Below are 57,671 nucleotides of genomic sequence, written 5' to 3' on the forward strand. Positions count from 1 at the left end.
CTACCATGGGCGCCATCCAGCTCTTTGCGCCTTCAGCGTAGGCATCCATCGCTTTTGCCTTATAGTTGTACTGTTGCAGCATCGGATTATTGTTGCTGATGCGCTGCAGTACGCTGTCTAAGTTGATGGTGTGTTGCTGCTGGGCCAGCACCGGGGTGCCAGCCAGCAACACAAACACAAACAACCAATTTATTTTATTAATGCTTAACATCGTATATCTCTAATTTGCCGTGTTTCTTTAACTCATACTCTTTCGTCATTTCAAACACCACCGGGGTTACCAGCAGGATGTGGATAGAAGAGGTAAGAACCCCTCCGATCAGCGGCAGCACGATCGGGAGCATGACGTCAGTGCCCACACCAGTTGCCCAAAGTACCGGTATCAGGCCAAACAGTGATACCGACACGGTCATGATCTTGGGACGAAGGCGCTTTACCGCTCCTTTGAACACGTAGTCCCGGATGTCCTGCTTGGTAATCGTCTCGCTGCTGTTGCCTTTCAGTGCCACCAGCTCATGCATCGCCTCGTTCAGGTACACCACCATCAGCATACCCGTTTCAATGGCCATACCAAACAAGGCGATAAAGCCTACTGCCACTGCTACCGATAAGTTCACACCGTAGAAGTAGACAATGAATACCCCGCCGATCAGGGCAAACGGGATGGTGATCAGGCTGAAAAAGGCTTCTTTCAAGGAGTTGAAAGAGAAGTATAAAATAAAGAAGATGATAAGAACCACCAGCGGAAGTATGATTTGCAGGGTCTGGTTGGCGCGCACCTGGTTTTCCCACTGCCCGCTCCACTCCAGGTAATAGCCGTTGGGCAGACCGGTCACTTCTGTATTTAACTTCTCAATGGCTTCCTTCACAGTGCTGCCCAGGTCGCGGTCGCGCACGTTGAAGAGCACGGCCCCGCGCAGCTGCGCATTCTCGGAATTGATCATAGGAGGCCCTTCGGTGAAACGCACCGTGGCAACCGAAGAAAGCGGAATGGAACCTGCCGAAGCCGTCTGGATGGGGATGCGCTCAATCCGCTCCACGCTGTTGCGGTACTCCTGTGCCAGGCGCACGTTAATGGAGAAGCGCTTGCGCCCTTCAATGGTATTATCTATTGGTGCGCCACCCAAGGCAGACTCCACGATCATGTTCACATCGTCTACGGTCAGGCCATAGCGGCTGAGGGCTTCCCGATTGATGTCTATTTCCAGGTATTTGCCGCCTGTGATCGGCTCTACGAACAGGTCACTTACGCCTTCGACATCACGCAAGGCAGCCCGCACTTTTTCCGAAACCGAAGCGATGGAGTCCAGGTTCTGGCCATACACTTTCACGCCCACGTCGGTACGGATGCCGGTAGCCAGCATGTTGATGCGGTTAATAATGGGCATGGTCCACCCATTCACCACACCCGGGATCTGTAGCTTGCTGTCGAGTTCCCGTATGATATCCTGTTTGGTGATGCCTTCGCGCCATTCCGACCGTGGTTTGAGCATAATGATCGTTTCAATCATGCTGATCGGGGAGTTGTCGGTGGCCGTACTGGCGCGGCCCGCTTTGCCCAACACACTCTCCACTTCAGGCACCGATTTGATGATCTTGTCCTGCACCTGCAGGATGCGCTTGGCCTCAGCGTTGGAAATGTCAGGCAGTGTTACCGGCATGAACAGGATAGAGCCTTCGTCCAGCGGCGGCATAAACTCGGTGCCCAGGCTCATGAGCATGGGGATGGAAACCAACAAGGCCAGGATGTTGACCCCGATGGTGGTTTTACGCCACTTCAGGCACCACTTCAGCACCGGTCCGTACACCCATTCCAACGCCCTGTTGATCGGGTTGGCGCTTTCTTCTTTAAACTTCCCTTTCAGGAAAAAGGAGATGAGCACTGGTGTCAGCGTGATGGCTATGATGGCGTCCACGATGAGGATAAATGTTTTTGTCCAGGCCAGCGGGCCGAACAGCTTGCCTTCCTGGCCGGTGAGCAGGAATACCGGCAGGAAAGAGGTGATGACGATTACGGTACTCCAGAACACGCTGGGCCCCACCTGCTTGGCAGCCTTCTCGATGATCCGGATTCTATCTTCTTTTGATAATTTCATGTTGAGTTTCTTCTTGAAAGACTACAGTTAATCCTCCCATGGTTTGCCCTTGCTCGCGTCAGCCAGATGGCGGTAGGAGTTTTCTACCATCACAATCGCATCGTCCACGATCACACCGATGGAAAGGGCAATGCCGGTAAGCGACATGATATTGGAAGAGATACCGAAGGCGTTGAGCAGTATAAAGCCAATGGCGACTGACAGGGGCAGCTGAATCATGATGACCAGTGCACTGCGCCAGTGGAAGAGGAACAGAAACACAATCACGGAGGCTACCAGCATCTCTTCGATCAGGGTCTTTTTGATAGAGTCCACCGATTCGTTGATCAGGCCGCTGCGGTCGTAAACGATGTTGAACTTCACGCCCTCGGGGAGGCCTTTGGCGACCTCTTCCATCTTCACTTTCACGAGGTCGATCACTTCTTCGGCATTTTCGCCGTAGCGCATCACCACAATGCCGCCCACCGCTTCGCCCTCGCCGTTCACGTCGAAAATGCCCAGGCGGCTTTCCCCCGTCATCTGCACCGAGGCCACATCACGCACCCGCACCGGTATAGAGTTGTTGGTGGCGATGGCAAGGTTCTGGATCTCTTCTGTAGATTGTAAATAGCCTGTGGTTTTGATGATATAGCCGATGTCGGATAGTTCGAACTTACGGCCACCGGCTTCGTTATTATTGGCGCGGATGGCCTGGATAACCTGCGGCACCGAGAGTTTATAGTAGGTAAGTTTATTAGGATCCAGCGTGATCTGGTATTGCCTCTGGAAACCACCAAAGGAGGCCACCTCGCTGACGCCTTTCACATTCTGCAGCGCAAACTTCACATACCAATCCTGTACGGCGCGTTGCTCCCCCAGGTCCATGCCCGGGGCGTCCAGGGTGTACCACAGGATATGGCCCACGCCGGTACCGTCCGGGCCCAGAGTAGGGGTGACGTCTTCCGGCAGCATGTTGCCAACAGAGTTAAGGCGTTCCAGCACGCGGGTCCTTGCCCAGTACACATCTGTTTCGTCTTCAAAGATGACGTAAATAAAGCTCATGCCGAACATGGAGCTGCCCCGTACATACTTTACCTGGGGCAAACCCTGCAGGTTGGTAACAAGCGGGTAGGTGATCTGGTCTTCGATGATCTGTGGGCTACGGCCCATCCATTCGGTAAAAACGATCACCTGGTTTTCAGACAAATCGGGGATGGCATCCACCTTGTTTGTCTGCACGGAATACAAGCCCCATCCGAATAGTACCGCTGAAATGAGCAGGACGATATAGCGGTTACGGAGCGAAAGAGATATTAATTTCGCAATCATGTAAGTAGAAAATAAACCTTAACAGGAATTTGAGCAGCCACCGGGTTGTGGCAAGTAGGAGGTGAGGCCAAAGCACATAGGAAGACCAGTCCGGTCCTTCATGAGAAGACACGGCTGCGCCAGCCAAAGCGTGGCATCACAGGAGCCTGAAAGGTTATAGCAGGAAAGATTGCACCAGCACCGGGATGTCGCGGGCAATCGGGGGGGATTTATACAGCGCGTAGGTAGACGCTTGTTCTGCTTCAGGAGCAAATAGCTGAAGTATAACCACTTTAAAAGCGGCTACAAATTTCAGGTCTAAGGCTTTGGTAAGCAGCTGTGCGTTGGAATCTGAGGCGGCATCAGCTTGCTCCAGGTGGAGCGTGTGGTCATCGCAGCAGGCGGATGCAGAATCGTCTGAGCCAGGCACGTTATGGCAGGATGGCAGTTTTTGTTGCTGCTGTTCCATCGGGCAATCTGCCTTGGCTCCGAAAAAGGAAAGATCCTCTAACTCACCCTCACACAAATGCATGCCCACCGAGATGCCGGTCGAAGAGACAAGCACCACGAAGGTCAGGACAAGTAGGATCAGGTGACGGATCAGCTTCATAGTGTGACTTAAACTTTTGCAAAGATAAAGCATATGTAACAGAGTTTGTTACATAAATAGCGGAATGTTTTATAAATTCTTTGCGAAACAACCCATCAGGCGTATGATGGTGCCAACGGATCACAATTTAAATAAGAACCAGTGTGAGGTTTCAAAAAACAGAAAAATGCTTAGCTTCTCCCTTTTGTTTAATACTGCTTGAAGATTATGTACTCTACTGTGTGTTGTATCTCTATGATACGTTGGTAGATGGAATCCTTCTGGCTTATTGTGGGAAAACTCATTCCGACTGAAACCAAACCTTTAACAACCATCCTGTAAAACTTGCAGCACTCAGCTTAAATTGCATAACAGCCTGGGAAGGACGAAGATACAATTTCCCGGAGTGCAGAATCTTTCTTGGAGGCATACAGTGCGGATGATCAGGCAGAACCTGTTCCGGGCCTTCATCCACAATCTAATAGGCATTTCCATCAGGGCTGGGGTACTCACCCGCTACAAGGCTTCCTGCTAAATCCGATGGTAGTAGGAGTAGCCATGATATTGAGGTCTGCGTCAGTGATGACCAACAGTTTGCAGCTAAAGGCGCAGAAAATATAGAGGTGCAAGATAAATATGTTAAAAATAAGAAGGATTGTGTAACAGACCACCCTCAGGCAGGTGCTGTTTTTGTAGTGATAAAAATAAAGTAAGAAAGCTAGCTATACAAAAGGATGAAGCAGCTACAGTTTAAATCCAATATCAATTGCGGAGGCTGTGTTTCAAAAATAACCCCTGTGCTCAAAGACAACGAGTGGAGCGTGGATAATAAAGTGTTAACCGTGAAAACGGATTCTCTCTGCCAGTCAAATCATTGTTACGGTAGAGGAGGCCGGTTTTAAGGCACAAGCTCTTTAGTGTTGTAGTCCAGAAGTGGACCAAAGAAAAACAATGCCAGCGATCGTAAGTATTAGAGACAACTCTTGTAATGAACATGAGATTGTAAGTAACGCTAACATTCAAGAAGAAGCTACTTATGCAGTAGCTTCTTCTTGAATGTTATAAAGACAACACTACGGTTTAAGTTTTAAAGCTCACCGGTAAAGACTACAACACAAACAGTAAACTACACCATGGTGGCTGCAGGTATATGCCTTATCTTTGTCCCAAGAATGGGCAATGCCAGGCTCAGCCTGGAGATTTATGACAGTTGTGAACGGTTGATTGGAGTCTATTGTCGAGTTCTTTCCCTATAAATTGTGAATAGCTTTTTAACCATATTGTTTAGTATCCTCTACGTCACGGCTTCCAGCGGGGCGGCCTTCCAATTGCAGTTCTGCAAGGGGCAAGTGGTAGATGTCAACGTATGGTCGGAGAAAGAAAGCTGTGCCACAGAGTGCCCTACTGGCAAGCCTGAGAAAGAATGCTGTAAGTATTCCCAGCAGCAGCTGAAGGCCGACAGCCAGCACGACGACTTAGTTACAAGTATTTCAAAGCCTGTTTATCTGGCTGCTATTCTCTCGTATCCAACACAGGATGTTCCCTCTTCCGTATCATCGATAGTAGTAGAGTACCCCAAAAGCAACGGACCACCTCTGGCAGGTAAGGTTGCACTCTACATCAAAAACTGCGTTTTCAGAATTTAGATCATTCCCCTTCTTAAACCAAAGCCTCGATTCTGCAGGCTTAGCCATTACCGATACACTTTGAAAGCTACCATAGCTTAAAAACCTGTGCCCATACTTGCTCTAGTTTGTGCACTAGGACTATCGTTAATGGCCATTAACCGGCTGCTCTTCTCATGCCCATGTGTGCCAGGGTGAAGCAGTAAATCCAACCTTATTTTTTTAACCAATGCGAGTAGAACGTATGACGCTCTTACTCTGCCTCCTGCTGTCCGTTCCGGCGTTTTCCCAGACGCTGACGCTGCAGGATGCAGTCGATAGGGCATTGAATAACTATGGCTCGATAAAAGCCAAAGAAAAATACCAGCAAGCATCAGAGGCAACCGTCCAGGAGCGGAAAAAGGATTACCTGCCCGATGTCAGGCTCTCGGGCCAGCAAAGCTACGGAACAATAAATGGCCAGCATGGTCCCTTATATGGGTTTGGTGGACTAGGCGTTGCTTCCACCGCGCTGCCGCTCCCCGAGCAGGATTGGAACGCCGCCTTCGGCGCGCTATACCTGGCAAACGTCAACTGGGATTTCTTCAGTTTCGGGCGGGTAAAAAGCTCAATCAAAGTAGCGCAGTCTGAAGCGGCTGTAAGCCAGCAGGCGTTGGAACAGGAGCAGTTTGAGCATCAAGTGAAAGTAGCTGCTGCTTACCTCAACCTGCTCACGGCCCAAAGGATAGCCTATACCAAAGCGGAGAACCTCAAGCGGGCGCAGGTATTTAAATCCACTGCGGCTGTATTAGCCAGGAGCGGATTGATCGCAGGCGTCGATTCTTCCCTGGCCAACGCGGAAGTCTCCAATGCCCGGATTGAGCAGCTGAAAGCACGGGATATGGAACTGGAAAAGTCCAAAACCCTGGCTGTGCTGATGGGCGTGCCTTATGCCGAGTTTACGCTGGATTCGACGTTCGTTACTAGCATTCCTGTCGCACTACTCACAGAACCTTCTCCAGTTGAGGAAACGCATCCGGCGCTACAGTTCCAGTTAAGCCGCATCGCCAGGAGCGATGCCGAAGCAAAGCTGTACCGCAAAATGGCCTACCCGACCTTTTCCTTGTTCGGTATTGTGCAGGGCAGAGGCACCGGGTTCCAATCCATTTATCCGCAAGATCAGTCCGCCTTCTCAAGCAACTATTTCGACGGAGTTGGCATTGGTCGTGGCAATTACCTGGCCGGTGTCGGTTTGCACTGGAACCTGACCTCCATCTCCCGCCTCAACTCCAGAATCAAGTCACAGGAGCTGCGGTCCCAGGCCCTGAAGGACGAATATGAGGTGGCTTACCAGGAACTGGAGGCACAGGCCAGGCTGGCTGATGCCAAGATAGCCAATGCCCTGGAAAGTTACCGGGAGGCACCGGTGCAGGTAAAAGCCGCTTCTGACGCTTACCGACAGCACACTGCCCTCTATAAGAATGGCCTGACAACTATTGTAGACGTGACACAATCCCTCTACACGCTTAGCCGGGCAGAGGCAGAAAACGAGATTGCCTATGCCAATGTCTGGCAGTCTCTTTTGCTGAAAGCTGCCGCTACCGGTGATTTTAATCTTTTCATGGACGAAGTTAAAGCTGAATAAGAAATGAATTTAATACGAAGCGCCTTACGTAAACCCATCTCCGTGCTGGTGATGGTGGTGGGCCTGCTTTTCTTCGGGGTACAGGCTACCCGCGATGTGAAAGTGGACCTGCTGCCGGAAATGAAGATGCCTGTGGTTTACATCGCCCATTCCTTTTATGGGTATACGCCCAAACAGATGGAGTCCTACTTCACAAAAATGTACGTGAACATGCTCCTGTTCACCAACGGCATCAAGGACATCCAATCAAAGAACTCGCAGGGCCTGACCCTGATGAAGGTTACCTTTCATGAGAATACGAACATGGCCTCTGCCGTTGCCGAGATAAATGCCCTCTCCAACAGGTCGCAGGTGTTCCTGCCGCCGGGTGCGCCGCCGCCCTTCATCATCCGTTTCGATGCCTCTTCGCAGCCGGTGGGGCAGCTGGTCTTCACCAGTCCGGTCAAGAACAACAACCAGTTGCAGGATGTGGCCAACTTTGCGGCCCGGCCATTTCTAATTTCTATCCCGGGTATCCAAACGGCACCGCCATTCGGAGGAAGCCCGCGCACGATAGAGATCAACATCGACCCGGAGCTGATCCGCGCCCATAACCTGACGCCTGACCAGATTGTGGAGGCGATCAGCAACAACAACATCACGGCTCCTTCAGGCAACGCCACCATCGGCGACATCAACTACCTGACCCCGACTAACAATGTCATCAAGACACTGGAGGAGTTTGGCGAGATCCCGTTGTTTAAGGGCAGCGTGGAGAACCTATACTTGCGGGATGTGGCTACCATCAAGGACGGCGCCGATATCACGACGAGCTACGCCCTTATCAATGGGGAGCGGTCCGTGTACATCAACATCGCCAAATCCGGGGATGCCTCCACCTGGGAGGTGGTGAAGAACCTAAAGCAAAAGCTTCCTGAGATTCAGAGGAACCTGCCCGAGGATGTAAAGATATCCTATGAGTTTGACCAGTCGGTTTATGTGATCAACGCCGTGAAGAGCCTGATAACGGAAGGGGTGCTGGGAGCCGTACTCACGGGCCTGATGGTGCTGCTGTTCCTGGGAGACCGTCGGGCAGCCCTTATCGTAGTCCTGACCATTCCGATTTCCATTATCTCAGGGGTGCTGTTTCTGAAGCTCTTCGGGCAGACCATCAACATCATGTCGTTGAGCGGATTGGCGCTGGCTGTTGGTATTCTGGTGGACGAGAGTACGGTAACGATTGAAAACATTCACCGGCACCTGGCCATGCGCAAAACCAAGGCCCAGGCCATCTGGGAAGCCTGTAAGGAGATCGCTTTCCCGAAGCTGATGATTCTATTGGTTATATTGGCTGTGTTCGCGCCTGCGTTCATGATGGCCGGTATACCGGGTGCGCTGTTTAAGCCTTTGGCCCTGGCAATTGGTTTCTCCATGATCATCTCGTTCCTGCTCTCCCAGACCTTTGTGCCTGTCATGGCTAACTGGCTGATGAAAGGACATAACCATGATGCAGAAGCTAAAAAAGAAGGCAGGTTTGAGAGGTTCCGCGATGGCTTTACGAACTTCCTGAACCGAATCCTGCCGCACCGCAAACCTATCGTCGCAGCTTACCTGGTAATTGCCTCCGGCTTGGTCGTGCTGTTTTTCGCCAATATAGGGAGCGATGTACTGCCAGCCGTTAATTCGAGCCAGTTCCAGATCCGGCTTCGCGCTCCGGATGGCACGCGCATTGACCGGACAGAAGACAGGGTAAAAACAGTGTTAAGTGAGATTGAGGGAATCGTAGGAAAAGAGAAGGTTGCCATATCGTCCGTGTTCATCGGGCAGCACCCCTCTACCTTTGCCGTGAGCCCGATTTACCTCTATAACTCCGGCCCGCACGAAGCCCTGATGCAAGTGGCGTTGAATGACTTTAATGGCAACATAGCAGATGTGAAGGATCAGATACGCGGCCGTATCAAGGAGGTGATGCCGGATGTAAGACTCTCCTTTGAACCCATTGAGCTGATTGACAAAGTGCTGAGCCAGGGATCGCCCACACCGATAGAGGTTCGCTTTTCGGGGATGAATAAGATGCAGAACGCCATGTATGCGAAGAAGCTGCTCGCTAAGCTCAACGAAATCGATTACCTGCGTGACCAGCAAATCGCACAGTCTCAAAAGTACCCGACGCTCAATATTGAGATTGACCGCCAGCGGGCAGCGCAGCTTGGCGTGGATGTGCGTGATATTTCCAGGTCGCTCATCGCCTCAACGGCATCGTCGCGGTATACCAGCAAAAACATGTGGATCGATAACGGCATGATGGGTATCGCCTATGACGTGCAGGTACAGACGCCGCTCAACAAGATGAACAGCAAGGAGGACCTGGAGAACATTCCGGTGCTGAAAAATTCCTCGCGACCTGTTCTGAGTGATGTGGCTACCATTACGCCTGACACAACCTATGGCGAAAGCGCCAACCTGGGCACGATGGGTTTTATTACGGTGACGGCCAACCTGCACAAAATGGACCTGGGCACGGCTACCAAAGACGTGCAGGCGGCCATCGCAGCGCTGGGAGAACTGCCGAGGGGTCTGACGGTAAGCCTGATCGGGACATCCAACGTCCTGACGGAAACGACCAACAGCCTGCAGAACGGCTTGCTCGTCGCGATTGTGGTCGTGTTCCTGCTACTGGCGGCCAACTTCCAGTCCCTCAAAGTGCCTTTGGTTATCCTGACGAGTGTGCCTACCGTGCTATTCGGGGCGCTGGGGCTTCTGCTGCTGACAGGCTCTACGCTTAACCTGCAGTCCTACATGGGGATCATCATGTCCATTGGGGTTTCCCTGGCGAATGCCCTGCTGCTGGTGAGTAATGCGGAAGAGCTTCGCAAGTCTAACGGCGGAGATGCCCTGGCAGCAGCGAAAGAAGCCGCTTTCCTACGCTTAAGGCCCATCATCATGACCAGCCTGGCCATGGTGGCCGGTATGCTGCCGATAGCCATCGGGTATGGAGAAGGCGGTGACCTGATAGCTCCACTGGGCAGAGCAGTTATCGGAGGGCTTGTCGCTTCCACTTTTGCGGTGCTGATTTTCCTTCCATTGGTTTTTGCCTGGGTACAGGGGAACTCTTCAACAGATTCCGTGTCGCTGGATCCGGAGGATGAAGAGAGCAAGCAGTATGTGCTTCAAACGGTTTAGTTTCTAACTCACAGATTTTAAGAAAATGAAAAATATTCGGTTTATTTCATCCCTTGCGTTCTACAGCACTTCCTTGGTGCTGTTGATCAGCAGCTGTACGCCCACAGAGGTAGCAGAGAAAAAGTCAGAGGAGCCCATGATGGCTCCCAAGATGGAAACCTTCGCGGTGACAAAAGATAAATTGACAACTACCCTGTCGGTGCCGGGAGAACTTGTTGCCAACCAGGAGGTAGATATCTATGCGAAGGTGAACAGTTTTGTAAAAGTTTTGAAGGTAGACATAGGCTCTGAAGTGAAAGCGGGAGAAGTACTGATGATACTGGAAGCACCCGAGATCAGCTCCCAGCTAGCCGCTGCCAGATCCAAAATAAAATCTTTAGAGGCCAACTATATTGCCACCAGGGCAAGCTATGACCGGATAGTGGAGGCAAGTAAAACAGAAGGCGCCGTTGCCCAGGACGCACTCGACCAGATCACGGCCCGGAAAAATTCGGACCTGGCACAGCTGGAAGCTGCCAAAGCTTCGCTGGAGGAGGTGAAGGTGATGGCGGGATATTTGGAACTGCGTGCGCCGTTCAGTGGCGTCATCACTGCCCGCCATGTGGATGTGGGCGCTTATGTGGGGCCATCCGGCAAGGGGTCAGCACTGCCCTTGGTTACGCTGCAGGAGCAAAAAAAACTACGCCTGATCGTATCAGTTCCCGAAGCCCATCTGCCATACCTAAATACTACAAATCCGGTAAGCTTTACTGTTAGGTCGCAACCACAAGCCTCCTATAGCGGCGTAATCAAACGGCAGGCGGGAGCCCTAGATGCCAAGCTGCGCTCAGAGCGTATAGAGTTGGATATCCCAAACCCTGACAGAACGCTGTTGCCGAGAATGGTAGCCGATGTAAAGATTCTACTTTCACTCAAGGATAGCACATTTGTTGTTCCTGAAATGGCACTCGTTGACTCTGATGAAGGCATTTACGTGCTGAAGGTGGTGTCAAACAAAGTGACAAGATTGCCTGTGCGAAGAGGCCGGAAATTCGATGGGAAAGTTGAAGTATTCGGCGAATTGAAAACTGGAGACAGTCTGATCAGCAAAGCAACCCCGCAAATAGAGGAAGGTGCTGTTGTGATGAATTGAGAAGTCAAGGTATAGCGTCTGACTATCTTGTTTTTGCTGTGCCCTGGCGCTTCAAAAAATTGGTTAATGTTTAGTTTGTGTTGATATGGGGCTCCTTTTGGGAGCCCTATATTTTTGATCCTCGAGTACGGACAATTTCTTAAAGCTCTTGTGTAACCTATTAAGGTACTCAATCAAGCCAGAGGATGGTAATGGTAGTTGTTACTGATTCCGGGTTTGCATGACACTGGTTTTATCCTATCCTCGTTTTCTCATTCAAAGAAGATTATCAGGCTATAGTGTCAAGTGGGCAATGCCTGTGATTTTTTCCTTTGTCAGGTGTTACCATCTCTCGGATGGTAGAATTTGTGGTCGAAGAGCACAGAAGTCCAGTCAATTGGACTTTTTGTGCCGTAAGGTAGGTAGAACGTGTTCGTATCTTTGTAGAGCGATATAATTAATGAAACAGCGATCATGGGTCAGCGAAATTCCCTCCTGTATAGCATTTTAACTGTGAAATGCCCCAGGTGCCGGGAAGACAGTGTGTTTCCGAAGGGAACCTTGTACACTACTAAGTTTGCAGAGATGCACAAAACATGCCCTTGTTGCGGACAGGTTTTTGAACCGGAAGTAGGCTATTACTACGGGACGATGTATGTAAGCTTTGCCTTCAACGTAGCAATATTTTTAGTATCCTTGTTTTTGCTCTATCAGTTTGTAGAAGAGGTGACCATGGCGATGATGATCGGGATTGTGCTGGTGACGGTGGTGGCATTACTGCCAGTTATTTTCCGTCTGTCCCGGGTGGTGTGGATCAATATATTTATCAGGTATGAGGGCCCTTGCAGCGAGATCTCTAGGAAGACATACTCATAGGATTTGCTTATTCAAATATTCACGATTTTAAACTATAATGGACCTTGTTCATAGTGAGTGAACAAGGTCCATAACAGGGGGTGTAGTCTCTTCCCACGGTAACACCCAACACGAATTACATGATCAAGTTATGCATGGAAACTCTGTCCACCTAACCCTCTGTGATATACTTACTACGCGTCTTTCTTATGTCTACATCCATACCGGTATATGATATTTGCTCACTCTCTTCGAATAAACCAGAGCAGCATGATATTTTGGTAAGCAGGCTAAGCCATTACCTTGTAACCCATCCAAATTTAAAATTTCCTCATCGCCATTCCTTCTATCACCTGGTGCTCTTTACCAAGGGAGAGGGAACCTACGAGATAGACTTTGTAAAATGCACAGTTTCGCCCTCGCAAATGTATTTTATGGTGCCGGGGCAGGTGCATTCCTGGGACCTTACGGGAGATACTGATGGCTATATCATAAACTTCTCCAGTAGTTTTTTCCACTCTTTTTTACTCTCGCCGGAGTACCTCAAACAGTTTTCTTTCCTATCAGGTATAGTGGATGGGTCCATTATTACTCTGCCTGAAAATCTCCGGCAGGAAATCACCGCTGTGTTTGAGTCAATTATAGAGGAAGCACAGCTAAAGCACCGTGTCAACAGGGACATGATACGGGTTCTGCTGCTGCAGATTTTCCTTACTATAAACAAGCATCTGGGCAGTAGGCCAGAACAGAAGGTGACCGGCTCCAAAGTAATCCTTATTCGGAATTTTCAGAACCTGGTGGAGCAACATTTTCACCGCCTCAGGCTTCCCAGAGACTATGCGACTTTGCTTTACATTACTCCTAACCACTTGAACGCCTTAAGTAAAGACATTCTGGGTAAACCCGCAGGTGAAGTGATAAGGGAGAGGGTGCTGCTGGAGGCAAAGCGGCGGCTGATCGATTTTGATCTTACCATCTCTGAGGTAGCCTTCCAACTCGGGTTTAATGACAATTCATACTTTACGAAGTTCTTTAAAAAGTATGGAGGGATTACGCCTGAGGAGTTCAGGGAAAAGCACAGCTAAACAGCACTTGAGCGAGATTTATTACTTGTGGTCTTTTACTAAAAAGTTTCCCTCAGCAACTTTAAAGGCTTTATGTAGACCAGGTAACCAGCATTTTTTGTAAGGAAGACTGACAATCCTGTGAAATCACACAGGACGTACCCATTTTTTCATTTGATTTGGTCGGCAATGGTAATATAGCCTGCGTACTGGGCGTCAACGGCTGTCAGCACGATCGTTTCCACGATACCCTCCAGGCTTTGGTCATAGGCGATGTTGAACTTCCGGAGCAGCTTGCTGTTGCCTGCCTGCCAAAACCGTCTCACCTTTCATTTTGGGGCCAAAAGCCTAAATACTAACTCTTTTGTAATTACTGTTTAAAACAGATAATTTGTGCTGACTTCAAAAAGGACAGTGTAGAATAATCCTTTGTTTGTGTACCCCCCTCTAAGCCTGTTAACTTGCTCAGGTGAGTAAACAAGGCAATGATAGTCGAAATCTGGTCTTGCAGCCCTGCCAGTAGAGCCTGTTATTGTACAATTGAAAAGTTGTGAAGAAAGTCAGTTAATAGATGCCGCCAAGTATCAAATCGTGTTACAGTGCCGTCAGGGCGAGCCGGGTTTGCTTTGATGGGCACATGAGCGAACCGGTTATGAAAATGTGCCCCAGGCTGTGTTTGGACACTATTGTCATGGCCAAAGCCTGCACGTGTACCGTAATTACGAGGCGGTGGCTGCTTTAGATGTATACCAATAATAGGGATACACAGTAGATGCTGAAGGTTTGGCACATGCTTGCAGGTTGTTTGCATTGACAAGTATGGATAGCTGAGTCTCTATATTAAGACGCGCTGCTTCTGTATGCGATACGTACTTCAATTTAAGAATATGCAGAGATTGCTCACCAAGTGGGGTAATAATGGTAATGGCGTAGTGAAGATTTGATCCTCAGAATAAAGAACGTAATGATACCTAAAGATTTGACCAGAGATATTAAGAACAGATTGAAGGGCTTGAGTGGCCACATTGATGGAATTGTTAGGATGATGGATGAGGATAGATCACCCAAAGACATACTCCTGCAGATGAAGTCGGTGGAGAGTGGACTACAGAAGGCGCACCATTTGTTGCTGGATGAGGTATACCGGAAGACATTGGCGATCCAAATCGTGAATGCACGGAATTCCTGCCCGGGCGATTGCGGCAATGAAGAGAAGATTGAGGCACTCCGGAAGGAGTTCCCGGGGCTTGAACTGGAGGAGCTGGTAAGTAAGATAGAGGAAATAGAAAAGCTCACCCAATGGCTCCAGGAATACCTCAAGGCAGGCAACAAAGGTTAACTAATTGGGCGCAGGGAAGGTGGCTTTTGTTCTTTATTCTTGTTGCCTAAACCTAAATCTGCTCTGTGAAAACCTCCGCGCATTATTGAAGGTGAAATTTAGTCAGAGCATGCAAAGCTCCATACGCTTGCTTTGCGCCCTCGCCGATGGCCTGATCACGCTGTTCATCTATAATGCTGACAACCTGCAACTATGCCAGCAGGACCTGCGAGAAGATTGAGCTGGCGGAGGATGCTTCTTGCCCTTTCGATAAGTGCCTAACTACAATAGTCCCGGTATAGCTCCTCTATACTTGAGCTGGTGGGGCTACAGCCATCTATATGCCTGTTTTTCCCAGAGTTCAAAACTGGCCTTGCCCCGTTTCTGTAGGTAAGTCTGTTTCCCCTGGTTGCTTTCCTATAAATTTCTCTCTTCCAGAACAGGTAAAGAAAGTGAAGCCCGTCTGCGTACTCTAGTTGCTTCTACAAAGTAGGTTTGGTTTCTCCTTTCTTTTTATTCTTCTTCCTTCCCAAGAAAATTTTAAAATTCTTTTTGTCTACCCCCCTCTCCACGGTTGTACCTTTCCTACACTAGAGAAAGCAAGAATTATATTTTATCGATTTAACCATGAGGGCGACTATAAGAAATGGAGGGTTCCTCTTCCTGATATGTTGGAGCATCCTGTTTCTGAAAACTGAGGCAAACGCGCAATCACATGAAAAGAAAAAAACAGACAAAATGGAGAAGACAGAGGAAAATATGACAAGCCTTCACCTGAGAGTGGAGGGAATGAGCTGCCAGGCAGGATGCGCCGATGGCATTGACAGGATGCTAAAGCAGCAGGAGGGAATCGTGAAAAGTAAGACCACCTTCAATGTGAGCACTTCTGACATCGTGTTTGATAAAAGGAAAATCTCAGCAGAACAGATCGTCCGTCTCATTGAGGCAAGGGGCTTCAGCACGAAGAAAGACTAAGCGTAGAGCCCATCATGGGAACAGGGAACCTGGCAAACAAAATGCTTCACACAGTGCTGCAATGACCTGCCTTCTTTAAGGCAAAGGATCTTAATGGACATTACTTTAGACGTTTAAATCAAAGAATATGGCAACGGAAACAGTTCAGATGAAAGTCTCCGGACTTATGTGCTCGTTCTGCACCATGAGTGTAGAGACAGCCTTGAAGCGTTATCCAGGCATAAAGAGCGTGATGGTGAACCTAGTGCATGGCATCGTGCTGGTGGAAGCCGATACAGCACAAATGAACCGAGAGCAGCTGGCAGAAGCCGTGGAGAAACTTGGTTATAGTGTTTCTGCCACAGAGGTACAGCAGTATAAGGCCGACGAGGACCTGTTTCAGGTGATCAAACAACGGGGAAGCATCGGAATGGCGCTTTCCATCGTGGATCTGCTGGTAGACCCGATCAATTTATTTAATCTGCCTGCCCAATACAGGGCCTGGTTCAGTTTTGGAGTAGCAGTTGTTGTGCTACTGTGGGTAGGTTATCCTATCCTGCGCAAGACACTCATGGCTATCAGCCAGCGGGTAATCAATGCCAATGTGCTACTGAGCGCCGGGGCATGGGGTTCCTTTATCATCGGTACGCTATCCCTGTTTAGTCCCAACTGGCCTAACTTCCTGCCAGTGGCAGCATGGCTCATGTCCCTGCATTTGTTCTTTGCCTACTTTAAGCTGAACACCCGCAAAAAAGCATCCGAGGCAGTCCGAAAGCTGTTGTCGCTGCAGCCTCCAAAGGCAAGGGTGCTGCGCGGAAACCAGTTTGTGGAAGTACTCACCAAAGATGTCACCGTTGATGAAGTGGTAGAAGTGCGTCCCGGCGAGCGAATACCTTTGGACGGAGAAATAGTCTCAGGTACTGCCAGCGTAGATGAGTCCAGCTTCACCGGGGAGTCTGTTCCTGTAACTAAAGAAAAAGGAAGCACGGTAATCGGGGGTACGCTGAATCTAGACGGTGCCCTACAGATAAGGGTGGTTAAAACTGGGGAAGATAGCTTCCTGAGTCAGATTGTCAGGCTGATGAGCACGATAGCGGAGCGCAAACCTCCTATCGAGCTGCTTGCGGATCGCCTGATGAACTATTACGGCCCTGTTGTTTTCATTGTGGCTGGCCTTGCTTTCGCGGCATGGGCTGTTTTTACAGGCGACTTCACGCAGGCAACGCTGGCGCTGATCACGACCATTATCATGGGCTACCCTTGTGCCTTAGGTGTTACAACACCAATGCTTGCCGCCATCGCAGGTGGCAAGGGTATCTCTATAGGCCTGCTGGTAAAAGCTAGTGAGGTGTTCCATGGACTCTCCATTGTAGATACGGTCGTCTTTGACAAAACAGGCACATTAACCTATGGCAAGCCCACTGTGACCGATGTGGAGACATTCGGTATTGAGCGAGGGGAGGTACTTTCTTTACTGGCAGCTGTAGAAAGCAAATCTGAGCACCCCATAGGGCAGGCCATTACTTTCTTCGCCCAGCGGGAAGGAGCTGCACTGCGGGACGTAGAAAACTTCAGATCTATAGCCGGTAAAGGAGTCAAAGCGACTTACCAGGGAGATGAAGTGCTGGCAGGGAAGCCCTCGTTTCTCCAGGAGAGTGGAGCAAAACTTACGGACCTCGCCATGGGCCGTATCGTCAGCCTGAGTGCCGAAGGTAAAACTGTGATAGGTATCACCCTTGGGGGGAGCGTAGCCGGCATTGTGGCGCTTCAGGACACGCCGCGGCAAGGGGCTGCTCAGGCAGTTGCCAAGCTAAACCAGAAAGGCATCCACACGGTCATGCTTACAGGAGATGGGCTCCCTGTGGCTCATGCTATAGCCCAGGGAATAGGAATACAGGAGGTGAAAGCAGAGCTGCTGCCGACCGATAAAGTAACCGCTATTGAGAACCTCCAGCAGAGAGGCAAAAAGGTAGCGATGGTGGGGGATGGCATCAACGATGCCCCTGCCTTGGCGCAGGCTGACGTAGGCATTGCCATTGCGGCTGGAACAGACGTGGCCATTGAATCTGCCGGGGTTATTTTGATCGGAGATAAGCTGATGGACGTGGTAAATGCTTTGATTTTAGGTAAGGCCAGTTACCGCACCATGACAGGGAACGTGGTGGTGGCCGTGCTCTTTAATGTGGCGGGCATGCTATTGGCAGCCCTTGGGTTCATCACACCACTCCTGGCCATCACGGTGATGATTGTCAGTATTTTCGCAATCCTGCTCAACACGCTTCGCATTCGCAGCATAAAGCTGGAGAGGACAGAAGAGATAACGACAGGCTCATTGGCAGAAGTTGAATTTAAAGTACCAGACATGGTCTGTGAAGGATGCGCCGGTGCCATCACGGCTACCCTGAAAGGGGTGCCTGGCGTACAGGAGGTAAAGCCGAAGGTCGCCCGGAAGCAGGTGCATGTCAGCTATGAGCCAGCAAAGGTGCAGCAGCAGCAACTCAAAGAAGCGATAGGCAATTCGGGGTTCACTGCCATAGAAGTTTAACAAATGAAGCAAATATGGAATGGCAGCCGCAGCATTGAGAAAAGCAGACGAGAGTACTTGTTGTGGGTGCTCTCAGCCGCTACCTTCATTATTTTTTTTCAGGCTTATATGGTTGCCCAGCTGATTCCTAAATTAGCGCTTCTCTTTAACGCTCCCCAGCAGCGAATAGGGTTGATAGTGCCCGCTTACCTGATTCCCTATGGTATTGCTACCCTTTTCTATGGTCTGTTATCCGACCGCATCGGTCCAATGCGGATTATTTTCCTTTCCCTGTTGGCCTTTGCTGTGCTAACCGGCCTGACAGCGGGCGCAAGCTCCGTCTCCGGACTAATCGTGTGGCGTTTATTGACCGGGCTGGTGGCTAGCGGGGTAATACCCATCGCCCTGGCTTTGACAGGACAGCTCTTTAGCTATGAAGAAAGAGGCCGGCCCTGGGGCTGGCTGTTCGGTGCCATGGCCGGAGGCAGTGCCTTTGGCTCAATCTTAGGTGTAACGTTGGAGCCAATTATGGGCTGGAAGGTCTTGTTTTTAGTAATAACCACCGTTGGATTTGTTTTATCGGGTCCTCTCTGGCTCGCATTTCAGCGAACCACTTTACCGGGAAAGGGCGGCTCTATTTCATTACCAATGGTATTAAGGGGTTACTATGGCCTTCTTTCGCAAGTCTGGGGACTTCGCACCTATGGCTTCCTATTTGGGAATGCGCTTTTTCAGGCAGCCCTGACTATCGCCTCTCTCAATCTCTTTAAATACGAGAAGAGAGTCTTAAAAATTGAGTTAGTAATAGAAGTTTAAAAAATATTCGGAGTAATTATCATGGAAACAACCCTCTATTTGTTGGTCGCAAAGATTATGAAAAAATCATTGATCCTATTTTCTGGAGCATTCATCTGCTTGGCTACGCAATCGTGTGGACAAGAGGCTGTCGATCATACTGCTCAAAAAGCAGTTAATAATTTATCTGTGAAGACAGTAACGATGCCAGTGGAGGGAATGTCCTGTGGCTCCTGTGTGTCAACCGTGAAAAAAACGGTGAGAGCACTCGACGGTGTACAAGGAGTAGAGGTAAGCCTCGAGAAGCGGGAGGCCACCATTACCTACAGTGATGATAAGATCACTCCGCAGCAGATTGGTAAAGCCATTTCGGACAAAGGGTATAAAACAGGAGAAGCAGTAGAAGTAAAGACACCACAATGACGCTCGAAGGTTTTTTTCAAAGTTTTGGCTCTAGCCTGTCAGAAGGTTCTATTCTGGCCATGGGAGTAGCTCTAATAGCGGGGATAGTAGCTAGCGCAGTCTGTCCCTGCACCCTTCCCGTTGGGTTAGGAATGGCTGGTTTGGTCAGCAGTAATTCACAAAATCAAGAAGGGCGTAGCGGACTGTGGATTGCGACTGCCTTTTTTGCTGGCATCGTCATTAATTTGACTTTATTGGGAGCATTAGCCGGTAGACTAGGCGCTATTCTTACAGAATCTTTTGGTCGTTACTGGGCGCTGGGGATGGCTGTCGTTTCTTTGATAGCTGCCATTTTGGCTTTTTATGGGCCGAGGCTACAGGTAACCCAATTAGCAGCCCTTCGGAAACCTGGTATCAGCGGCTCCTTTGTATACGGGTTTATATTTAGCCTGGGCACATCCGCTGCTCCTCTGTTGCTGTTGCTGTCCGTCGCTGCAGCCCAAGCTAGTCCTCTTTATGGGTTGCTGCTGGCTTTAGCCTTTGGGCTGGGCAGAGGGCTCCCTTTTTTAGTGGTTGGGGTTTTTGCTGGAGCCGTTTCCCGCCTGGCCCGGTTGACCTGGCTCCGGCGTAGCATTCAAGTTGTCAGCGGTTGCGCACTTCTTATTGTTAGTATATACTACACCAGGGTTTTTATAGACCTGCTGCCATAAAGCCAACTGATGATTTCAGGAGTGCAGGTCATCAGTTTGGTTTATCTTGTGCACCACCCGCGCACACTTCTGAGATACATTTTACAAGACGGAAAGTATTTCAAAAGCCATACTATAAAACTGCTAAAATATGAATCGTAAAATAGAGATTTTCACCGCCGGTTGGCCTTTGTGCGACCCAGTAGTAAAGATGGTTCAGGGGCTGACCTGTGACAGCTGCGAAGTCACCCTTTATGATATGATAAAGCTTTGTGATGATAATACCTGCTTAAACAAAGCCTAAGCATATGGAGTGGTACGCATTCCGGCAGTAGTTGTAAATGGGAAACTATTAAACCGTTGTGAAAGTGGTATTACCAGAGAAAATCTAATGGAAGCTGGTATAGGACAGGGACAGAAGGCGTAAAGTGTGAATCTTTAGGTGCCATAAACTCTGCCATCCTTGGGCAGGAGTTTTTATTAGGCTAGAGTGCCTTCTCCTTTTCTTGATGTATCTGAGGAGATCTTAAAATTAACATGCTTGCAGCCTGCTAAAAGCGACCACATGTACATAAGACGGCTGTCAGCTTCATCCGGGTTTACAATCCTCATATTTCTGTCAGTATTGGACGGGTAAGGAAGTAGGCAAGTCTTATTTAAATGCTTTTGTTCGATTCATCTGCCTTTCTTTATTACCTAAAAAGAAGACATAATTAAAGCATAGCATAAACTATTTGTATCTTCTTTATGTTAATCGTAATATTGCAATCAAACGATTAGAAATTATGGGATTGACGAAAACTGAAAACTACACGGAGGCGCAGAACAAGACTGCCCTCCTGCTCAAGGCGTTGGGGCATCCAGCGAGAGTCGCCATCATCGAACACCTGCTCAAAGCCAAAGCCTGCGTGTGCGGTGACATCGTGAGCGAACTACCCCTGGCGCAGGCAACGGTCTCGCAGCACCTGAAAGAGCTGAGGAACGCTGGCATCATCAAAGGCACGGTGGAGGGCAACGCTATCTGCTACTGCCTGGACGAAAACGCTTTCGCATACCTGAACGGCTACTTCGCTGCCCTGCTGGATGGCGTCAGAAGTCAGAACACTGCCTGTTGTTGAACGAGAGTAATAGTTAAGCTTACAATAGCATGAAACTGTCAGAAGTAAAGCACATCCTGCAAACAGCCGAAGCGGTGGACTTCGAGTTGGAAAACGGCACGAAAGTCCCAGCGCATTTCCACGTAACCGAGGTGGGCATGGTGACCACGCATTTCATTGATTGCGGTGGAACGGTGCGCACCGAGAAGGTGGCGAACTTCCAGCTATGGGATGCCAACGACTTTGACCACCGATTGAAGCCACAGAAACTGCTCAACATCATCGCCCTCTCGGAGAAAGCCTTGGGCATGGAGGACCTGGACATCGAAGTGGAATACCAAGGGGAAACTATTGGCAAGTACGACCTTGGCTATAACGGGAATAACTTCGTGCTGCTTTCCAAGACGACCAACTGTCTTGCCCCAGACAAGTGCGGCATCCCGAAAGAGAAACTCAGAATCAACCTCAGAGAGATGCAGTCTGGCAACGCCTGCACCCCAGGAGGTGGCTGCTGCTAAGTAGTCACCACGCCCTTATACCATCTACCCAAACCACTATAGACAATGAGTAAGATAGCACTCTTCAGTGACATCCACGCCAACCTGCCTGCCTTGGAGGCGTTCTTTGCAGATGTAGACAGCAGGAAGCCCGACTTCATCTACTGCCTCGGGGATTTGGTGGGCTACAACATCTGGGCAAACGAGGTGGTGGACGAAATCCGCAGGCGCAATATCCCGACCATTGCAGGCAACTACGACTTCGGCATCGGCAGGATGAGCAACGACTGCGGCTGCGCCTACAAAACGGACGAGGAAAAAACCAATGGCTCCGTTTCCATCTCCTTTACAAACGACATCATCAAGCCCGAGCAACGCCAGTACCTGCGGACGCTTCCTGCACATCTGAAAGTGGAGTACCAGTTGAACAACGACAAACTGAACCTATTGCTGGTGCATGGCAGCCCCAGGAAGATAAACGAGTACCTCTTCGAAGACCGAGACGAAAAGAGCCTGCTGCGCATCATGAAGGACGCTGATGCCGACATCCTGTGCTTCGGGCATACCCATAAGCCGTATCATCGCATACTGAACTCAGATGAGGATGGCAACAACCATTACCGACACGCCATCAACATCGGCTCTGTGGGCAAGCCCAAGGATGGCGACAACCGTGGGGGCTACGTGATGCTCACCATTGACGAAAACTCTTCCCTGCTGGATAAGGACAGTATCGAGGTGGAGTTCATCCGCTTCAAATATGACTACGAGAAGGCAGCCCGGGCTATTGAGGACTGCATCCTGCCCAATGCCTATGCTGAGAACCTGAGAAAAGGCTGCTAAAAGTAAAAGTTATGAGTGCTAACAACTGTACACCTGCCCACAATCGAAAGAAACTGAGTTTTCTTGACCGCTACCTGACCCTGTGGATATTCCTTGCCATGTTTCTGGGTGTGGGCATCGGCTACTTCCTGCCCGAGTCCTCCGGGTTCATTAATTCCTTTTCAAGCGGGACGACCAATGTGCCGCTGGCCATCGGCCTTATCCTGATGATGTACCCCCCGCTGGCGAAGGTGCGCTACGAGAAGATGGGGGAGGTGTTCCGTAACGTGAGGATTCTGAGCATCTCGCTGCTGCTCAACTGGGTCATCGGGCCGCTGCTGATGTTCTTTCTGGCGATACTCTTCTTTCATGACCAACCCGAGTACATGATAGGGCTGATACTGATAGGCATTGCCCGCTGTATTGCGATGGTGATGGTCTGGAACGAGCTGGCGGAGGGCAATAGGGAGTATGCCGCAGGGCTGGTGGCGCTTAACAGCGTCTTCCAGATTTTCTTCTACAGCGTGTATGCCTACCTGTTCATCTCGGTGCTGCCGCCTTATTTTGGCGTGGCCAGTTCCGAGATTAACATCACCATCGGCCAGATAGCCGAGAGCGTGCTGCTATACCTGGGCATCCCGTTCTTTGCTGGTGTAGTGAGCCGCTACGGGCTGATAAGGTGGAAAGGACTGGACTGGTTCAACAACAGGTATATCCCTTTCATCTCGCCCATCACGCTCATTGCGCTGCTGTTCACCATCGTGCTGATGTTTAGCCTGAAAGGGGAGCTAATCGTGCAAATACCGTTTGACGTGGTGAAAATCGCTATTCCGCTGGTGCTCTACTTCACCATCATGTTCGTGGTCAGCTTCATCCTCGGCAAGGTGCTGGGCGCTGACTACTCCAAGAACACGGCCATCTCCTTCACCGCCACGGGCAATAACTTTGAATTAGCCATCGCTGTTGCCATCGGTGTGTTCGGCATCAATTCAGGTCAGGCGTTTGCTGGCGTGATTGGACCGCTGGTGGAAGTGCCTGCGCTGATACTGCTGGTGAACGTTGCCTTCTGGTTCAAACGGAGATGGTACAGCAAGGAGAAGGAACCTGTCACTTCATAGATACTGCATGAAATCGTTTATACAGGGGCTGTTCAGGTGTTTGAGCAGCCCCTGTTGTTTTGTTGAGGTATTTTCTCTCACATCTGAATCACGCCTCGAAATACAATTACTCTAAATTCAAATATGGGCATCATTCGCGTATAGGTTGAAGCGTCATGATAGTTGAGACTTTCACGGTGCACAGATACAGCTTCTGAATTTCAGTTTTAACGTTTTACGCCTTCTCTGTGTTGACATCCTAATAATGGAGGCATAAGGTTATGGAGTGAACAAACCTCAAAAGCTGATTCCATCAATCAGTGAAGTAGACAAATAAGGAGGGTTAGCCTCATAGGCATGCACTTGGTAGTCAAGACCAGAAGTGTCTAACGGTTGCTACGCAAGACGTTGTTAAATTAGTGGAATATAACTAGTATGCGATCGGTAAGAGTATTCAACATGCGCCTTATGAGAAAAGGTGCCTACCATTTACTACCGCTGTCAATGTTTTAATCCTTCAGATATGATATAAAAAGTAGCTTACCAAGTATACAGGAGGCATAGGTAGTACTTACCTAGAGTTAAGTCCGAATTTTTATAGCGATGATTTGGAAGATAAAGTGTATCATGAGAAGCCACCTAAGAATGGACTTTGCACTGACAGCCTTTCATGTAATTCGCTTAGAAGGATAAGCTATACCTAGGCAGGTGTTATCACTGCAATCATATTAAAGCCTCATAATGTAGACCGCGCTACTTCCAGCTTATTGCCTAACCCCAAGTTAGGCATGAACGTTGATATATACTGAGAGAAGTGTTAAACTACACTTTAAACTTGTATCTTTAAGTTATGAAAAGCAGATTAAAAGCAGATAAAAGAAGTGCAGCCGGGAAGGAAACAGCCTACGTTACGAAACGTGTTTTGGTGCGGGCTGCCAGTCCTGCAGTGAAGAAAGCGTCCAGAAAGGCTATGGAAGTTGCAGGCTACGTGGTGAAAGCAGAAAACGGGTGGGTAGTGCGCGTAGACCAGGATGGTACTAAAAAAAGAATCAGCAAGATCAGAAATATAACACGCCCTAAACAAATTGTCCTCGACTAACTCAAAACTTAGGTTGAGAGTCTTTGCCGGCCCTAACGGCTCTGGCAAAAGCACGATCATTAACGCTGTAAGAGCCTATAAAGTCAGCCAGATTCCGGTTGACTTTGGCATTTATATAAATGCCGATGACATTGCCAAAGCACTACAGGAGGACCGCTTCTCTTTTGACCCATACCGCATCGAGGTCGCTGATGAGGAGTTCTCCCAGATAGCGGTATCATCTGGCCTTATTCACGAGCTGTTCGATCAATCCCAATTTGCAGCCTGTTACAGGCTTACTGATAATAGAATTGAGCTTGTTGCACCCGAAACCAACGAGCAGCTGGCACAGATCATCGCTGATTTCCTGAGGAAAAAGCTGTTGCTGGAGAGGAAAAAGTTCTCCTTCGAAACCGTGTTCTCTCACCCTTCCAAGCTTGACATTATGCGAGAGGCGGCGGCGGCAGGCTACAAGGTTTATCTGTACTTTGTATCCACCGAATCACCCGAAATTAATAAATTTAGGGTGCATGTGAGAACCCAGCAGGGAGGGCATGATGTTCCTGAAGATAAGATAGAGCAAAGATATTACCGCTCGCTTGGCCTTTTGTTCGAGGCTGCCCAGTTAGCCTACCAGGTTTATTTTTTCGATAACTCCAGGGACGGAGAGGGCTTTCAGCTCTTTGCGCACTTTAAGAAGAATGCAAAGGGAGAAAAGGACTGGGACGAACTCAATCCTGATACAGTTCCAAACTGGTTCCTGGAATACTACTCAAACAAGGTCTCAGAAAGCAGATAATCGAAATTAAAAGGTCTCTCTGAAGTCATCCATAGCACTTTTTAGCCGTGTCACCTCCGCCTGTAAAATGGCTATCTCAACGTCTGACCCTTCGCTAATCCTTCTATTCTCTGATTTTTCAAGTTCAAAATTAGCTATCTCCGCTTCAAGTATTTGCCTTGCTCTCTCTTGTAACTGAGCTTTAAGGTTCAGGATTTTGTGATTGACCAGCAAAATGCTCTTTTGGCTAGCTTCTACCTGATCAGTATAGGTCAGTACATCCTGATTTTGCTCTACCAAGAGATATAAGCTACTCCTGGTAAAGACTTCCAGCAGGTTTGTTTCAGAAAGCACAAGCCGAAGCTCAGCGCCCTCGAAAAGAGTTCCTACAGCTGATTTTGGAATGTGCCTGACTTTAGCATAATGGGGCCTTATCAGCTGAAAGTATTCATCTGCACCAGGGAGAATATGGTAATTTACTCCAGCAATTGTTGTCAATTCCAGTGCAGGAAGGTCAGCTTGCTTCTTGAGCCAGTAACTTTTCTCAATGCCTGCCCGCGCAAAGCTTGCCTCTAACTCTTTGCTATCCTCCAGAAACTCTGCACGCAGTGTGTGCACCATTTCATAATGGCCGTATTCAAAGTTCCCGTGGAAAGGATTTGTGCGGCTTTTACCAGCTATGAAGTCATAGGCTTTATCGGCAAAAGCCACAAGATCCTCTAGGATCTGCATCCTGTTCTCTATGCTTTCCTGTAAACGTTGTCCTTTCCTCTCCGCACTATCTTTGTCCTGTTGTAGCCCATAGAGCTTATGGGTTAATTCTGACAGGTTTTCTTTTAACTCGGTAAAAGCCGCTAATTTTCTTTTCTCTTCAGCCTTTCTTTGCTCCAGGATCCTGGCCTCTGCAGCCCGGCGTTTTTCGGCTTCAATCTTGTGCTCCCTTTCAAGGAGATCTCTTCTGTTTCTTTCCTGTGCAACGGCCTGCTCCACCTCCCTCTTTTGCTTCTTCGCATCGTGGAAGTATACTTTATAGCGATCGACATCAAAGGTTAAATCAGAAAGGGTAACATAGGCCATTTCCCAGGTATCCTTTATCTCAAGCTCCTGCCGGTAATACTTCTTGTAGTAGCACTTCAGCACCAGATCGTTCTCAAGATCTGATTTCCAGCTGCATTCCTCGTCGAAAACATATGCATTATGATGGTTGGTAAAGATTACATCATTATAGGTTAGCTTTCTGATATCATCATCGAGGCTGAACTTATGAAACACCCAGAGAATATAGCTGCCCTCTTCCTGATAGAAATGCTGCCTGCCGGTAATCACACTCAGCCAGGTGGTGGAAAGCTGCAACTCAATAGCCACACGCTTGTCCCTGAAAGAGGCATTGATGTCAGGCTTACGCCACTCCTTTTCAATGAGCTTACTTTTAACAACCTTTTCTATCTCAACAGAGGATACCCCCTTATTAGAGAGTCTATTTTTGTTCAGGTAGGCAGCGATCTGTTCCTTGAGGTGAATGTGCAGCGCGCTCTCCTTAGCACCATTGTATTTGATGCGGTCAACCTCCTCCCGTGTGTATGCATTGTTGGTTTTTATATGGCAGGCTGCGCTGTCTTTCAGGTGGGCGAAGTGAAAGCTATCCTTTTTGCGTTTTCCGCTATTGAAATTGCCGCCTCTGATCCTGATCAGCTGCTTGCAGTAATAGCAGACAAACATCGGTTCCCGGTAACCTTGAATGGCTTTCTGTAACTCTGAGCGGTACTCTGTGATTTCATCTAAAGGCTTTTTGAAAAACGTGTAAGCGTTCACTTGCTCTCCTGTTTCATAATTCAGGACATCTTCAATGGTCAGTTTTCCTACTTGTTTCATAAGCCTCAGTTGATGAGGGAATATAACATAAAATTTATGAAGTTGTGTTAAATCCTCTAGTGCTGAAAATAGTGGCAATACTGTTACCATCTGCGGTTGTACCATTGAGTAACATTTGCAAGTATTTAAGTACTTGCTTAAATACTTATCATTTATTAAATTTGCTTGACAGAAATTGCTATGGAAGAAGAGAAGTTATGTATTCGGGTTTACACCAATAAAGAAAGACTGCAACTATGCTCTGATCGGCTGGAGACTGCAGCCGGTATGATACAGACCCTGAGCCAGGTCTTTAGCCTGGCAGGGAGTGAGACAAGGCTTAAGCTTCTATACCTGTTGGAGCAGGAGGAATCGCTGTGCGTCTGTGATCTAAGCGACGTGCTGCAAATGACCATGCCCGCTGTCTCGCAGCACCTGCGCAAGCTTAAGGATGCTAACATCATCCAAAGTAAGAAGGTAGGGCAGACCGTGTTCTATTCCCTAAAGCAGGAGCACCAGGAAGTAATAAAGCCCCTGTTGGAGCTTATCAGTAGGGAAATAGAAATAAAAACAAACTAAGTGATATGAGAAATACTTCATCTAAGCTTGCGGGTAGCAGCATAGTGGCTGCATTTACGGCCTCTCTTTGCTGCATCACACCGCTGCTGGCCGTAATGGTAGGTGCCACAGGGGTTGCTTCTTCTTTTGACTGGGTTGAACCACTCAGGCCGTATCTGATAGGCATTACCATCGCAGTCCTGGGCTTGGCGTGGTATCAACGTCTGAAACCGGGCAGGTCAGCCTCTAGCTGCGACTGTGAGCAAAATGATAAGTTCTCATTCTGGAAGTCGAACAGGGTGTTGCTATTGGTTAGTTGCCTTGCGTTGCTTCTGCTTACCTTTCCAAATTATGCAGGTGTTTTCTATGGGAAAACAATTCCGATAGCTAATAGTGCCGAAGGCGACAATAAGCAGACAATAGAACTGAAAGTGGAGGGAATGACCTGCGCGGGCTGTGAGGCGCTTGTGAGCCAGGTGATAGGCGAGGTGCCGGGAGTCTTTCATGTGAGTACTTCCTACAAGGCTGGAAGCACCACCATCTCCTACGACAGCACAAGGGTGAAGCCCTTGGATATCCTACAGGCGGCTAAAAAGACGGGCTATACAGTGGAGGTAGCTAAGAAGAAGTAAGCATGGGAGAGACTAGTCTAAGCTCAGTTATTACCTGTCCGGAGTGCGGGCATCGAAAGGAAGAGCAGATGCCCACAGATGCCTGCCAGTACTTTTATGCGTGTGAAAAGTGCAAGAGGCTTCTGAAACCGAGGCCAGGGGACTGTTGCGTGTACTGCTCCTACGGCACAGTCCCTTGCCCGCCTATTCAGCAAAGCAGAAGCTGCTGTTAAAGCAAAGAAAACAGTAAATGCTAAGCAGTAGCAGCGTAATATAAAAAGGCAAGCTGAAAATCCACCACGGTGTATTTCTGTAGTTAAGTGGTATCCGTGCAAACCTGTAAGAAATCGTAAACAACGCAGGCAAGTATCTACCCGTAAAATAGTTTTTATACCTTTGCACAAATGAAGTACCTGTCTGTCATATGGGGAATGGTTATCTTTCTGCTGGCGTGCCTGCCGTGCGCGGACAGCGGGACGGCCTTTGCCCAGGATGACACAACAGTAGTGCAGGCTGATTACGGCCATGCTGACGCGGGGCAGGAGAATGATCTCTGCTCCCCCCTCTGCGAGTGCAACTGCTGCGGGGGCATTTCTCTAACTATCAGTTTTCCGCAAACACAGGAGCCACCTCATAATCCGTCAGGTTCTACTCTGAACACCTACCTTCCTGGTGGTGCCGTTTCCCCCTCTTTCGCTTTCTGGCACCCGCCCAAAGCTTAACCTATCTCTGTTTTAGGTAATTAAACACGCGTTGCCGCACCCCTGTGCGGCCTCAAAATGCGTGCGCATACTTTTGTATGTGGTTTTTGGGAATAAAGAATTTTAAGGTGTTAGATAAAATCATTCATTTTTCTATCCATAACAAGCTCATCATTGGCATTTTCACCCTGGCGCTTGTTATCTGGGGCGGCTATTCCGCCACGCAGCTGCCCATCGATGCCGTGCCTGACATCACGAACAATCAGGTACAGGTCATTACCACCAGCCCCTCGCTTGCCGCGCAGGAAGTGGAGCGGCTCATCAGCTTCCCGGTGGAGCAGACCATGTCTACCATCGCAGATATTGAGGAAGTGCGTTCCATCTCCCGCTTCGGCCTCTCTGTGGTGACCATTGTCTTTAAAGAGAACGTGGACATTTACTGGGCGCGGCAGCAGGTCAGTGAGCGGCTCGTGGAGGCCACAGGTAAGATTCCACCGGGGTTAGGTAGCCCGGAGATGTCCCCTATCTCCACCGGCCTTGGGGAGATATACCAATATGTGGTACACGCCAAGCCAGGGTATGAGGAGCAGTACTCAGCCATGGACCTGCGCACCATTCAGGATTGGATTGTGCGGCGGCAGCTGCTCGGCACACCCGGTGTGGCCGAAGTCAACAGCTTCGGTGGCTTCCTGAAACAGTACGAGGTTGCTGTTGACCCCGGCAGGCTGAAGGCCCACAACCTGAGCATCAGCGATGTGCTGGAGGCGCTGGAACGCAACAACGGTAACACCGGAGGAGCCTACATTGACAAAAAGCCAAATGCCTACTTTGTACGCAGCGAGGGGCTCATTGAGAGTCTGGACGAGGTTAAGAAGGTCGTGGTCAGCAATACCACCAATGGCACCCCCTTGCTTATCGCTGATATTGCACAGGTACAGTTCGGCAGCGCCAACCGCTACGGTGCCCTGACAGATGCCAACGGAGAGGCGGTGGGGGGCATTGTGATGCTCCTCAAGGGGGAGAACACCAACCAGGTGGTGGGGCGCGTGAAAGAGCGCATGGAGCAGATTGCAAAGTCCCTTCCGGAAGGCGTCGCGGTAGAGGCCTTTCTGGACCGGAGCGAGTTGATTGGCCGGGCCATGGGCACCGTGAAGCGGAACCTGATTGAGGGCGCTCTGGTTGTGATTTTCGTGCTGGTGCTCTTCCTGGGCAATCTGCGGGCGGGCTTAGTAGTGGCCTCTGTCATTCCGCTGGCCATGTTGTTTGCCATCATCATGATGAACCTTTTCGGTGTGTCGGGTAACCTGATGAGCCTCGGGGCCATCGACTTTGGCCTCATCGTGGACGGGGCCGTTATCATCGTGGAGGCGACCATGCACCACCTGGGCCTGCGCAAAGAGGGAAGGCTGACGCAGGCACAGATGGACGAGGAGGTGTATGAATCCGCCCGGAAAATCCGCACCGCCGCTGCCTTCGGTGAAATCATTATCCTGATTGTATACCTGCCGATTCTGGTGCTGGTGGGCATTGAGGGGAAGATGTTCCGCCCCATGGCGCTCACCGTCTCCTTTGCCATATTTGGTGCCTTCCTCCTCTCGCTCACCTACGTGCCCATGATGTCGGCGCTGCTGCTGAGCAAGAACACCACCCACAAGCGCAACATTTCAGACAGGATGATCGACTTTTTCCAGCGCATGTACAACCCTGTAATTAGGGGTGCCCTTAGGTTCAAGGCACTGGTGCTTATTGCTGCGTTCGCCTTGTTTGCCCTGAGCCTGGTGCTCTTTAACCGCATGGGCAGTGAGTTCATTCCTACCCTGGAGGAGGGCGACTTCGCCTTGGAGACAAGGCTATTGACCGGCAGTTCACTTTCCGAAACGATTGAAAAGGTGTCGCTGGCCTCCCGGATTCTAAAGGAGCGATTCCCGGAAGTGAAGGAGGTAATCAGCAAAATCGGCGCCGCTGAGATTCCGACAGACCCGATGCCCATGGAATCCGCTGACGTCACCATCATCCTCAAGGACAAGGACGAGTGGACCAGCGCCAGCACCCGAGAGGAACTGGCCAGCCAGATGACGGAGGCACTGGAGGACATTCCCGGCGTTACGTTCGGCGTCTCTCAGCCTATCCAGCTGCGCTCCAACGAACTGATTTCAGGAGTGCGCCAGGATGTGGGCATCAAAATCTTCGGGGAGGATTTGCAGGAACTGACCAGGCTCTCCCAAGAGGTCGGCCGGGTGGTTTCTACCGTGGAAGGGGCTGAGGACCTGTACCTGGAGCAAGTTTCCGGACTGCGACAGATTGTGGTGGACATCAACCGGAGTCAGATAGCCAAGTTCGGTCTTGACGTCGAGGCGGTCAACCAGGTTATTAACGCTGCCTTCGCCGGGCAGAGTGCCGGGATGGTGTACGAAGGGGACCGCCGCTTTGACCTGGTCGTCCGGCTCAAACAGGATGACAGACAGGATATCGCCGATGTGCGCCGACTCTACGTCACCACACCGGGCGGGCTGCAGGTGCCACTGGAGCAGGTGGCCGATGTGCAGTACCGGCAGGGGCCGAACCAGATACAGCGCGAGGATGCCAAGCGCCGCATCATCGTGGGTTTCAACGTGCGTGGGCGGGACATCGCCAGCGTGGTGGAGGAAGTGCAGCAGAAGATAGACCGGCAGGTAACTCTACCCACCGGTTACTTTGTGACCTACGGGGGGCAGTTTGAGAATCTCCAGGAGGCAAACCGGCGTCTCTCTGTGGCTGTTCCGGCCGCATTGGCGCTGATATTCCTGCTGCTGTACTTCACCTTCGGCTCCGTGCGCCACTCGTTGCTCATCTTCACGGCCATTCCGCTGTCGGCCATCGGGGGCGTACTGGCCCTGTGGTTGCGGGGTATGCCCTTTAGCATATCGGCCGGTGTAGGCTTCATCGCCCTGTTCGGTGTTGCGGTGCTCAACGGCATTGTACTCATTGCCGAGTTCAACAGGCAGCGTAGGGAAGAAGGCGTACAAAGCCTGCGAGAGGTGGTGCTCAACGGCACCTCCGTACGTCTTCGGCCCGTGCTGATGACGGCTTCTGTGGCCTCTCTGGGCTTTCTGCCGATGGCGCTCTCCAACACAGCCGGGGCGGAGGTGCAGAAACCACTGGCTACCGTGGTGATAGGCGGACTAATCACCTCCACGATGCTGACGCTGGTGGTGCTGCCCGTGCTCTACATACTTATCGAAGGGTATGTCTCCAACAGAAAGAAGCGCAACGCGCGCGGCACCGGATTACCGGCAACCACTATAGTAACCATTGTTGCCTCGGTTGCCCTGCTTATGGGCATGGCGCAGCAGGCACAGGCGCAGCAGCATCCGGTAGAAGTGTACACGCTGGAAAAGGCCGTTGCCAAGGCAATCAGCCAGAACCCTTCTGTAGAGGCCGCCAGGATTGGCATAAAAAGGAGCCAGTCGCTTGAAGGGGCGGCCTGGGACATCAATAAGACGCAGCTGCAGTACTCCACCGGTAAGCTACAGTCTGGAGAGTATGACACGGAGGTTTCTGTGTTGCAGACGTTTGCCTTTCCGACTCTTTATGCCAGACAGGCAAAGCTTGCCGGGGAACTCACCCAGGCAAGCAGCATCGGACTGACGCAGCGGCAGCGGGAAATCGTCCGCGAGGTGAGGCTCAACTACTACGGAATAGTCTACGCACGCTCCCGCCTCAGCTTGCTCACCTATCAGGATAGTCTGTACACGGCTTTCCTCAGGGCCGCCCAGGTGAGGCTCCGGACCGGGGAAACCAACCTGCTGGAGCAGGTGACGGCCGAGACGCAGCTGTCTGAGGTGCGCAACAGCGGCTTTCAGGCAGAGGCTGACAGAGAGGTCTTTCAGCAGCGCCTGCAGGCATTGCTGGCAACCGACACGCTGATAGCCACCGCAGACACAACACTCAACCGCTTGCCTCTGCCAAGCATAACCGAGGAAATGCTGGAACAGAATCCGAGGCTCCTCCTGGCCCGGCAGCAGGTCGAGGTGCGGCAGGCGGAGACCAGGCTTGAGCGGGCCAGGCTACTGCCGGACCTGCAGTTAGGCTACACGAACCGAACCATTGCCGGGGGCCATGGGAAAAGGGGGATAGCGGAGTTCGAGCCGCCGCAGGAGGTGTCTTTCGGCGTGGCCATCCCACTGTGGGCAAAGCCACAGAGGAGCCGTATGGAGGCGGCTAAGTTACAGGCGGACGTAGCTCAGAAGGACCTAGAGGGTACTCGCAACGAGCTGCGGGCTGATGCAGCGGCCGCGCTTCAGCAGGCGCTCAAGCTGCAGGGCAGCCTGGATTACTATGAACGCACGGCACTGCCGCAGGCGCGGCTCATCATAGACCACGCCACCAAAGCCTACCGGGTAGGGGAAATCAACTACCAGGACTATATCCTGAGCCTAAGCAGGGCATTGAGCATCCAGGCGAACTATCTGGAAACACTCTACGCCTATGACAGGGCTGTCATAGAACTCCACTACATGACAGAAAACCAACAGTAACCAACAAAAGCAGAATCTATCCCATATGAAAAGGATTATCCATATATTTTACCTAACAGGTGCATTGCTCTTTTTATCCTGCGGCAGTGAGTCTGAACCGACGAAAGTGGCTACGGAGGAGCATGGCGAAGAGAACCCCAACGAGGCAGAGCTGACCGAGCAGCAGTACCAGGTGGCGGGCATAGCCTTGGGCAAGCCTGAGATGCGCAACCTGAGCAATACCCTGACGCTGACAGGCAAGCTGGACCTGCCGCCCCAGAACATGGCCGCTGTGAGCGCTCCCCTGGGCGGCTATGTGAAGAGCACGGTGTTGTTGGAAGGTATGCGTGTAAAGAGAGGGCAGTTGATTGCAAAGATTGAGAACCCAGAGTTTGTGACACTGCAGCAGGATTACCTGGATGCCAGAAGCCGCCTTGGGTTTTTGGAGCTGGAGTATGAAAGGCAGAAAGAGCTGTCCGCTGAGCAGGTCACCTCTGCCAAGACGTATCAGCGGACTGCTTCCGAGTACAAGTCTGTAAGGGCACAGGTCGAGGGGCTGGGGGAGCGGCTGCGCATCATTGGCGTCAACCCCGCTTCTTTGCGGGAAGGCAACATCAGCCGCATCCTCCCCATCCATGCCCCGATTGAGGGCTTCGTGACTTACATCAACGCCAGCGTTGGGCAGTTTGTGAACCCGACGGACGTACTGTTCCGCATCGCTGATACCGACCACCTGCACGTGGAGCTGACGGTGTTTGAGAAGGACGTGCCGACACTGAAAAAGGGGCAAAAGGTATTGTACTCCCTGCCCAATGAGACGGAGGCAAGGCACGAGGCCACCGTCTACCTGATTGGAAAAGAGATAAGCCCGGAGCGGACGGTGCAGGTGCACGCCCACATGGAGGAGGAAGACAAAGACCTCGTGCCGGGCATGTACGTGCAGGCGCGGGTGGCACTGAACGGCCAGGAAGTACTGGCTCTGCCCCAGGCGGCTGTGGTGCATGAGAATGGCAACAACTATATCTTCCTTTACACAGGCGATGAAAAAGAGGGCGAGACGGTGCTGAAGCGTTTCCGCATGGTGCCCGTGGAGCGAGGGACCGAGGAAGGAGGCTACGTGCAGGTGGCGCTTCCTGCCGGGATTGATACCGCTGCCGCCAATTTTGTAACCAAAGGTGCTTACTCTTTGCTTTCCAAGATGCGAAATGCGGAAGAAGAAGGCCATCATTAAACAATTCCCTATGCTGCAAAACTTAGAACGTATCCTGCAAGAGAAGGGCGTCCGCCCGACGGCCATGCGTCTGTTGGTGCTTGACTTCCTGCAAGGCCAGTCTTCGGCAGTGAGCCTGAATGACCTGGAGGCCCATTTCCTTCGCTCGGACCGGATTACCTTGTATCGTACTCTTAAAACTTTTGAGGATAAGGGGATTGTACATAGTATAGAGGACGGAACAGGTTCTACGAAGTATGCGCTTTGCGAAGAAGGCTGTGCATGTGCACCTGAGGACCTGCATGTTCATTTTTCCTGCAGCAAATGCCAGGAAACGTTTTGCCTCCCGATGTCCCGCATCCCGAAGATTCCGCTGCCTGACAACTTTACCATGGAGGAGGCTAGCCTGGTGGTGAAGGGCCTCTGCGGCAGTTGCGCCGCCAAAAATGCAATGCGATTGCAGGGGGATGAGGCGTAGCTTTACATAAATGAACAAAGGAGCACAATATGAAACTCAACTGGAACATGCCCGCCAAGCTCAGGCCCTTTTACCAACAGGAACTGACCGCTTACCATACCTGCTGGAGAGAGGGCAACCGTCTCGCTGCCTGGAGGCATTTAGAGAGAGCGCATATCCTGGGGCAGCCATACCCGCTGGAGCATACGGCCGTACACTGGAAGATGCTCAGATTCGGGTTCAAAACGAAGAATACGAAAGAGGTGATTGGACAGCTTCCCCGCCTGTTGGTAGGTGGGGTTAAGTCCTGGGCCGGAAAGATACCAGTGGGCAACACAGGCGGGTCCAATGTTCCGCCGCTCCGGCCAATGCCAATCCCGGATGACTTAAAGCGAATCATAGCACCTGCTGAAAACCATTAAGACATAAGAGAATGAATAAGAGCAAGACTACACCCAAAAACATAGAAGAGGATTTCAAACCACTGGAGATTACCTCGCCTAGAACTGCGGAGGCTCCCGGTCCAAATATCGGTGCGGACGGTAAGGCCAGGCAAGCTGGTGCTATGGAGCACGAGCACGCTGAAGAGGAGGCAAAGTCCTCCTACGTTCCTACGGCCATCAGCCTTGTGCTGCTGCTGGGAGGCATTCTGCTGGATAATCTCGACACATCCTGGTTCTCCGGGTATGTGCGGCTTATAACCTATGGCATAGCCTACGTGTTGGTTGGCTGGCGCGTGGTATGGCATGCGGTTAGGAGCCTTAGGAGCAGTTTCTTCAACGAGTTCTTCCTGATGAGCATGGCCACGCTGGGGGCCTTCTACATCGGGGAGTATGCCGAGGGCGTTGCCGTGATGCTGTTCTATGTGGTTGGGGAGCATTTTCAGGAGGCGGCCGTGCTGCGCTCCCGCCGTTCCATCAAGGCGCTCATCGACAACAGGCCCGACGAAGTGGGGCTGGTAACCGAGAGCGGCATCGTCACCGTGAGGGCGAAAGAGGTGCGGATGGGCGATGTGGTGCAGGTGAAGGCGGGTGAGAAAGTGGCGCTGGACGGAGAGCTGCTCACCGAGAAGTCCTCCTTCAATACAGCAGCACTGACAGGCGAGTCAAAACCTGACACGAAAAAGAAGGGAGAGACGGTACTGGCAGGCATGATTAACCTGGACCGCGTCATTGAACTGAGGGTAACCTCTGCGTATGAGAACAGCGCCCTTTCCAAAATACTCCAGCTGGTAGAGGAAGCAGGCAGCCGCAAGGCCAAGACGCAGCAGTTCATCACGAAGTTTGCCAAAGTATATACGCCGATTGTCTTCTTCCTCGCCATTGGCCTTGTCTTTATTCCCTACTTCTTTGTAGAGAGCTATGACTTCAACCAGTGGCTCTACCGGGCGCTGATTTTTCTGGTAATCTCCTGTCCCTGCGCCCTGGTTATCTCCATCCCGCTCGGCTACTTCGGCGGCATCGGGGCTGCCTCGCGCAACGGGCTCCTGTTCAAGGGGGCTAATTTCCTGGACCTGATGACACAGGTAGACACGGTGGTGATGGATAAGACGGGCACGTTGACCGAGGGTGTGTTCCAGGTGCAGCGCGTGGAGACGGTGCTACCTGACAATGAGTGGTTCCTGTCGGCTGTGGCTGCGCTGGAGAGCAAGTCCACACATCCTATCGCACAGGCCATCGTCTCGGAGGCGGGGCAGGCGCACCAGCAGCACGTGGTCAGTGAGGTGGAGGAAATCTCAGGCCACGGGCTAAAAGGGAGTGTCGACGGCAGGCTTCTACTGGTTGGTAATGCCAGGCTGCTGGATAAGTACAATGTGCAGTATGACTCTAGCCTCAAGGAAATCGTGGAAACGATTGTCATAGTGGCCGTGGACGGAACCTACGCAGGCTACATCACCATCGCTGACAAGACGAAGGAGGATGCTCCGCTTGCCGTAAGGAAAATGCGGGAGCTGGGGGTGAAACAGCTGGTGATGCTCTCCGGCGACAAAGACTCCATCGTTCAGAAAGTGGCAGCTGAACTGAAGTTGGACGCGGCCTACGGTGGACTGCTCCCGCAGGACAAGGTGACCCATGTGGAGAAACTGAAGGCTGAGGGCAGGACCGTTGCATTCGTGGGCGACGGTATCAACGATGCGCCCGTGATTACGCTGGCCGACGTGGGCATGGCCATGGGTGGCCTGGGTTCAGACGCGGCCATAGAGACGGCGGACGTGGTGATTCAGACAGACCACCCCTCCAAAATCGCCACCGCCATCAACATCGGCGAGAAGACCAAGCAGATTGTGTGGCAGAACATCGCGCTGGCTTTCGGGGTCAAAGCCATCGTGCTGATTCTCGGTGCCGGAGGGTTGGCGACCATGTGGGAGGCGGTCTTTGCCGATGTGGGGGTGGCGTTGCTAGCTATTCTGAATGCCGTGCGCATTCAGCGGATGCATTTTGACTGAACCGGGGATCCCGCTTGAGGCTGTAAAATAAATGTGTCAAAGGAAATTGAGTATTACCTTTAGCGCAGCAAAATGGAAGCAAAAGACAGTTTCGATCTTCTTCAGATCGAAACTGTCTCTGAATAAATTGGAGGATCGGCAAACACCCCTTCGGCAAAACGGCACCCTTGGCTATTGCCTTTGCGCAAGCTCATAACTGTAAATTCGGATCATGCAAATAAGTTGAATCTGCCCAGTGCGCCGCATCGGGGTAAGCCTGCCGGATTATCCTGTACTTCATGTTATTCTCCTGCAGTCTGCCGTTCTCCTGGTACAGGCTGAAGCACAGCCCTACGAAGATGGCAGTTGTCAACAAACACACCATGCCCCCGATCAAAAAGCCCCTGGACCTGTCCTCGAAATGGTGGTAATGCCGCACAGGCAACAACTTGGGCAGCTTGGTGATCTTTTCCTGAAGTGAAGCGATCAGGGCATAGATCTGCAGGGCCTGCACGCTCAGGTCATGCCGCTTGAGGAGCGCCTTCAGCTCCTCAAACTGGCTGCTGCAGTCAGGTGCCTGGGCATCCTGCGGGGGATGCGGCGCAGTCCCTTCCTCGAGCTTCTCCAGCCGCTTGTCCTGCAGGGCCAGCACGCGCTCCACGTCCAGGAGGCGCTCCTCCAGTTCTTCTGTTTTCATAAGCGGATTCTCTTTTTCTTTTTGCGTTTCCTTTTCCTGAAGGAATAGTCATTCGTGTCCGCTGCCTGCCCGGTGGTGGGAGCCAGCAGGCCCTCAATCGGGGTAGTAGCAGGATGGGGTGCCGCATCCCTGCCCGTGGTAATGCCAGGGAAGGATGCCCCTGTATGACCAAGTGCGCTGTGTTGCCCGGAGACCTGTGGCGTCAGCTGCGCCAGTCTACTGTGCTGTTCCAGCTGTTTGTTGATGGCCCGGTAGCTCAGGCTTCTGTCGATGCTGGAACCCTTGAAACTGAGCTCCCCCATACGGAAGCTGATTCCCTGCACCTGTTCCGTTCCCCTCTTGTATTTATAGTCGATCAAGATGCCCTTGCCCAGGAGCAAGTGTTCCAGCTCCTGCCAGGTCCTGGCCTTTGGCAGCGCCTGTCGGACCGCGTCATGCAGCTCGTATTTGGCCTTGTCGGCCCCTTTCAATCGCTGGCGGTTCACCTGCCCCTTGTCCGGGGCCAGGTAGTAGCCGTGCCTTTGGGTGATTTCCCGGCACACCCTGGCGTTGCGCCGGTGCTGGAACCTGTCCGAAATCGTTTTCCCTTCATAGTTGACCCGGTTGTAGACGATGTGCAGGTGGGGGTGCTCCCGGTCCCGGTGCAGGACAATGAGGTACTGCGTGTTCTGGATCTGCATCTGGGCCATGTACTCTTTTGCCCGCTCTGCCATCACCTGAGGACTCAGTTTTGACCTGTCATGCACGCTCCAGTTCAGGGCGATGTGCCCCACGGCCTTCTCCAGCCCGGGGTTGAGCTTGCGCTGCAGGTTGAAGTCGGCCGCCATCGAGGCGACAGTGTCCGTGCGGACGCCCTCCCAGTCCAGCACCTCCGCTCCTGCTTTCTGGACCACGTAGCGCACGCAGCCCGAGAAGCTCTTACCGGTCATCACCTTTCCGATCATCTCTGCCTATTTGCTGAAGTTTGTTATGAATGTCATTAAGGAGCTGGCGGCACCTGCCCTGCAGGGTCAGCAGCCCCTGGCGGTGGGCCAGCCGGACCAGCTGGTTGAGGTTGTTGGCCATACCCGAGAGCATGCGCAGCGAGGCCGCCTCCTCGGGCCGGAGGCGCGCCACGACTATTGCCTTCTTGGCCGCCGCCCGAAACCAGGCCGAGACGCTCAGGCCCGCCTCCCGCGCCTTACCTGAGATCAGGAGCCGCTCCGTGTCGGTCACCCGCACCACCAGGGTATGGCTGCGCTTCACCCGCTTGAGCGGGCGGCCGCCCTTCTTTCCCTCGTGGCTCTGCTGCCGCTGTGCTGTCTCTTTTTCCATGCTCTTGTTGCTTCACGTTGTAAGAAGAATCCCCTGCTGCGACCACCGGGAGCAGCGGTGCCGGCAGGAGTTTTTGTATGACAAAAACACAAACTTGCTCCCCACTTTCAGAGGCTCCTTCCCCTGGCCCCCTTCCGGTGTCCGAAGCCTGGCCGAAGCTTCTTGGGCTTCCCCCGCCTGGCCACCAGCAGCTCGTTCACATCCTTGTAGTTCTGGTAAAGGGAGGAGCGGTCCCGGCAGTTCAGCCCCGACCTGAGGAGCCGCTCCGTCACCTTCCTGCCCGCCTGATCATGATCCAGGAAAAGCAGCACTTGCCGGTGCCGGCCAAGCACGTCCAGACTTCTATTAACCAGTGCAAGGGAGTTGAGGACCAGAAAGCTGGAGCTGGTTGTGAGGCGGGGGCGAAGCTCGAGGAGGGAGAGGAAATCCATGAAGCCCTCCACCAGGCAGACGGTGCCCGCGCCGTTGTCCACGAATGTGATGTCCTTGGGGGAGGAGGAGCCCTTGAACCAGGCGTTGCGCAGCTCGTAGCCGCCCGAGCGATTTTGAAAGCCGATGGCTTCATAGCGCCTGGAGCCGATAGAGAAGCTGACCTCTTGGCAAAAGGGGCCTGCCGTATGAAGGCTGATGCCCCGCTGTAGCAGGTAGTTTGCCAGCGGGCTGTTCTCCTCCAGCGGCTTTGCCGCCAGCACTTTGATACTATTGAAGGGCGCTGGCGAGAGAGGGGGAACTTCTCCCTCTGCTTGTTTCCCGGTTGATTGTATACCGTGGCTAGATGTTGCTGCTGAAGCAATAGTCTGCCCGGAGAGGAGCCGGATGACCTCCCGGATCGAGGCGGTGCGGTGGAGGCGCAGCGCCAGGTCGATGACCTTGCCGCCCTCCCCTGTGCCGTGGTCGTACCAGCGGTTCAGGCGCGTGTTGACCTTGAAGGAGGGCGTGCGCTCGGCCATCCGCACCGGGGAGATGTACCACCAGTCACAGCCCCTCCTGTAGGCAGGCTGGATGCCCTGGCTGGCCAGGTAATCCGTGATGGAGATTTCGCTGTTGATCTGCTGGATGTTCATCGGTTTTCCCTTCAGAGGCGAGAGTGGAAATGATCGGGGCGGGAAGCGCTTTTTCCCGTGGCAGGCATTCTTTTTCCTGGAAGGCGCTATTTTCTTTTTCTGCCGGCTGCAAGCTGGACCGCCTCCTCGCGGATCTCGGAGACAGTCTTCCTGCGGCCCTGTCGGACCCATTCCTCCAGCTCACTTCGGTGAAAATACAGGCGCTTGCCCCGCTTGCTGAAGGGCACCTCCCGGCAGCTGACCTTAGTGTAGAGCGTGGCCACGGAGAGGTGGAGGAGGGTGGCGGCCTCCTGGACGTTGAGGATGGCCGCTGCCTCCTGGTGGGGGCGTTGTTCGAGTAGCAGCCGCTCGATGCGGCCCATCTTCTCGTGCAGCAGGCTGACGGCGCGGGGGAGTTGGTCGAAGGTGAGGTTTTCCATGGCAGCGTTCTGTTTGGTTTGTGCTACAATGGTAATGACTATGTTTGCAAGGCTGCAAGTGGGTAGTCCTGCATCCTGCCTGTTTCCTACCGTTAGTTATAGTTTTTCTGTGTGCGGAGCACCGGGTAAACAGCATAAGTTCCGTCCGGTTGTTTCCGCACGTCTAGGATAGGGGACTGGCAGGGCTTGGCGTTGGAGGAGATGATGGCGGCTAGGTAGTTGGGCGGCAGGGTTCTTTGCTGTTTGCGGTAGACATAGGCAAAGTGGGCCGCTATCCACGACTCCAGTTCGCCTTTCAGGCAGCCCACGATCAGGTTGGCCTCATAGAGCTGCTTGAAGGCGTCGGCCAGCTGGTTGCCATTCCCGTGGAAGAGCAGGGGAGAGGCCGGGGAATGGTTTCCCTCGAGGAGGGCCAGCAGCTGCTGCTGATCCCCCGGGGTGAAGTAGCCCTTTAGGACTTCAAAGAGCCTCTCCCGCACCCCGTCCACAAACCGGGGATGGCCTGTGACAGGCCTGGCAGGAACGGTATTTTCCGTGGCTGCCTCCTGCGGGGTGGGAAGCAGCGCCTGCACGTGCCGGATGAGATGGGCCAGCAAAGATTCCCGCAGCTTGACCGACTCGCCCAGGTCATCCACCAGCTCCTCCCGGACCGCGATGCCGGCCTCGATGGGCTGCAGGTTGCGCAGGACAAACAGCTCCGGCAGGCTGAGCTGGTGGAGGTGGCCGGCCGGGTAGGCTCGCCCGTAGTCCGGGGCATGGTTGTGGAAGCTGACCCAGAAGGCCCTGAAGCGGTCTTCTATCCCGGTGATCTGCTCCAGGACGAGCTGCAGCTGCGGGTGGCGAAGGGGGAGCAGATCCAATGCCGCCATCTGGGCAAGGAGCCTGAGCTCGCTCTCGAAAACGGCCGCCTCGTCGTAGGGCGTCTCGTGCCTGATGTCGTAGGTGCTCACCTCTCGGAGGCCCAGAGGGCCTACAGCCTCTTTCCTATGGATAAGCCTAAGCTCAAAGGTCTGCAGGCGGGTCAGGAATTGCTTCAGGTGCTTCATGACGTGAGTTTTTTAGGTAATTTGGTACGGCATTATTCAGCCTCCTAAGAGGACTGCTGTTTCAACAATTAACTTATGGGAGACTCAGCTTAACCTCATTCTTACAAGTAAAGGCTCTCCCTGCAAGTATCGAATAATAAGAAATGGGCACCACGAATTTTGAAATTTAATATAAGCATTTAGAAATATATACACAAGGTATTGCCGCCTCTGGCTCCCTCCCTTTCTGGAGGCTAGCTTAGTCGACAGCGACCAGGCTAACGACCAAGCTGAAGAAGAACTTGCGAAGGGACTGGCACCAGAGCATATAAAGTTCCTACAGTATGCTTTGAAACCAGCTAAACGGAAAGACATTTTAGAGAGGACGTATTAGGCTTGGCAACTCATACGGACAACGTACGGCGCTATATCGACCCTTTGATAGCCGAGGGTTTGTTGGAACGAACTATTAAGAATCGACCCAGCGGTCCTTTACAGCAATATATTATAACAGAGAGGTGAAAGATGCTGAAGCATCAACAAAGGCAGTAGATTCCTTCTACTCCTAAAGAAACTGGAGCCGGGCCCTCTGTAGCTGCAAGAAATTTTGATAATATTTCTTGCAGCTATCTATGCATCGGTGTAATATTAAGCATGAAGGACATTGAACTTAGCGGTACTTACCGATCCTGGTTTGCTGAGCTGAAGAGTAAGATACAGACTGCGCAGCTTAAGGCGGCGGTAAGAGTTAACACGGAGCTTATTCTAGTATACTGGCAGCTTGGAGAGGCTATTGTGCAGAAGCAGCAGGAGGCCAGCTGGGGAGACACCCTGATTGAGCAGCTATCCAGCGATCTTAGCAGTGCGTTTCCAGAGATGAAAGGATTTTCCCGAACCAATCTCTTCTACATCAAGAAGTGGTACCTGTTCTACAGCCGTGAGCGAGGCTTAGTGTCCCAACTTGTCGGCCAATTTCGCGACATTCCTCATCTAGACGCTACACAGGAATTAGTCCCACAACTTGTGGGACTAATTCCTTGGGGGCATAATCGTGAAATCGTCACTAAGTGCTCTAGCGTCAAGGAAGCGCTCTTTTACGTCAGCGAGACAATCCGCCATGGCTGGTCACGCGCGATGTTGCTGCACCAGTTGGCGAGCAGGCTGTATCAGAGGCAGGGCCAGACCCTGAACAATTTCGCATTAACGCTTCCCAAGCCACAAGCCGATTTAGCCATCGAAACGCTCAAGAACCCCTATAACTTCGATTTCCTAACCCTGGGGCCGGAAGCACGTGAAAGGGATTTGGAGAATGCGCTGGCCAACCAGATAACCAAGTTTCTGCTGGAGCTAGGGCAAGGGTTTGCCTACATGGGCAGGCAATACCGCTTAAACATCGATGGAGATGATTTCTATCTGGACATACTGCTCTACCACACTAAGCTGCGCTGCCACGTTGTAGTGGAACTGAAGGTGACGGAGTTCCAGCCGGAGTTTGCAGGAAAGCTGAACTTCTACCTCAATGCGGTAGATGCGCAACTGCGGCAGCCGGCCGACAACCCAAGCATCGGCATCTTGCTTTGCAAAACCCCCAACAAGGTGGTGGTAGAATACTCTCTTAAGAATATGTCTGCCCCCCTAGGAGTGGCCGAATACCAGGTGCTGCAAGCAGTTCCGGAGGGCCTGAAGGGAGAGCTGCCAACCATAGAGGCCCTAGAGCAGGAGCTGGAGAAGGAGATACAAACTCCTGAAAGGCCATTGGATCAAAAGCTCAAGAAGCTAAAGGATTTGCTCAAATCAGTAGATAGAGAGGAGGTAAAGAAAGGCAAGGACAGGGAGTCTGTCGTTTCGCTGTTTGAAAAGGTGCTGCCGGAATTAGCTACCAGAATAACTAAAGGACTGAAAGAAGTAACGCCTCTGTTCAGTGACTTTTGGTTGATGAAGTCTATAAATCATACCTCCAAAGTCAACTATACCAAAGAGGAGCTGGAAGAGATCCTACAGCGTGAAAACGTTCATCAAATCGGGTTAGCAATACGCCTAGAGGGCTTCAAAAAGGCTGGTACAAAAGTATTCGGATTATCAAAAGACTTGGTATTCACACTAGAGGCTTATAAGTATGAGGTAGGGGCCGACAGGCATCATGCATGGCTGGAAAAGCTATATCATCAGGATTGGACGGACGAAGATCTTCAGAATCTGTCAGACAGATGGTGCGAGGAAGTGGTAGAACACATTACGCAGCGGCTTGAAAGCATACAGTAACGACAGCATTACCCTGCAAATTCTAGAATGCCGACAGAACAGTATGAGCTTTTTTTGCACGATGAAGATATACTTCTCCATGTAAACCTTCTAAAGGAGAACCACCAATAATCAGAAGCAAAGGCGTACAAGCACCATGTAGGCGTCCTAAAGCAAAATCCTGCATTTGCTTTAAATCGACAGCACTCGCCTGAGGAGAGGATGCAGGGTGACTGTGCCACTCGCCTACATAGTGCAATAGAGGGTCTTTCTTTTTGGCGGCTGCCAAGGCTTTGAATATACCCTCGGTTCCTCTCAAAAAAGAGGTGCGACCGTGCTTTGAGTCGACTGGAGCAGCGGTCGCGATGGAAATTGTTGCCATGCGAAGGTTACCATCGTAACGACCTATCAGGATACCACCCGTTTCTAAGGGATGATATCGGGAAATATCATCCTTGATAACAGCGAGTGCCTCATCTAGGAAGTGGGCACAGTATTTCCCGTCGGAGGAGCAGAATAAAGGGTTCATGCCAAAGATCCCCTGATCACTCTTTCAAGCTTTGGAACTTGCCATGAGTGACAATGTCCGACAGGCAATGAGACTTGTCTTTCATACACCTGCTCGATAAGTTCCACAGCTATACCAGCAAGTCCAGTAATTCTATTAAGGCGGGCAGGAGTCAATGGATGCCAGCACCCTACACCACGGGGCATATCTTCTTTTAAAGCAGCCAAGTGCTCTTCAACCCTGAAAGGTTCAAACCACTCATGAAAAGCATCGGCGTCGAAACTGGAAGCAGAATCCGAATAGAAAAACAAGCGCTGCGCATGAAGACCCAGCGAGAGGCTGATAATCGGCACCTGGCCCGCAATGCCAAGAAACGGCAGCTCCCGCAACACCGTGTCTGAGGCTGTAGCATCAATGACAAGTGTGGCAGCATTCACTGCTTCTTCCAAGGCCTTATCTTTTGAAGTAGCTGAAACCGCAAGCCCCACCACGCTGGCCGAGGGGTTAGCATGGTTCAAACCGTAGGCGACGGAAATAGCCTTGTTCCTGTTTAGCTGTGGCAGGTTCAACGGGTGCCGGACCAGATTGCCAGCCTCCAGTAAGTCTGGATCCACTATGGTCATGTCAGTAACCCCCATACGGACCAACTGCTCAGCCAAATGAGCGCCCAGAGCCCCTGCCCCTATCAAAAGCACATTCGCCTTACGTAAAGGGAGTGAAATCCTACCTCTGCTTTGCAAATCATTTGGATGCCAGTTTTCTGCTCTGCTCACCCATCGGACAGGCGAGGAGCTTCGAAGCGTATTTTCTACCAAAGAAATGCGAGCCTTGGCAGAAGCATTGGTTTTTGGCGACAAAACAAGGGCTTGCCAGTGATACCTGTAGGGTTCTTCTTTTACTTTGCTTGGAATCGGCATGCCTACAAAAAGAAGAAGCTCGTTGTGGGTCCTGAGCTTAGCCAAGGAAGGTCTAAGTAAATCGATAAGCGATTTTCCTTGACTGGCCACAGCGTCAGTAAGTTCCTTCATGGTCGCAGGCACTTGCCAGCGGTTAATTACTGGGACCTCATCCAGGCGAACCCACAAAGCATCTTGATGGCTAGGCAATTGATCAATAGCTGTTCCCCAAGAAGGTTCATATACTGTTTTGTCACCTCTATGGTCCTTGAACTCCTGCACTATGGCAACATGGTTCAAATAGGATACAGCCGCAGTGCCAGCGTAAAAAGGACTCTGCTTCCAGTGAGAAAAAGAAACCTCATCTTCATAATAAGCCAATGTAAATACCTTGTTCTTAGACTCAGTTGCTGTATACCTAAAGCCTGTGTCAAAGTCAGGTAGCTCAAAGTGATCCCCCGCGACTGCTAAGGTGTCTGTAGCAGCGCATTGCAGCCATTCCAGCGCCCTCGCCGCATGCCAAACCACACGGTGCACGGTTGAGGTGGGCTCAGTCTCCATCGCATTACGTGAAGCGGCAAACCCATGGGTTTCGCTTAGGCTACAGATATGTCCGTTGCGTACCGGCCACAGAGGGTGTACTCCTCCATTGTACTGCTGATGCTCAAAAGTCGCGGTTACTCCTTCCTGCCCGTTGGAAGGATGCACTTGTACTTTTCCCCAGGGGTCAACGCTGAAGTCAACGATGATTCCCCACTCTGTGAAACGGTAAACGTCCTTCGTCGGCTTTGTACCGAGCATCTCTAAGCGGATACGCAGTATCCAAGCATTGCTTGAGGGGATTGGCTCCCAGTCTCCCAGGAGCTCAATACCTCTCATTCCTGACATCAAGACACTGCTTTGGCCCAAAGCCAATTGGTCAAGCTCATTCATAAGGCAGAAGATTATGCGAATCGCCCTCCACCGGTAGACCCGCCTTGGCTTGGAGGAATATAACCGCCTCCACTGTTGCCGCTGCTGTTCTGTTTACCGATCTCGCGAAGCAAGGCCTTTACGTTTTGAATAGCCCGCGTTACATTGTACTCACTGGCATAGCCTTCCGAGCCGTCGGCCAGAACTTTGTTGTTCTTAGCCTGGAAGCGCCAGCGCCACTCACCTGCTTTGTCTTCGAAATACTCCCATTCCGGCCCGTGACCGGACTCTTCATCTCGGGACACTTTTCGCTCTGGGGCATTTGGCCCCAATGTTGTGAACAGGGCCGCTCCTTTCTCGCAGTCCTTACGGTCGTTGTAACCTTCTCCTGAGTCAGCCACAATTGCGCCGTTGTCATCCTTTAGGCGCCAGCGCCATTCAAGACTTTTGTCTTGATAAAAATTGAATCCTTTCATGTGTTGAGTTAAATGTTATAAAATATGGAATGTTAAAAGCTGATGATAGACTCTTTTTATCATTAATTTTCAGACGCCTATTTAATTTACTTTATTCTCTTTTGTTCTATACAAAGCTATAGCTCTTGAACGCAACCTATTTGCGTTCAAGTAAAAAAATGTAAATTGTTGAAAAATAATTTGGTATGCCGCAGAATAAGCAAGCATATGTGCGAATGAGGGTAATTGATGATTGCTTGAGAAGCAAGATCAGGAAGTATTGGTCAAAGACTGACTTAATTGAAAAAATTAGTAACACAAAAGACATTAAGATAAGCGAAAGAACCCTCGATTATGATATCTACTTGATGCGTAACTGTTCTCAGCTCAACTACAATGCTCCAATAGGGTACTCGAAGAAAGAAAACGGCTACTTTTACTCAGATTCTAACTTCTCCATAGCCAATCTGCCCTTAAACGAAATTGAGTTTAACGCACTTGCAACGGCTGCTGCAACACTAAACCAGTTTAAGCACATATCTGTCTTTCGGGAATTTGCCTCAACAGTAGATAAGGTAATCAACCTTGTACAGCACATAGAATATCAAAGGTCGGAAACCGGTTTGAAGTTCATGGACTTTGAGGAAGCTCCGTATTCTGTAGGCAATGAGCATTTAGACATACTTATTGATGCAACCAGGCATAAATACCCAGTTAGACTGATATATAAGAAATTTGATGCTGCCAGACCCAAACCACGTACAGTTAGTCCATATTTGCTCAAGGAGTACCGCAACAGGTGGTATTTAGTAGGATTACAACATGAGACAGGCAGCCTGAGAAAATTTGCATTAGACAGAATCTGTAGTCTTGAGCCTACTCGGGATACTGTGTTTATGGATAACTATGGGTTCAACCCTCAACTTCATTTTAAAAATGCCATTGGTATTTCTTTGGAAGAAGAAACAGTAGAGGACGTAACTCTATCTTTTACTCCACATGACGGGAATTACATAAAGACACAGTATCTTCATAGCTCTCAGGAAATTCTAATTGATGACAAAACAGAGCTAAGAGTAAGGCTAAAGGTGGTGATTAACTATGAGCTTATTTCTACTATTCTAAGTTTTGGAATGGCTGTTAAGGTTATTGAACCTGCAGTTTTGAAGCAAAAAGTAATCGATAACTTAAAGAGTTGTCTTCAACTTTATTAGAGACTACTCATTTTAGGATTTAGTAGTATTAATTATAACCACCCTTAATCACATAATCTAGGTATCAACTAATGCTTGTCTGAAGTGATGAATTTTCTTAATGTGATAAATGGACCCTACAAGAGCCCTTCATCTGCCATGGAATAATAGGTCTCGCTGGTGAGGATAATGTGATCCAGTACAACAATGTCGAGCAGTTCTCCGCCTTGCTTCATTTTCTTTGTCAATTGTAAGTCTGCCGCACTCGGCTTGGTGTTGCCGGAGGGGTGGTTGTGGCAGAGGATGATGGAGCTGGCGCAAGCTTTAAGCGCTGCAGCGAAGATAAGCTTCGGGTCAGCCACCGTGCCTGCCACGCCTCCGGTTGAAAGCTCGTAAATGCCCAGCACCCTGTTGGCCCTGTTGAGAAGCATTACCTTGAACTGCTCCACAAACTCTATCTTTCCTGTATCCCAGCTTTGGCGGAGCACCGCTGCGCTGTCAGTGGAACTGGTTACCTGTGGACGCTCGGATGGTTTTACTTTGGAGCGGTAAGTCAGCTTGATTTCTGCTACTCTGTTTAATCCGGATTTTTTAGTCAGCTTTTCCATAATCTTGTTCTTTTGAGTATGAGGAATTGATTATGGTGCCCTCACTGCATCCGGGATCGGACTGAGGGCATAGGTGGAGCCTGTAAAAATGCGGAGGGCTCCTTTCAGGGATACCCATTTTTTCAGGACTACCTTGTCCCGTGTCCGGGCCGCAAGGCTACCTTTGCGCCGAAATGAATGACAGTGGACTTTTGCTTTGAAGTGTCCTAAGTAGTGTTCTTACAGGATTGTCTTTTATTTGGACTTCCTACTAAGGCAATTGCTTCTATTTGCAGGTTCTGAAAACTCATGTCTTGTTTTAAAAACAAATTAGTGAACTTGTTGAGTGTTTAAGTCGCTCAACAACTCCTAACTGTAGTTTGCCAAGTTTCTCCTTGACCTCCATAGCAAGGTAAATACTGATCAGCCCTCCTCTAACTCCAATCCAGATAGTTATGGGCGGGTGCTGGCACCAAGAAAGAGCCGCCATGCGAATCCGTCATCATTAACTCTCTTATCTACTCTACCTTCTCCTTTCAGGCCACCCAGTTACGAATGTAAGCGCATTTGGTTTCCTGAAAATAGCCTATTCTTCTGTTCTGGAACAGAATTTTCCAAGAAGTCTTCCTTTACCTTTATACTACACCAAAAGGGAAAGGGACATGAATAAAAAGCTGGCCATAGAGGGGATTACAGCACTGCTGATCCTGCTATTTCTTTATACTGCGCTGAGCAAACTGCTGAATCTGCATGCTTTCCGGGGGCAGCTGATGCTGCAGCCCTTCCCTGCAGGATGGGACACCTTGCTGCTGTGGGCACTGCCCTTGACAGAGCTACTGGTTTGTGTTTTGCTTTTCTTTCAGCGGACACGACTGCAGGGCCTCTACCTGGCAACGCTTCTGATGTTGGTTTTCACTCTGTACGTTGCCCTGGTTCTTACTCGCGCTTTCGGCTACATTCCCTGCAGCTGCGGGGGTGTGCTGGAGCGGATGGACTGGGAGACACACCTGGTCTTTAATATAGTTTTTCTGGCTTTGGCGATCACAGCGACAATACTTCATAAACGATCAGAACGGCAGGAGCCTGCTGTGCGGGCTGCGGCTGGGCTATCTAACGGAAAGGAGGGAAGCGGTAAAGAGTAAGCATGGAAACAGCGCAGCAGGGGAGCCCCGCTGCATGGGAAACGACAGTATAAATTTTCCGACTGGGCAAGGGCTCGGGAGCCAGTTGGAGCAGGTGATCGCCTGAACCTGCCAATCTCAGGCAACTTTAAATTTTTAATACCATGAAAAAGATGAATTTGAGTATGCTCGCCATTTTGCTGGGGACAGCGTTGGCGGTTGCGGGAGTCGAGGGGAACTCGCAGCCGGAAGCGCAACAGGAGCAGTGGTTCCTGCTGCAGATGGGAGGTGATCCCTCTGATCCGAATGACTACACTATAACAGGTGGATCACCGTCCAACTGCGTGGTGGGCGACCACCGCTGCGCTATTCTAGCGGAGGAGGATGCAACCAATCCAGGTAAGCCGACGCAGGATGGTGTAGATGACCCTGCAAGGGAAGTGTTCCGCAGCCAACAGTAGGCAAGGAAGCGCTTTTCTGATTTAAAAAAAGCCTGATGCGAATACGCACCAGGCTTTTTGGTGTGTGCTCAGTTCTGCTGAATGCCGCTTATTTCGATTACCCTCTGGGGAAGCGGAAAAACGTAGCGAGTATCCCCCGGGGGGAGCGTGTGTGTGCCTTCTGGCAGTTCTCGGGTCAGCGAAACGGCGTAGCGGCTATCCTTGTTGAGGCGGCGCAGGTCAGCCCAGCGCATGCTTCGGAAGGCCAGCTCTTTTCTGCGTTCCTCCAAGATGATGTCCAATGCCTGGGTGCCGTCAGTAGCTTCCAGGGGCGTGAAGGTACCGGCCTTCCAGCGTTTTTCCAGCAGGACATTAAGCGTGGCCATGGCTGGCCCCGCCTGACCCAGCCGGGCATGGCACTCGGCGCGGATCAGGTACAGCTCGTCGGTGGCGAGCCCGGTGAAGAGGAGAATGGACCCGGCGTAACTTCCCCGGAAACCGATGTTGCCGGGTTCATACTCGTGGTAGAAGACTTCCCGGCGCAGGTCATTCTCCCCATAGAGCGCGTACAGGTCCGGGTTCACTTTCCCCGCCGGGTAGTAAGTGCCGGAGAGCATAAACATGGTGCTGTGGAAAATCACCTCCTCGTTCATACCTGGGATCGGGTTCGCTGCGTTCAGGTCCAGCAGGTTGTAGTCCAGCAGTTTGTCATGCAAACTGAGGGCTCTGTCCGCATAGGAGAGGGCCTCGGGGTAACGCTCCATCTGCAAAAGGGTGCGGGCGAGCAGCGCGAAGGCGGACGGCTTGGAGGGCCGTGTCTTGTAAGCTGGCACTTTCGGCAGCAGTTCTGCGGCTGTTTGCAGGTCTGCCAGCACCTGGTCGTAACTTTCCTGCACGGATGCCCTACCAGCACGCTCGTTGATGTCAGGGGTCAGTTTGAGCACAATGCCCGGGTCTTGAGCTGCCGTAGCCTCATTGTAGGGCTTCGCATAGACCTGCAGCAGGTTGTAGAAGGCATTTGCCCGGTAGAAAAGCGCGCTCCCCCTGATCATGTTCCACTCGCTTTTTTGGTGAGGGGCGGGCTCCAGTTTTTCCGTGCCCTCCAGCACCAGGTTGGCGTACAGTACCGCGTTGTAAGACAGAGACCAGTCATTGCGGTCACTGTCATTGTAGACATCCCGCTCCCAGGCGTAGACGTTCTTGACCGTCAGACTGGAGAGGGCGTTCCAGTCCGCAGGCCTGATATATAAGTTGTCGGCGGCGACTTCGCCTGTAAAAGGAGTCTCCTGGTTCAGTACGTAGTTGTTGTCGAGCAGGCGCAGGAGGTTCTCAAGCCTATCAGTCGGGATCGCCAGCGACTTGTCAGGCTTTACGTCCAGGAAATGCTCGCAGGACGAAAGCGAAATCGCCAAGAGTAGGGTGAAAATGCATTTTATCTTTTTCATGGTATCGATCTTTTAGGATTAGAAGCCAACCCGGAAGCCCATGGATAGGGTCGGTGGCGGTGTCATGTAGTGGGCATGGTCTGGGTCAAGGCCGTGCTTGTTGGCGCGCCACAGGATTCCCAGGTCCCGCGCTACGGCGTAGAGCTGGACGTGCTGCACCATGCGCCAAGAATCAGACGGCTGCAGCACGTCTACCGTGAGGTTGATGTCCTGCAGCCGTATATGGTCCCCTTTCTCCACCAGGGCGGCGGAGTTGGCGTAAAAGGTGTCGCGGTTCACATTATTAGGGTAGACCATGGATGGAACCGAAGTGCGCTGCTCGTCTCCCGGCTGCTGCCAGCGGTGGGCAAAGTCCGGGTGGCTTACCCAGCCCTGGAATAGGTTGTTGTAGTGGATGGAGGGGCGCCTGAAGTAATACCCGAAGCGGTAGCTGATATTTCCGGACAGCGTGACGCCCTTGTAGCGGAAGGTGTTCAGGAAGGAGCCGAAAACAGGAGGCAGGGCTGGGCCATGGTAGACCAGTTCCTCCAGCTGCGTATGCCGGGTGATGGCCGTGTAGTCTTTGCTTAGTTCCCCCTCAACGAGGCCCTGCGGATCTCCTGTCTGCGGGTCCAGCCCCTGCCAGGCGTAGCTGTAGATGCTGTGCGGGGGGCGCCCCTCAACCGGCGTGACGGAGAGGCCGGAATTGATGAAAGTGCTGCCGCTAGCCGTGGTGTGCTCATAGCGGGTGACCTCGCTTCTGTTGTAGTTGAAGAGCAGGGTACTGCTCCAATTCAGGCCCCTATCCAGCACTTTTCCGGTCAGTGAGAGGTCCACGCCGTTGCCTTTCATGGAGGCGACGTTGCGGCGGATCCTGCTGCTTATCACACCGGCCGTCGGGTCCACGAGAGCATCACCGATCAGGTCCGTACCCTTCTTGATGTAATAGTCAAGCGTGCCGTGCAGGCGCTCGTTTTTCAGGCGGAAATCCAGGCCCATGTTCCAGGTGGCTGCTTTCTCCCAACGCAGGTCCGGGTTCGGGTAGGTGCGCACAACCGCGTAAGGGCCGCCGTTCAGGTTGCCCGAAACGGAGCTGATGGTGGCCAGGGCGGTCAGGTTGTTGTCCAGGTTGCCGTTGTAGCCAAAGGAAGTTCTGGCCTTTAGGTATTCTAGCCAGGGAAGGGAAAAGAAGTCCTCCCGGTGTGCGTTCCAGGCCAGTCCGGCTGACCAGAGGGGAACGCCGCGTTGGTTGCTGTTCACCCCAAAGAGGTTAGAGGCGTCCTTGCGGGCACTCGCGGTTGCGACATAGCGGCTGTCATAGGTGTACGTGGCATTGGCGTAGTAGGAGGTAAACCGCTGGTTTCGCTCTGAAAAACCGGTGTTGTTTTGAATGCGGCCCCTGGCGGCCGGGTTGAAAGAGAGGGGAAACTGTGTCATATTGTCAACAGGCACGGAGGTGCCCACGCGCTCATCATAGCCATAGGCCCGGAACTGCTGACCGGTGCTGCGCTGTGTCTGCCCTTCGGCACCGGCCATTGCCGACAATTCATGCTTGCCGGCTGATAGGTCGTACCGGAGCTGTCCCCGGCCGTTGTGGGACCGGAACTGGCCGTGCCAGGTGTCAATAATGCTGCCCCGGGGAACAGGGAAGCTCAGCGTTCCGTCCGGGTTCACCTGGGTGAAGCGGTTGATCAGGTTGCGCGTCCCGTATGCCTCGGATGTCTGCAGGTTGGTGTTCAGGTCCTGGTTATGGGCATACTGGTACTTCCCGATAAAAGTCAGGCCTTTGAACAGATCCACGTCCACCCCAACCGTCACGATGGCCTGCTGCTGCTCGATCGTGTGGTCAATTCCGTCAGCATCCCGCAGCGGCACATATTCCCAATTGAGCAGACCGCTGGATGCGGCAGAGGCGGCATAGTCCTGCCGGTAGTCCCTGGGCAGGACCACCGGGTTGCCCTGTTCGTCCGCCAGGCGGGCATAGGGGTAGAGCCTTTTGGACTGGTCCAGGCTGATGTCACTGAAGGCGGGACGCCCGAAGCGCCTGGTCCCCTGCGCCAGGTTGATGCCTGTGTGCAGCGTCAGTCGTTTGGTGGGGGTGTAGCTGTTGTCGGCGCGCAGGCTGATGCGGTGGTTGGGATCACCCAGTTGGCCGGTGGCGGCATCGTAACCGCCTGCCAGGTAATAGGACATGCGCTCACCGCCGCCGCTCAGGTTAAGGGCGTACTGCTGGTTTACCCCGGTATCGTAGAGATGGCGCTGGAAATCGTCCCGTACGTCGTGGGTGGCCAGGCCCTGCAGGGCTTCCTCCAACTGAGCGTCTGTGAGCTGGCCCTTTCGGTGCAGGATCATCAGCTCTACGGCAGGCGAGAGCAAAGTGCGGGCGGGACTGTTCTCCTGGCTGTTGTAGAAGCCTCTGCCGAAAAGAAAGCGTTCCACCCCGATGAAGTCAGCCGGGGCCATCATGGGCACCTGGCTGAAGTCCGGCTTCTGCAATACGCTGACGTTAGCATTGACGTTCACACGCATGGGCTGCTGGAGCCGTCCTTTTTTGGTGGTGATTACGATCACGCCGTTGCCGGCGCGGGCGCCCCAGATGGAAGCAGCTGCCGCGTCCTTGAGCACCGTAATACTCTCCACGTCGTTGGGATTGATGGCGATCAGGCTGCCTTCGTAGGGGAAGTTGTCCAGGATAATGAGCGGTTCGGCATTGCCGTAGATTGTGCTAATGCCCCGGATGTTGACTTTGGGGTTGTTGCGAACGCGCTCGTCGAAGTTAAGCCCGGAGGTGACGCCCTTGAGCCGGTCCAGGATGCCTGGGCTGACGGAGCGGTCGAGCAGCTCCCGCTCCACCTGCGTAAAGGAGCCCGTCACCCGCTCGGGAGCCAGGCGCTCATAGCCCGTGGAGACGAGCACTTCCCCGAGGGACTGGGAGTTTTCACGCAGGGCAATGGTCATTTCCCCATGTATAGGCGGTTTTAGCGGCACCTGCTGTGTGATATAACCCAGAAACGAAATCTCCAGGGTGTCGGCAGCCGGGGGAGGGGCTAGTGTAAAGTGCCCCTCGGGGTCAGTGGCGGTGGCGGTGTTAGTGCCCAGCAGGCGCACCGTGGCACCGGGGAGCGGGTGGTTGCCGGGAGAGGCGACCACACGCCCCTGCAGCCGCTCCTGCCCCAGAGCGGGGAGCGTAATGCAAAACAGCAGGAAAGCGATTAGTAGTTTTGGTTGCATACAGGATTGATTTTTAGGTTTGGAAATACTTATTGGATGATGAGCACCTGGAACGGACGCTTTTTCTTCTGCAGCTGGAGGCCATAAGCCGCCAGCCGGGTGTTCAGCCGGCTGATGTCCTGCAGGTCCCCTTCCGACAGCTGGAGATCGATAGGGTAGGTGATGCCTGTTCTGTCGAGCACCGGAAGGTCCGGAATATGCTTGTTGAGAAAAACCACCAGCCTGTTGACCGACTCGTTGCGCATGTACTTGTCCGGGTCGCTGACGTCGGTGAAGTTGTGGCCGGACTCACCCCCCGAAGACCGCGGCACTGCCGCTCGGCCCAGTAGGGTCAGCTCCCAGCAGTCGATGCGCTTTTTGCGGACGCTGGCCTGTAGGCCGAAGAGCCGCTCCAGGTCCTGCTGCATAAAGGTGTAGAGCTTGTCGGAGAGGGCGGCGGGCAGCAACATTTCGTAGCAGTAGTTCTTGTGCTGGCGCTCTTCCACCAGATTGTGCACCTGGTGGGCGCGGGCCTTGTCGCTGGCCAGGAAAATCTGCTTCTCCGAGAAGTAGGAGGGCAGGCCACAGGAAGCCCGGAGGAGTTGCGCTACGGAGGCATTCACGATCTGCAGGCGTAGGGTGGAGTCTGTCTTCACCTTGCCGGAGCCGCCGCCTAGCCCGGGCACATATGGAGTGAGAATGGAGCGGTAGCGGGGGAAAGGGGAGCCACCATTTCCCTCGTGGAAGAGCGGTTTGCTGTGGTCATGATCCATGACATCTTTCTTATGGTCCTTGAAGTGGCCTTCCTGCCCGCGCAGGAGGCGGCGTACCGTTGCGGGTGTTGCGTCGTACGGACCGGTCTGGGCAAGCAGCCTGCCCTCCGGGCTGATCCACACGAGATGGGGCACAGCATTGTAAGGGAAGAGCTCCTCCAGTTGCTGGTTGTTTAGCACGATCGGCAGCTTCATGCGCCGCCCGATAGGGTTGTTGGCGAGGAAGGCCTCCACCTCTTCCCGTTTCTGGGAGGTGACGGTGATCACCTGCAGGCTATCGCCAAAGGTCTGTTGCAGAGCCTCCAGCCTGGGGAGCGCCAGCAGGCTGGAACCGCATGTGGTGGCCCAGAACTGCAGCAGCACGACCCTGCCGCGGAAGTCGGAAAGGCTGGCTGTGCCGGATGGGTTGTGAAGCAGGGTGCTGAGGGTCACGTCGGGTACCTGCTCCCCTGTCTCCAGTTCGGCGGCAGCGTGCTCCTGTGCCTGTCCCCGAACGGTTTGGGAAAGCAGCAGCGCCATCAGGGCGAAAGCCAGGCAACACGCATGATGGATAGTTATTCTATTTAAAAACTGTTTTATTAACGGCATGTATTAGTGTTTAAAGGTTTAATTGATGTGTAAGGCCACAGGTGGCCACTGGGCTTTTCTCCGCCTAGTGGCCTGAGAGAAGGTAGCTGACAGGGAGCAGGAAGAGGAGAGGCGGGGGCGACCGGCGCGAGCGAGGGACGGTAGACTTCGCTCACGGGCGACTGCGGTTACTCACCTTAAAACTATTCTATAACCTATAGAGCAGCCGCCCCCTGCACAGCCGGACAGTGCCGGGCGCCCCGGCCTCCCCTAGTGTAGCATTGGATCGCGGCGGCAGCGGCAGAGTATGACCGCTGCCGAGGCAACAATTGATTCTGTAAGCTGGTCCGGGCGGTGTGTCTGCGGACCGCCAGCAACTGATCGGAGGGCAGCCTGCAGGAAAAGTATAGGCATAGGAAGCCCCGGAAGCCATTTTTGTGGTTTCATATAAGTGTAAATCAGGATGTAACAATTATTTAGCCGCTAGTGCGGGTGGATCTGTAGGAAACTTTCTAATCAGGCGGACAGACAAGCAGCATCCAGTTGGCAGACACGTTGGTGTGCAGGGATTCCAGAGCCTCGGCCAACGAGGCTTTTTCTGGACAGGTCGTTTTGTTGCTTAACTGCGGCGTGGAGCCGGTTTTCTCGGGCATGTCATGCAGTTGATATAGAGCTGAAACAAGCGTTTTAAGATCTTCATAAAAGGTAATCAGTTCGGTGTTATGAATACAGGAGGACTTGCTGTCCTTCAGGGCCAGGATAAACCACTTCCAGAGGCGTTGCTGCGCTTCGTGCTGCGGATGGCGGGCACAAAAGTCCATTAGGGTCTGGTCGGGCTCGGAGAGTTTGAATTCAGGTAAGGTATAGGGCATGGTTTCCATAGGCAATCGGTTAAAGTTTGGGAAATAGGGTTCCTGCCAGCCGTTAATTATTGCTGGTCATGCCGGGGAAGGGAAAAGGAGCCGGCTGCCTGCAACACGTACTCTCTAGTGTTAGCGGGGCAGCAACGGGAAGGAATCAGCTCACTCAGGGGGTGAAATGAGGAGCACCCA

Annotated in this window: 49 protein-coding genes and 2 pseudogenes (1 of these 51 running past the window's edge); 32 read left to right on the plus strand and 19 right to left on the minus strand. The window is 52.0% G+C overall.

The window, feature by feature from the left end; genetic code table 11:
* The 3 genes and pseudogenes from Q1A54_RS03015 to Q1A54_RS03030 all read right to left on the minus strand — a co-directional run.
* Window positions 1-211 carry the beginning of a TolC family protein gene (locus Q1A54_RS03015; protein WP_196114272.1) on the minus strand. Its footprint begins 1,049 nt before the window's first position, so only the first 211 of its 1,260 coding nucleotides appear in the window; it begins with the start codon at window positions 209-211; its stop codon lies off the left edge, out of view.
* A pseudogene (locus Q1A54_RS20335) lies at window positions 198-3,404 on the minus strand (CusA/CzcA family heavy metal efflux RND transporter). The gene Q1A54_RS03015 and the pseudogene Q1A54_RS20335 overlap by 14 nt, the downstream one beginning before the upstream one ends.
* 154 nt (window positions 3,405-3,558) lie before the next feature.
* Window positions 3,559-3,993: a hypothetical protein gene (locus Q1A54_RS03030; RefSeq protein ID WP_196114274.1), complete on the minus strand. Its 435-nt coding sequence runs from the start codon at window positions 3,991-3,993 to the stop codon at window positions 3,559-3,561.
* 394 nt (window positions 3,994-4,387) lie between these two features.
* Between Q1A54_RS03030 and Q1A54_RS03035 the strand changes: the two are divergent.
* The 7 genes and pseudogenes from Q1A54_RS03035 to Q1A54_RS03070 form a co-directional block, all read left to right on the plus strand.
* Window positions 4,388-4,593, plus strand: a pseudogene (locus Q1A54_RS03035) (hypothetical protein); the annotation flags it as partial.
* A 659-nt stretch (window positions 4,594-5,252) separates the two neighbouring features.
* Window positions 5,253-5,618 (plus strand): hypothetical protein, encoded by a 366-nt coding sequence (locus Q1A54_RS03045; RefSeq protein ID WP_196114275.1) that lies wholly within the window; start codon window positions 5,253-5,255, stop codon window positions 5,616-5,618.
* 208 nt (window positions 5,619-5,826) lie between these two features.
* Entirely contained in the window at window positions 5,827-7,221 is a 1,395-nt protein-coding gene (locus tag Q1A54_RS03050; RefSeq protein ID WP_196114276.1) for a TolC family protein, read from the plus strand.
* 3 nt (window positions 7,222-7,224) lie between these two features.
* Complete coding sequence (locus tag Q1A54_RS03055) at window positions 7,225-10,383, plus strand: efflux RND transporter permease subunit (protein WP_196114277.1); 3,159 nt, start codon at window positions 7,225-7,227, stop codon at window positions 10,381-10,383.
* A 25-nt stretch (window positions 10,384-10,408) separates the two neighbouring features.
* Window positions 10,409-11,515, plus strand: coding sequence for an efflux RND transporter periplasmic adaptor subunit (locus Q1A54_RS03060; RefSeq protein WP_196114278.1), 1,107 nt, complete (start codon window positions 10,409-10,411; stop codon window positions 11,513-11,515).
* A gap of 564 nt (window positions 11,516-12,079) precedes the next feature.
* On the plus strand, window positions 12,080-12,370 hold the full coding sequence (locus tag Q1A54_RS03065) for a DUF983 domain-containing protein (protein WP_230391910.1): 291 nt from the start codon (window positions 12,080-12,082) through the stop codon (window positions 12,368-12,370).
* Window positions 12,371-12,558: 188 nt separating this feature from the next.
* A complete protein-coding gene (locus tag Q1A54_RS03070; RefSeq protein WP_196114280.1) occupies window positions 12,559-13,434 on the plus strand; it encodes a helix-turn-helix transcriptional regulator in 876 nt (291 codons plus the stop codon).
* A 149-nt stretch (window positions 13,435-13,583) separates the two neighbouring features.
* On the opposite strand, the gene Q1A54_RS03075 is transcribed toward Q1A54_RS03070, so the two are convergent.
* Entirely contained in the window at window positions 13,584-13,739 is a 156-nt protein-coding gene (locus Q1A54_RS03075; RefSeq protein WP_196114281.1) for a hypothetical protein, read from the minus strand.
* A 653-nt stretch (window positions 13,740-14,392) separates the two neighbouring features.
* Here Q1A54_RS03075 and Q1A54_RS03080 point away from each other — a divergent pair.
* From Q1A54_RS03080 to Q1A54_RS03135, 12 genes are all read left to right on the plus strand, one after another.
* On the plus strand, window positions 14,393-14,752 hold the full coding sequence (locus tag Q1A54_RS03080) for a metal-sensitive transcriptional regulator (RefSeq protein WP_230391911.1): 360 nt from the start codon (window positions 14,393-14,395) through the stop codon (window positions 14,750-14,752).
* Window positions 14,753-15,469: 717 nt separating this feature from the next.
* The gene (locus tag Q1A54_RS03085) at window positions 15,470-15,706 is read left to right on the plus strand and encodes a heavy metal-associated domain-containing protein (RefSeq protein ID WP_196114283.1); all 237 of its coding nucleotides are present in this window, start codon (window positions 15,470-15,472) and stop codon (window positions 15,704-15,706) included.
* Window positions 15,707-15,854: 148 nt separating this feature from the next.
* Window positions 15,855-18,230 carry a heavy metal translocating P-type ATPase gene (locus Q1A54_RS03090; protein ID WP_255530886.1) on the plus strand — a complete coding sequence of 792 codons (2,376 nt, stop codon included), beginning with the start codon at window positions 15,855-15,857 and terminating at the stop codon, window positions 18,228-18,230.
* 3 nt (window positions 18,231-18,233) lie between these two features.
* On the plus strand, window positions 18,234-19,025 hold the full coding sequence (locus Q1A54_RS03095) for an MFS transporter (protein ID WP_196114285.1): 792 nt from the start codon (window positions 18,234-18,236) through the stop codon (window positions 19,023-19,025).
* A 168-nt stretch (window positions 19,026-19,193) separates the two neighbouring features.
* Window positions 19,194-19,427 carry a heavy-metal-associated domain-containing protein gene (locus Q1A54_RS03100; protein WP_196114286.1) on the plus strand — a complete coding sequence of 78 codons (234 nt, stop codon included), beginning with the start codon at window positions 19,194-19,196 and terminating at the stop codon, window positions 19,425-19,427.
* Window positions 19,424-20,116, plus strand: a complete 693-nt coding sequence (locus tag Q1A54_RS03105; RefSeq protein ID WP_196114287.1) for a cytochrome c biogenesis protein CcdA — start codon at window positions 19,424-19,426, stop codon at window positions 20,114-20,116. The genes Q1A54_RS03100 and Q1A54_RS03105 overlap by 4 nt, the downstream gene beginning before the upstream one ends.
* 764 nt (window positions 20,117-20,880) lie before the next feature.
* A complete protein-coding gene (locus Q1A54_RS03110) occupies window positions 20,881-21,213 on the plus strand; it encodes a metalloregulator ArsR/SmtB family transcription factor (RefSeq protein ID WP_196114288.1) in 333 nt (110 codons plus the stop codon).
* Window positions 21,214-21,242: 29 nt separating this feature from the next.
* Window positions 21,243-21,710: a DUF6428 family protein gene (locus Q1A54_RS03115; protein WP_196114289.1), complete on the plus strand. Its 468-nt coding sequence runs from the start codon at window positions 21,243-21,245 to the stop codon at window positions 21,708-21,710.
* A gap of 45 nt (window positions 21,711-21,755) precedes the next feature.
* On the plus strand, window positions 21,756-22,532 hold the full coding sequence (locus Q1A54_RS03120) for a metallophosphoesterase family protein (RefSeq protein ID WP_196114290.1): 777 nt from the start codon (window positions 21,756-21,758) through the stop codon (window positions 22,530-22,532).
* A gap of 11 nt (window positions 22,533-22,543) precedes the next feature.
* Entirely contained in the window at window positions 22,544-23,629 is a 1,086-nt protein-coding gene (gene arsB / locus Q1A54_RS03125; protein ID WP_196114291.1) for an ACR3 family arsenite efflux transporter, read from the plus strand.
* Window positions 23,630-24,458: 829 nt separating this feature from the next.
* Window positions 24,459-24,707: a hypothetical protein gene (locus Q1A54_RS03130; protein WP_188501719.1), complete on the plus strand. Its 249-nt coding sequence runs from the start codon at window positions 24,459-24,461 to the stop codon at window positions 24,705-24,707.
* Window positions 24,694-25,485 (plus strand): zeta toxin, encoded by a 792-nt coding sequence (locus Q1A54_RS03135; RefSeq protein ID WP_188501720.1) that lies wholly within the window; start codon window positions 24,694-24,696, stop codon window positions 25,483-25,485. The genes Q1A54_RS03130 and Q1A54_RS03135 overlap by 14 nt, the downstream gene beginning before the upstream one ends.
* A 6-nt stretch (window positions 25,486-25,491) precedes the next feature.
* On the opposite strand, the gene Q1A54_RS03140 is transcribed toward Q1A54_RS03135, so the two are convergent.
* Window positions 25,492-27,336, minus strand: coding sequence for a DUF6035 family protein (locus Q1A54_RS03140; protein WP_188501721.1), 1,845 nt, complete (start codon window positions 27,334-27,336; stop codon window positions 25,492-25,494).
* A gap of 180 nt (window positions 27,337-27,516) precedes the next feature.
* Between Q1A54_RS03140 and Q1A54_RS03145 the strand changes: the two genes are divergently transcribed.
* From Q1A54_RS03145 to Q1A54_RS03180, 9 genes are all read left to right on the plus strand, one after another.
* Window positions 27,517-27,894 carry a metalloregulator ArsR/SmtB family transcription factor gene (locus tag Q1A54_RS03145; RefSeq protein WP_188501722.1) on the plus strand — a complete coding sequence of 126 codons (378 nt, stop codon included), beginning with the start codon at window positions 27,517-27,519 and terminating at the stop codon, window positions 27,892-27,894.
* A gap of 5 nt (window positions 27,895-27,899) precedes the next feature.
* Window positions 27,900-28,505 carry a mercuric transport protein MerTP gene (merTP, locus tag Q1A54_RS03150; RefSeq protein WP_188501723.1) on the plus strand — a complete coding sequence of 202 codons (606 nt, stop codon included), beginning with the start codon at window positions 27,900-27,902 and terminating at the stop codon, window positions 28,503-28,505.
* Window positions 28,506-28,507: 2 nt separating this feature from the next.
* Entirely contained in the window at window positions 28,508-28,717 is a 210-nt protein-coding gene (locus Q1A54_RS03155; protein ID WP_229733918.1) for a GDCCVxC domain-containing (seleno)protein, read from the plus strand.
* A gap of 171 nt (window positions 28,718-28,888) precedes the next feature.
* Window positions 28,889-29,206, plus strand: coding sequence for a DUF6660 family protein (locus tag Q1A54_RS20340; RefSeq protein ID WP_366915782.1), 318 nt, complete (start codon window positions 28,889-28,891; stop codon window positions 29,204-29,206).
* Window positions 29,207-29,313: 107 nt separating this feature from the next.
* On the plus strand, window positions 29,314-33,702 hold the full coding sequence (locus Q1A54_RS03160) for a CusA/CzcA family heavy metal efflux RND transporter (RefSeq protein ID WP_188501724.1): 4,389 nt from the start codon (window positions 29,314-29,316) through the stop codon (window positions 33,700-33,702).
* Between the two features lie 25 nt (window positions 33,703-33,727).
* Window positions 33,728-34,912 carry an efflux RND transporter periplasmic adaptor subunit gene (locus Q1A54_RS03165; RefSeq protein WP_116541359.1) on the plus strand — a complete coding sequence of 395 codons (1,185 nt, stop codon included), beginning with the start codon at window positions 33,728-33,730 and terminating at the stop codon, window positions 34,910-34,912.
* 10 nt (window positions 34,913-34,922) lie between these two features.
* Window positions 34,923-35,369, plus strand: coding sequence for a transcriptional repressor (locus tag Q1A54_RS03170; protein ID WP_116541358.1), 447 nt, complete (start codon window positions 34,923-34,925; stop codon window positions 35,367-35,369).
* 29 nt (window positions 35,370-35,398) lie between these two features.
* Window positions 35,399-35,770, plus strand: coding sequence for a DUF3703 domain-containing protein (locus tag Q1A54_RS03175; RefSeq protein WP_116541357.1), 372 nt, complete (start codon window positions 35,399-35,401; stop codon window positions 35,768-35,770).
* A gap of 11 nt (window positions 35,771-35,781) precedes the next feature.
* Window positions 35,782-37,794, plus strand: a complete 2,013-nt coding sequence (locus tag Q1A54_RS03180) for a heavy metal translocating P-type ATPase (protein ID WP_116541356.1) — start codon at window positions 35,782-35,784, stop codon at window positions 37,792-37,794.
* 190 nt (window positions 37,795-37,984) lie between these two features.
* Here Q1A54_RS03180 and Q1A54_RS03185 read toward each other — a convergent pair whose 3' ends face one another.
* From Q1A54_RS03185 to Q1A54_RS03210, 6 genes are all read right to left on the minus strand, one after another.
* Entirely contained in the window at window positions 37,985-38,470 is a 486-nt protein-coding gene (locus Q1A54_RS03185) for a hypothetical protein (protein WP_116541355.1), read from the minus strand.
* Window positions 38,467-39,414, minus strand: a complete 948-nt coding sequence (locus tag Q1A54_RS03190) for a relaxase/mobilization nuclease domain-containing protein (protein ID WP_116541354.1) — start codon at window positions 39,412-39,414, stop codon at window positions 38,467-38,469. The genes Q1A54_RS03185 and Q1A54_RS03190 overlap by 4 nt, the downstream gene beginning before the upstream one ends.
* Entirely contained in the window at window positions 39,389-39,784 is a 396-nt protein-coding gene (mobC, locus tag Q1A54_RS03195; protein WP_116541353.1) for a plasmid mobilization relaxosome protein MobC, read from the minus strand. The genes Q1A54_RS03190 and mobC overlap by 26 nt, the downstream gene beginning before the upstream one ends.
* Window positions 39,785-39,891: 107 nt before the next feature.
* The gene (locus tag Q1A54_RS03200; protein WP_196114293.1) at window positions 39,892-40,848 is read right to left on the minus strand and encodes a toprim domain-containing protein; all 957 of its coding nucleotides are present in this window, start codon (window positions 40,846-40,848) and stop codon (window positions 39,892-39,894) included.
* Window positions 40,849-40,934: 86 nt separating this feature from the next.
* Complete coding sequence (locus Q1A54_RS03205) at window positions 40,935-41,267, minus strand: helix-turn-helix domain-containing protein (protein WP_116541351.1); 333 nt, start codon at window positions 41,265-41,267, stop codon at window positions 40,935-40,937.
* Window positions 41,268-41,359: 92 nt separating this feature from the next.
* Window positions 41,360-42,313, minus strand: a complete 954-nt coding sequence (locus Q1A54_RS03210; RefSeq protein ID WP_116541350.1) for a hypothetical protein — start codon at window positions 42,311-42,313, stop codon at window positions 41,360-41,362.
* A gap of 633 nt (window positions 42,314-42,946) precedes the next feature.
* Here Q1A54_RS03210 and Q1A54_RS03215 point away from each other — a divergent pair.
* Window positions 42,947-44,554, plus strand: a complete 1,608-nt coding sequence (locus Q1A54_RS03215) for a PDDEXK nuclease domain-containing protein (protein ID WP_116541349.1) — start codon at window positions 42,947-42,949, stop codon at window positions 44,552-44,554.
* 22 nt (window positions 44,555-44,576) lie between these two features.
* Here Q1A54_RS03215 and Q1A54_RS03220 read toward each other — a convergent pair whose 3' ends face one another.
* The 3 genes from Q1A54_RS03220 to Q1A54_RS03230 are packed head-to-tail and all read right to left on the minus strand — an operon-like array spanning window position 44,577 to window position 47,325.
* Window positions 44,577-45,062, minus strand: coding sequence for a Mov34/MPN/PAD-1 family protein (locus tag Q1A54_RS03220; protein ID WP_116541348.1), 486 nt, complete (start codon window positions 45,060-45,062; stop codon window positions 44,577-44,579).
* Window positions 45,059-46,870, minus strand: coding sequence for a ThiF family adenylyltransferase (locus tag Q1A54_RS03225; protein WP_116541347.1), 1,812 nt, complete (start codon window positions 46,868-46,870; stop codon window positions 45,059-45,061). Before Q1A54_RS03225 ends, Q1A54_RS03220 begins: the two co-directional genes overlap by 4 nt.
* 11 nt (window positions 46,871-46,881) lie before the next feature.
* Entirely contained in the window at window positions 46,882-47,325 is a 444-nt protein-coding gene (locus Q1A54_RS03230) for a DUF1508 domain-containing protein (protein WP_116541346.1), read from the minus strand.
* Between the two features lie 185 nt (window positions 47,326-47,510).
* Here Q1A54_RS03230 and Q1A54_RS03235 point away from each other — a divergent pair, with 185 nt between their 5' ends.
* Complete coding sequence (locus Q1A54_RS03235) at window positions 47,511-48,518, plus strand: WYL domain-containing protein (RefSeq protein ID WP_116541345.1); 1,008 nt, start codon at window positions 47,511-47,513, stop codon at window positions 48,516-48,518.
* 116 nt (window positions 48,519-48,634) lie between these two features.
* Here Q1A54_RS03235 and Q1A54_RS03240 read toward each other — a convergent pair whose 3' ends face one another.
* Window positions 48,635-49,105, minus strand: a complete 471-nt coding sequence (locus tag Q1A54_RS03240; RefSeq protein WP_116541344.1) for a RadC family protein — start codon at window positions 49,103-49,105, stop codon at window positions 48,635-48,637.
* A 641-nt stretch (window positions 49,106-49,746) separates the two neighbouring features.
* Between Q1A54_RS03240 and Q1A54_RS03245 the strand changes: the two genes are divergently transcribed.
* Both Q1A54_RS03245 and Q1A54_RS03250 read left to right on the plus strand, forming a co-directional pair.
* Window positions 49,747-50,226, plus strand: a complete 480-nt coding sequence (locus Q1A54_RS03245; protein ID WP_196114294.1) for a MauE/DoxX family redox-associated membrane protein — start codon at window positions 49,747-49,749, stop codon at window positions 50,224-50,226.
* A 152-nt stretch (window positions 50,227-50,378) separates the two neighbouring features.
* Window positions 50,379-50,666 carry a hypothetical protein gene (locus tag Q1A54_RS03250; RefSeq protein ID WP_196114295.1) on the plus strand — a complete coding sequence of 96 codons (288 nt, stop codon included), beginning with the start codon at window positions 50,379-50,381 and terminating at the stop codon, window positions 50,664-50,666.
* Window positions 50,667-50,734: 68 nt separating this feature from the next.
* On the opposite strand, the gene Q1A54_RS03255 is transcribed toward Q1A54_RS03250, so the two are convergent.
* From Q1A54_RS03255 to Q1A54_RS03270, 4 genes are all read right to left on the minus strand, one after another.
* Window positions 50,735-52,090 carry a RagB/SusD family nutrient uptake outer membrane protein gene (locus Q1A54_RS03255; protein ID WP_196114296.1) on the minus strand — a complete coding sequence of 452 codons (1,356 nt, stop codon included), beginning with the start codon at window positions 52,088-52,090 and terminating at the stop codon, window positions 50,735-50,737.
* An 18-nt stretch (window positions 52,091-52,108) separates the two neighbouring features.
* Complete coding sequence (locus Q1A54_RS03260) at window positions 52,109-55,300, minus strand: SusC/RagA family TonB-linked outer membrane protein (protein WP_196114297.1); 3,192 nt, start codon at window positions 55,298-55,300, stop codon at window positions 52,109-52,111.
* Between the two features lie 29 nt (window positions 55,301-55,329).
* A complete protein-coding gene (locus tag Q1A54_RS03265) occupies window positions 55,330-56,640 on the minus strand; it encodes a redoxin domain-containing protein (RefSeq protein WP_196114298.1) in 1,311 nt (436 codons plus the stop codon).
* A gap of 491 nt (window positions 56,641-57,131) precedes the next feature.
* Entirely contained in the window at window positions 57,132-57,500 is a 369-nt protein-coding gene (locus tag Q1A54_RS03270) for a hypothetical protein (protein ID WP_299984986.1), read from the minus strand.
* Between the last annotated feature and the right edge of the window lie 171 nt (window positions 57,501-57,671).

Origin of the sequence: uncultured Pontibacter sp., assembly GCF_947502515.1 — a bacterium.
Lineage (GTDB): Bacteria > Bacteroidota > Bacteroidia > Cytophagales > Hymenobacteraceae > Pontibacter.

Coding starts and splice junctions, on each gene's coding strand:
- Q1A54_RS03090 (WP_255530886.1), top strand. CDS start 15,855: ATGAAAGTCTCCGGACTTATGTGCTCGTTCTGCACCATGAGTGTAGAG.
- Q1A54_RS03245 (WP_196114294.1), top strand. CDS start 49,747: ATGAATAAAAAGCTGGCCATAGAGGGGATTACAGCACTGCTGATCCTG.
- Q1A54_RS03265 (WP_196114298.1), bottom strand. CDS start 56,640: ATGCCGTTAATAAAACAGTTTTTAAATAGAATAACTATCCATCATGCG.
- Q1A54_RS03175 (WP_116541357.1), top strand. CDS start 35,399: ATGAAACTCAACTGGAACATGCCCGCCAAGCTCAGGCCCTTTTACCAA.
- Q1A54_RS03190 (WP_116541354.1), bottom strand. CDS start 39,414: ATGATCGGAAAGGTGATGACCGGTAAGAGCTTCTCGGGCTGCGTGCGC.
- arsB (WP_196114291.1), top strand. CDS start 22,544: ATGAGTGCTAACAACTGTACACCTGCCCACAATCGAAAGAAACTGAGT.
- Q1A54_RS03065 (WP_230391910.1), top strand. CDS start 12,080: ATGCACAAAACATGCCCTTGTTGCGGACAGGTTTTTGAACCGGAAGTA.
- Q1A54_RS03110 (WP_196114288.1), top strand. CDS start 20,881: ATGGGATTGACGAAAACTGAAAACTACACGGAGGCGCAGAACAAGACT.
- Q1A54_RS03215 (WP_116541349.1), top strand. CDS start 42,947: ATGAAGGACATTGAACTTAGCGGTACTTACCGATCCTGGTTTGCTGAG.
- Q1A54_RS03070 (WP_196114280.1), top strand. CDS start 12,559: ATGTCTACATCCATACCGGTATATGATATTTGCTCACTCTCTTCGAAT.
- Q1A54_RS03140 (WP_188501721.1), bottom strand. CDS start 27,336: ATGAAACAAGTAGGAAAACTGACCATTGAAGATGTCCTGAATTATGAA.
- Q1A54_RS03145 (WP_188501722.1), top strand. CDS start 27,517: ATGGAAGAAGAGAAGTTATGTATTCGGGTTTACACCAATAAAGAAAGA.
- Q1A54_RS03085 (WP_196114283.1), top strand. CDS start 15,470: ATGGAGAAGACAGAGGAAAATATGACAAGCCTTCACCTGAGAGTGGAG.
- Q1A54_RS03260 (WP_196114297.1), bottom strand. CDS start 55,300: ATGCAACCAAAACTACTAATCGCTTTCCTGCTGTTTTGCATTACGCTC.
- Q1A54_RS03095 (WP_196114285.1), top strand. CDS start 18,234: ATGAAGCAAATATGGAATGGCAGCCGCAGCATTGAGAAAAGCAGACGA.
- Q1A54_RS03240 (WP_116541344.1), bottom strand. CDS start 49,105: ATGGAAAAGCTGACTAAAAAATCCGGATTAAACAGAGTAGCAGAAATC.
- Q1A54_RS03115 (WP_196114289.1), top strand. CDS start 21,243: ATGAAACTGTCAGAAGTAAAGCACATCCTGCAAACAGCCGAAGCGGTG.
- Q1A54_RS20340 (WP_366915782.1), top strand. CDS start 28,889: ATGAAGTACCTGTCTGTCATATGGGGAATGGTTATCTTTCTGCTGGCG.
- Q1A54_RS03055 (WP_196114277.1), top strand. CDS start 7,225: ATGAATTTAATACGAAGCGCCTTACGTAAACCCATCTCCGTGCTGGTG.
- mobC (WP_116541353.1), bottom strand. CDS start 39,784: ATGGAAAAAGAGACAGCACAGCGGCAGCAGAGCCACGAGGGAAAGAAG.
- Q1A54_RS03030 (WP_196114274.1), bottom strand. CDS start 3,993: ATGAAGCTGATCCGTCACCTGATCCTACTTGTCCTGACCTTCGTGGTG.
- Q1A54_RS03105 (WP_196114287.1), top strand. CDS start 19,424: ATGACGCTCGAAGGTTTTTTTCAAAGTTTTGGCTCTAGCCTGTCAGAA.
- Q1A54_RS03235 (WP_116541345.1), top strand. CDS start 47,511: ATGCCGCAGAATAAGCAAGCATATGTGCGAATGAGGGTAATTGATGAT.
- Q1A54_RS03130 (WP_188501719.1), top strand. CDS start 24,459: ATGAAAAGCAGATTAAAAGCAGATAAAAGAAGTGCAGCCGGGAAGGAA.
- Q1A54_RS03185 (WP_116541355.1), bottom strand. CDS start 38,470: ATGAAAACAGAAGAACTGGAGGAGCGCCTCCTGGACGTGGAGCGCGTG.
- Q1A54_RS03060 (WP_196114278.1), top strand. CDS start 10,409: ATGAAAAATATTCGGTTTATTTCATCCCTTGCGTTCTACAGCACTTCC.
- Q1A54_RS03250 (WP_196114295.1), top strand. CDS start 50,379: ATGAATTTGAGTATGCTCGCCATTTTGCTGGGGACAGCGTTGGCGGTT.
- Q1A54_RS03155 (WP_229733918.1), top strand. CDS start 28,508: ATGGGAGAGACTAGTCTAAGCTCAGTTATTACCTGTCCGGAGTGCGGG.
- Q1A54_RS03220 (WP_116541348.1), bottom strand. CDS start 45,062: ATGAACCCTTTATTCTGCTCCTCCGACGGGAAATACTGTGCCCACTTC.
- Q1A54_RS03210 (WP_116541350.1), bottom strand. CDS start 42,313: ATGAAGCACCTGAAGCAATTCCTGACCCGCCTGCAGACCTTTGAGCTT.
- Q1A54_RS03270 (WP_299984986.1), bottom strand. CDS start 57,500: ATGGAAACCATGCCCTATACCTTACCTGAATTCAAACTCTCCGAGCCC.
- Q1A54_RS03205 (WP_116541351.1), bottom strand. CDS start 41,267: ATGGAAAACCTCACCTTCGACCAACTCCCCCGCGCCGTCAGCCTGCTG.
- Q1A54_RS03180 (WP_116541356.1), top strand. CDS start 35,782: ATGAATAAGAGCAAGACTACACCCAAAAACATAGAAGAGGATTTCAAA.
- merTP (WP_188501723.1), top strand. CDS start 27,900: ATGAGAAATACTTCATCTAAGCTTGCGGGTAGCAGCATAGTGGCTGCA.
- Q1A54_RS03165 (WP_116541359.1), top strand. CDS start 33,728: ATGAAAAGGATTATCCATATATTTTACCTAACAGGTGCATTGCTCTTT.
- Q1A54_RS03050 (WP_196114276.1), top strand. CDS start 5,827: ATGCGAGTAGAACGTATGACGCTCTTACTCTGCCTCCTGCTGTCCGTT.
- Q1A54_RS03200 (WP_196114293.1), bottom strand. CDS start 40,848: ATGAACATCCAGCAGATCAACAGCGAAATCTCCATCACGGATTACCTG.
- Q1A54_RS03120 (WP_196114290.1), top strand. CDS start 21,756: ATGAGTAAGATAGCACTCTTCAGTGACATCCACGCCAACCTGCCTGCC.
- Q1A54_RS03230 (WP_116541346.1), bottom strand. CDS start 47,325: ATGAAAGGATTCAATTTTTATCAAGACAAAAGTCTTGAATGGCGCTGG.
- Q1A54_RS03225 (WP_116541347.1), bottom strand. CDS start 46,870: ATGAATGAGCTTGACCAATTGGCTTTGGGCCAAAGCAGTGTCTTGATG.
- Q1A54_RS03255 (WP_196114296.1), bottom strand. CDS start 52,090: ATGAAAAAGATAAAATGCATTTTCACCCTACTCTTGGCGATTTCGCTT.
- Q1A54_RS03170 (WP_116541358.1), top strand. CDS start 34,923: ATGCTGCAAAACTTAGAACGTATCCTGCAAGAGAAGGGCGTCCGCCCG.